49 protein-coding genes (2 of these 49 running past the window's edge) are annotated in these 56674 nt (G+C 70.6%); 20 read left to right on the forward strand and 29 right to left on the reverse strand.

The genetic code is table 11. The features are described 5' to 3' along the window. Nucleotides 1–338: the start of a serine/threonine-protein kinase gene (locus tag WME97_RS26895; RefSeq protein WP_437541345.1), read on the reverse strand. Its footprint begins 1375 nt before the window's first position; the window shows 338 of its 1713 coding nt (coding positions 1–338); it begins with the start codon at nt 336–338; its stop codon lies beyond the left edge, outside the window. A gap of 283 nt (nt 339–621) precedes the next feature. On the opposite strand from WME97_RS26895, the gene WME97_RS26900 reads away from it, so the two are divergent. Further along, nucleotides 622–1404, forward strand: a complete 783-nt coding sequence (locus WME97_RS26900; RefSeq protein ID WP_437541348.1) for a hypothetical protein — start codon at nt 622–624, stop codon at nt 1402–1404. A 5-nt stretch (nt 1405–1409) separates the two neighbouring features. Here WME97_RS26900 and WME97_RS26905 read toward each other — a convergent pair whose 3' ends face one another. Then, nucleotides 1410–1772, reverse strand: a complete 363-nt coding sequence (locus WME97_RS26905; RefSeq protein ID WP_437541350.1) for an Hsp20/alpha crystallin family protein — start codon at nt 1770–1772, stop codon at nt 1410–1412. Here WME97_RS26905 and WME97_RS26910 point away from each other — a divergent pair. The 4 genes from WME97_RS26910 (at nt 1761) to WME97_RS26925 (ending at nt 6806) form a co-directional block, all read left to right on the forward strand. Further along, a complete protein-coding gene (locus tag WME97_RS26910; RefSeq protein WP_437541352.1) occupies nt 1761–2891 on the forward strand; it encodes a hybrid sensor histidine kinase/response regulator in 1131 nt (376 codons plus the stop codon). The two genes, WME97_RS26905 and WME97_RS26910, sit on opposite strands and share 12 nt — an antisense overlap. Beyond that, nucleotides 2881–4890 carry a PAS domain-containing hybrid sensor histidine kinase/response regulator gene (locus WME97_RS26915; protein ID WP_437541354.1) on the forward strand — a complete coding sequence of 670 codons (2010 nt, stop codon included), beginning with the start codon at nt 2881–2883 and terminating at the stop codon, nt 4888–4890. Before WME97_RS26910 ends, WME97_RS26915 begins: the two co-directional genes overlap by 11 nt. Nucleotides 4891–5003: 113 nt before the next feature. After that, nucleotides 5004–5771: a phosphotransferase gene (locus WME97_RS26920; protein WP_437541356.1), complete on the forward strand. Its 768-nt coding sequence runs from the start codon at nt 5004–5006 to the stop codon at nt 5769–5771. A gap of 339 nt (nt 5772–6110) precedes the next feature. Next, on the forward strand, nt 6111–6806 hold the full coding sequence (locus WME97_RS26925) for a transcriptional regulator (protein ID WP_437541358.1): 696 nt from the start codon (nt 6111–6113) through the stop codon (nt 6804–6806). A gap of 19 nt (nt 6807–6825) precedes the next feature. Here the strand turns inward: WME97_RS26925 and WME97_RS26930 are convergent, their stop codons facing one another. Then, nucleotides 6826–7728 (reverse strand): nucleoside hydrolase, encoded by a 903-nt coding sequence (locus WME97_RS26930; RefSeq protein ID WP_437541360.1) that lies wholly within the window; start codon nt 7726–7728, stop codon nt 6826–6828. Nucleotides 7729–7875: 147 nt separating this feature from the next. Here WME97_RS26930 and WME97_RS26935 point away from each other — a divergent pair, with 147 nt between their 5' ends. Together WME97_RS26935 and WME97_RS26940 are read left to right on the forward strand one after the other, a co-directional pair. Beyond that, nucleotides 7876–8691: a hypothetical protein gene (locus WME97_RS26935; protein ID WP_437541362.1), complete on the forward strand. Its 816-nt coding sequence runs from the start codon at nt 7876–7878 to the stop codon at nt 8689–8691. Between the two features lie 215 nt (nt 8692–8906). Continuing rightward, nucleotides 8907–10070: a PAS domain-containing protein gene (locus tag WME97_RS26940; RefSeq protein ID WP_437541365.1), complete on the forward strand. Its 1164-nt coding sequence runs from the start codon at nt 8907–8909 to the stop codon at nt 10068–10070. 68 nt (nt 10071–10138) lie between these two features. Here the strand turns inward: WME97_RS26940 and WME97_RS26945 are convergent, their stop codons facing one another. Both WME97_RS26945 and WME97_RS26950 read right to left on the reverse strand, forming a co-directional pair. After that, nucleotides 10139–11806 (reverse strand): hypothetical protein, encoded by a 1668-nt coding sequence (locus tag WME97_RS26945; protein ID WP_437541367.1) that lies wholly within the window; start codon nt 11804–11806, stop codon nt 10139–10141. 416 nt (nt 11807–12222) lie between these two features. After that, nucleotides 12223–12891, reverse strand: coding sequence for a glutathione binding-like protein (locus WME97_RS26950; protein WP_437541369.1), 669 nt, complete (start codon nt 12889–12891; stop codon nt 12223–12225). 76 nt (nt 12892–12967) lie between these two features. On the opposite strand from WME97_RS26950, the gene WME97_RS26955 reads away from it, so the two are divergent. Continuing rightward, entirely contained in the window at nt 12968–13936 is a 969-nt protein-coding gene (locus WME97_RS26955; RefSeq protein WP_437541371.1) for a LysR family transcriptional regulator, read from the forward strand. 21 nt (nt 13937–13957) lie between these two features. Here WME97_RS26955 and argC read toward each other — a convergent pair whose 3' ends face one another. The 8 genes from argC to WME97_RS26995 form a co-directional block, all read right to left on the reverse strand. After that, nucleotides 13958–14908, reverse strand: coding sequence for an N-acetyl-gamma-glutamyl-phosphate reductase (gene argC / locus WME97_RS26960; protein ID WP_437541374.1), 951 nt, complete (start codon nt 14906–14908; stop codon nt 13958–13960). Nucleotides 14909–14962: 54 nt separating this feature from the next. Continuing rightward, a complete protein-coding gene (locus WME97_RS26965; protein ID WP_437541376.1) occupies nt 14963–15226 on the reverse strand; it encodes a hypothetical protein in 264 nt (87 codons plus the stop codon). Between the two features lie 4 nt (nt 15227–15230). Further along, the gene (locus WME97_RS26970) at nt 15231–15821 is read right to left on the reverse strand and encodes an RNA polymerase sigma factor (RefSeq protein WP_437541379.1); all 591 of its coding nucleotides are present in this window, start codon (nt 15819–15821) and stop codon (nt 15231–15233) included. A 20-nt stretch (nt 15822–15841) separates the two neighbouring features. Then, nucleotides 15842–16054, reverse strand: coding sequence for a YgaP family membrane protein (locus tag WME97_RS26975; RefSeq protein ID WP_437541381.1), 213 nt, complete (start codon nt 16052–16054; stop codon nt 15842–15844). Nucleotides 16055–16114: 60 nt separating this feature from the next. Further along, the gene (locus WME97_RS26980) at nt 16115–19162 is read right to left on the reverse strand and encodes a hypothetical protein (protein WP_437541383.1); all 3048 of its coding nucleotides are present in this window, start codon (nt 19160–19162) and stop codon (nt 16115–16117) included. A 209-nt stretch (nt 19163–19371) separates the two neighbouring features. After that, entirely contained in the window at nt 19372–19773 is a 402-nt protein-coding gene (locus tag WME97_RS26985) for a group II truncated hemoglobin (RefSeq protein ID WP_012237604.1), read from the reverse strand. A 47-nt stretch (nt 19774–19820) separates the two neighbouring features. Next, a complete protein-coding gene (locus WME97_RS26990) occupies nt 19821–21359 on the reverse strand; it encodes an FAD-dependent monooxygenase (protein WP_437541386.1) in 1539 nt (512 codons plus the stop codon). Between the two features lie 86 nt (nt 21360–21445). Continuing rightward, a complete protein-coding gene (locus tag WME97_RS26995; protein WP_437541389.1) occupies nt 21446–22093 on the reverse strand; it encodes a TetR/AcrR family transcriptional regulator in 648 nt (215 codons plus the stop codon). Nucleotides 22094–22293: 200 nt separating this feature from the next. Here WME97_RS26995 and WME97_RS27000 point away from each other — a divergent pair, with 200 nt between their 5' ends. Continuing rightward, nucleotides 22294–23943 carry a hypothetical protein gene (locus WME97_RS27000; RefSeq protein ID WP_437541391.1) on the forward strand — a complete coding sequence of 550 codons (1650 nt, stop codon included), beginning with the start codon at nt 22294–22296 and terminating at the stop codon, nt 23941–23943. A 136-nt stretch (nt 23944–24079) separates the two neighbouring features. Here WME97_RS27000 and WME97_RS27005 read toward each other — a convergent pair whose 3' ends face one another. The 3 genes from WME97_RS27005 to WME97_RS27015 form a co-directional block, all read right to left on the reverse strand. Beyond that, nucleotides 24080–24637 (reverse strand): chlorite dismutase family protein, encoded by a 558-nt coding sequence (locus WME97_RS27005; protein WP_437541393.1) that lies wholly within the window; start codon nt 24635–24637, stop codon nt 24080–24082. Between the two features lie 211 nt (nt 24638–24848). Then, nucleotides 24849–25874: an S-adenosylmethionine:tRNA ribosyltransferase-isomerase gene (locus WME97_RS27010; protein WP_437541395.1), complete on the reverse strand. Its 1026-nt coding sequence runs from the start codon at nt 25872–25874 to the stop codon at nt 24849–24851. Then, nucleotides 25871–26683 carry an SDR family NAD(P)-dependent oxidoreductase gene (locus WME97_RS27015; RefSeq protein WP_437541397.1) on the reverse strand — a complete coding sequence of 271 codons (813 nt, stop codon included), beginning with the start codon at nt 26681–26683 and terminating at the stop codon, nt 25871–25873. The genes WME97_RS27010 and WME97_RS27015 overlap by 4 nt, the downstream gene beginning before the upstream one ends. 90 nt (nt 26684–26773) lie before the next feature. On the opposite strand from WME97_RS27015, the gene WME97_RS27020 reads away from it, so the two are divergent. Both WME97_RS27020 and WME97_RS27025 read left to right on the forward strand, forming a co-directional pair. Then, entirely contained in the window at nt 26774–27334 is a 561-nt protein-coding gene (locus WME97_RS27020; RefSeq protein ID WP_437541399.1) for a helix-turn-helix domain-containing protein, read from the forward strand. A gap of 141 nt (nt 27335–27475) precedes the next feature. Continuing rightward, on the forward strand, nt 27476–27877 hold the full coding sequence (locus tag WME97_RS27025) for a hypothetical protein (protein ID WP_437541401.1): 402 nt from the start codon (nt 27476–27478) through the stop codon (nt 27875–27877). A gap of 58 nt (nt 27878–27935) precedes the next feature. Here the strand turns inward: WME97_RS27025 and WME97_RS27030 are convergent, their stop codons facing one another. The 11 genes from WME97_RS27030 to WME97_RS27080 all read right to left on the reverse strand — a co-directional run bounded on the left by WME97_RS27030 (nt 27936) and on the right by WME97_RS27080 (nt 45516). Next, a complete protein-coding gene (locus WME97_RS27030) occupies nt 27936–28526 on the reverse strand; it encodes a TIGR00730 family Rossman fold protein (protein WP_437541404.1) in 591 nt (196 codons plus the stop codon). A 153-nt stretch (nt 28527–28679) separates the two neighbouring features. Then, nucleotides 28680–30164, reverse strand: a complete 1485-nt coding sequence (gene tssC / locus WME97_RS27035) for a type VI secretion system contractile sheath large subunit (RefSeq protein ID WP_437541406.1) — start codon at nt 30162–30164, stop codon at nt 28680–28682. Between the two features lie 3 nt (nt 30165–30167). After that, entirely contained in the window at nt 30168–30659 is a 492-nt protein-coding gene (gene tssB / locus WME97_RS27040) for a type VI secretion system contractile sheath small subunit (RefSeq protein ID WP_012237614.1), read from the reverse strand. 163 nt (nt 30660–30822) lie between these two features. Then, on the reverse strand, nt 30823–32502 hold the full coding sequence (tssA, locus tag WME97_RS27045; RefSeq protein ID WP_437541409.1) for a type VI secretion system protein TssA: 1680 nt from the start codon (nt 32500–32502) through the stop codon (nt 30823–30825). A 175-nt stretch (nt 32503–32677) separates the two neighbouring features. After that, the gene (gene tagF / locus WME97_RS27050; RefSeq protein WP_437541412.1) at nt 32678–33652 is read right to left on the reverse strand and encodes a type VI secretion system-associated protein TagF; all 975 of its coding nucleotides are present in this window, start codon (nt 33650–33652) and stop codon (nt 32678–32680) included. Nucleotides 33653–33999: 347 nt separating this feature from the next. Continuing rightward, the gene (gene tssM, locus WME97_RS27055; RefSeq protein WP_437541414.1) at nt 34000–37716 is read right to left on the reverse strand and encodes a type VI secretion system membrane subunit TssM; all 3717 of its coding nucleotides are present in this window, start codon (nt 37714–37716) and stop codon (nt 34000–34002) included. A 41-nt stretch (nt 37717–37757) separates the two neighbouring features. After that, nucleotides 37758–38435: a DotU family type IV/VI secretion system protein gene (locus WME97_RS27060; RefSeq protein ID WP_437541416.1), complete on the reverse strand. Its 678-nt coding sequence runs from the start codon at nt 38433–38435 to the stop codon at nt 37758–37760. A gap of 34 nt (nt 38436–38469) precedes the next feature. Continuing rightward, nucleotides 38470–39831: a type VI secretion system baseplate subunit TssK gene (tssK, locus tag WME97_RS27065; RefSeq protein WP_437541419.1), complete on the reverse strand. Its 1362-nt coding sequence runs from the start codon at nt 39829–39831 to the stop codon at nt 38470–38472. A gap of 181 nt (nt 39832–40012) precedes the next feature. Next, a complete protein-coding gene (tssJ, locus tag WME97_RS27070) occupies nt 40013–40771 on the reverse strand; it encodes a type VI secretion system lipoprotein TssJ (RefSeq protein ID WP_437541421.1) in 759 nt (252 codons plus the stop codon). 116 nt (nt 40772–40887) lie between these two features. Further along, nucleotides 40888–43587 (reverse strand): type VI secretion system ATPase TssH, encoded by a 2700-nt coding sequence (gene tssH, locus WME97_RS27075; protein ID WP_437541423.1) that lies wholly within the window; start codon nt 43585–43587, stop codon nt 40888–40890. A 36-nt stretch (nt 43588–43623) separates the two neighbouring features. Then, the gene (locus WME97_RS27080) at nt 43624–45516 is read right to left on the reverse strand and encodes a transglycosylase SLT domain-containing protein (RefSeq protein WP_437541426.1); all 1893 of its coding nucleotides are present in this window, start codon (nt 45514–45516) and stop codon (nt 43624–43626) included. A gap of 204 nt (nt 45517–45720) precedes the next feature. On the opposite strand from WME97_RS27080, the gene WME97_RS27085 reads away from it, so the two are divergent. Together WME97_RS27085 and WME97_RS27090 are read left to right on the forward strand one after the other, a co-directional pair. Then, complete coding sequence (locus WME97_RS27085; protein ID WP_437541428.1) at nt 45721–47013, forward strand: type VI secretion system-associated FHA domain protein; 1293 nt, start codon at nt 45721–45723, stop codon at nt 47011–47013. A 90-nt stretch (nt 47014–47103) separates the two neighbouring features. After that, a complete protein-coding gene (locus WME97_RS27090; RefSeq protein ID WP_437541430.1) occupies nt 47104–47796 on the forward strand; it encodes a hypothetical protein in 693 nt (230 codons plus the stop codon). Between the two features lie 263 nt (nt 47797–48059). Here WME97_RS27090 and WME97_RS27095 read toward each other — a convergent pair whose 3' ends face one another. Next, nucleotides 48060–48977, reverse strand: a complete 918-nt coding sequence (locus WME97_RS27095; RefSeq protein WP_437541431.1) for a hypothetical protein — start codon at nt 48975–48977, stop codon at nt 48060–48062. 524 nt (nt 48978–49501) lie between these two features. On the opposite strand from WME97_RS27095, the gene WME97_RS27100 reads away from it, so the two are divergent. From WME97_RS27100 to tssG, 5 genes are all read left to right on the forward strand, one after another. Continuing rightward, a complete protein-coding gene (locus tag WME97_RS27100) occupies nt 49502–50017 on the forward strand; it encodes an Hcp family type VI secretion system effector (RefSeq protein ID WP_437541433.1) in 516 nt (171 codons plus the stop codon). A 136-nt stretch (nt 50018–50153) separates the two neighbouring features. After that, nucleotides 50154–50639, forward strand: coding sequence for a type VI secretion system tube protein TssD (gene tssD, locus WME97_RS27105; RefSeq protein ID WP_437541434.1), 486 nt, complete (start codon nt 50154–50156; stop codon nt 50637–50639). Nucleotides 50640–50685: 46 nt separating this feature from the next. Further along, nucleotides 50686–51105, forward strand: a complete 420-nt coding sequence (gene tssE / locus WME97_RS27110) for a type VI secretion system baseplate subunit TssE (protein WP_437541436.1) — start codon at nt 50686–50688, stop codon at nt 51103–51105. 73 nt (nt 51106–51178) lie between these two features. Continuing rightward, nucleotides 51179–52948, forward strand: a complete 1770-nt coding sequence (tssF, locus tag WME97_RS27115) for a type VI secretion system baseplate subunit TssF (RefSeq protein ID WP_437541438.1) — start codon at nt 51179–51181, stop codon at nt 52946–52948. Next, nucleotides 52912–54045 carry a type VI secretion system baseplate subunit TssG gene (gene tssG / locus WME97_RS27120; protein WP_437292886.1) on the forward strand — a complete coding sequence of 378 codons (1134 nt, stop codon included), beginning with the start codon at nt 52912–52914 and terminating at the stop codon, nt 54043–54045. Before tssF ends, tssG begins: the two co-directional genes overlap by 37 nt. A gap of 59 nt (nt 54046–54104) precedes the next feature. On the opposite strand, the gene WME97_RS27125 is transcribed toward tssG, so the two are convergent. Continuing rightward, entirely contained in the window at nt 54105–54815 is a 711-nt protein-coding gene (locus tag WME97_RS27125; protein ID WP_437541441.1) for a hypothetical protein, read from the reverse strand. A 290-nt stretch (nt 54816–55105) separates the two neighbouring features. On the opposite strand from WME97_RS27125, the gene WME97_RS27130 reads away from it, so the two are divergent. Together WME97_RS27130 and WME97_RS27135 are read left to right on the forward strand one after the other, a co-directional pair. Next, nucleotides 55106–55672 carry a hypothetical protein gene (locus tag WME97_RS27130; protein WP_437541444.1) on the forward strand — a complete coding sequence of 189 codons (567 nt, stop codon included), beginning with the start codon at nt 55106–55108 and terminating at the stop codon, nt 55670–55672. 104 nt (nt 55673–55776) lie between these two features. Continuing rightward, on the forward strand, nt 55777–56674 hold the 5' portion of the coding sequence (locus tag WME97_RS27135; RefSeq protein ID WP_437541446.1) for a hypothetical protein. It continues 269 nt past the right edge of the window; 898 of the gene's 1167 nt are visible here — the first part of the coding sequence; its start codon is at nt 55777–55779; its stop codon lies off the right edge, out of view.

Genomic DNA, 56674 nt, shown 5'->3' on the forward strand with positions numbered 1-56674 from the left:
AACGAGAAGATGTCGATGATGTTGCGGTGCCTGATCTGGTTCACGGCCCGCGCCTCCGCGACGAAGCGGGAGACGAGCTGCGGGTTCGCGGAGCACTGGCGGCTCAGGACCTTGATGGCCGCCGCCTTGCCGATGACGGGGTGGATCGCGCGGTAGACCGTGCCGAAGCCGCCTGCCCCGATCTTCGCCTCGACGCGGTACTCGCCGACCGGCGTTCCCGGCGCGAGCTCCGGATCGGCGCCAGGCGGCGCGGGCTCCGCCGCGAGCGTCTCGGCGTTCGTCGCGCAGGCAGCGACGCCGTCCGCATGCTCGGTTCGGCACGTAGGGCATGTCGACATGAGGAAACCACGGAGAGCGTACACGGGGAGCCCGGCGCAGCCCAGAGCCCCCGAGCGTCGCAAACCGGCGAGCGCGCTGTCTCCGCTCCGGCCTCCGGCCTCCGGCGGGCGGGCGCAGCGTGAAGCGTCGCTTCGGCGCCGCGTCGAGGCCCCGCGGGGCGCGAGGCGCGCGCCGGAGGTCTGACCACCTCGCGGCGCCGAGCAGGAGAGCCTCTGGCATTGTCTTACACGGGGTGTGGCCCTACAGGGCCCCGCGAGCCATGCGTGTCGTGCGGCGCGATCGATGGAGGCGCGGGCCTTCGTGCTGCTGAAGCTCGCGCTGGTGGGCGCGTCGGTGCTGCTCTCCTCGCTGGCGGCGCGCCGCTTCGGCCACGCGGTGGGCGGCACGCTCGCCGGGCTGCCGATGATCGTTGGCCCGATCATGGGCTTCGTGCTGCTGCAGGAGGCGCCCGCCCAGGCGGGCGCGATCGCGCTCGCGACGCTGGTGTGCGTCCCCGCCACGATCGTTCATGTGCTCACCTTCGCCTGGTGCGCGCGGCGGGGGCGGCGCTGGGGCGTGGCGCTGCTCACGGCCAACGCGGCGTTCCTGTCGGTGGGCGCGGCGCTGCTCGCGCTGCGGCTGCCCCCGCCGCTGGCCTGCGCCGCGGCGCTGGCGTCGCCCGCCCTGGGCGCGCTCGCCTTGCCGCGCCTGCGCGAGCCGCCCGCGGCGGTGGCCATTCCGCGCGTAGAGCTCGCCTGCCGGGTGGTCGCGGCGATGGCCATGGCCTGGTGCATCGTGCGCAGCGCTGGCGCCGCGCCGGCGGGCGTGAGCGGCCTGCTGCTCGCGATCCCGATCACCGGCAACGTCCTGCCGTGCTTCACCCTGCCCCGGCACGGCGCGGCCGCCACGGTGGCCCTGCTCGCGGGCTTCGTGCGCGGCCTGCTCGGCTTCGCCTCGTTCTTCGCGGCGCTCTACGTGGGGCTCGCGTGGTCGTCCCCGGCGGCCGCCTATGTCCTCGCGTGGCTGTGCGCGCTGCTCGCGGCGCAGGCGCTGCGCGCGACGCGCACATGGACAGTTGTCCGTTGATTGGGTCACAACCGCGCCTCGGAGCGACCGACGCCCGCGGGCAGGGTGAAGCTCCGGCTGAAGGTGCCATGAGAGCGCTCGAACGAGTGATATGTCTCCTTCTCTTCGCGTCTCTCCCCCTCGCGCTTCCCGCTCACAATGAGGCGGTTGCCCGCGAAGGACACGTCGACGTCCTTCTCCTGCATGCCCGGCAGGTCCGCCTTCAAGACGTATGCGTTGAAGACGTATGCGTTCCCGCTCTCCTTCACGTCGAAGTCGGGAGTGAACAGGGCCTCGCGCGCCGATCGGGCCATGACCTGAACGCTGTGGTAGCGCCGTTGCCTCTCCTGTAATCTCGCGCCCGGAGCCGAGGCCGCATGGAACAGCACGAGCCCAGATCCAGGGTGCTGGTCGTCGATGACAACGAGCAGAACCGCGCCCTGGCCCAGGCCACGCTCGAGGACGACGGCTACGAGGTCGTGCTCGCCGTCACAGGCGAGGAGGGAATCGAGCAATTCCAGCGCCACAAGCCCGATTGCGTGCTCCTCGACGTGCGGATGCCGGGGATGGACGGGTTCGCCGTGTGCTCCCGGATCCGCGGCCTGCCCGAGGGCGCGAGCACGCCGATCGTCTTCTTGACGGCGCTCCGCGACGTCGACACGTTCGACAGCGCGCTGCGCGCCGGCGGCGACGACTTCCTGACGAAGCCGATCCGCCCCTCGGAGCTGCTCGTGCGGGTGCAGGCCGCCCTGAGGCTGCGCCGGCTCGGCGCGGAGCTGCGCGAGCACGTCGAGCTCGTCCGGCAGCAGCGCGACGCGCTGATGCGCCTCCAGCTCCAGAAGGAGCGGCTCACGGCGTTCGTCGTGCACGATCTGAAGAACCCGGTGAGCAGCATGGACCTGCACGCCCAGTTCCTGCTCCGGGATCGCGCGCTCCCGGAGCAGGCGCGCGACTCGGCGCGGCACATCCGCGACCAGGCGCGTGCCCTGCTGCGGCTCATCTACAACCTGCTCGACATCAGCAAGAGCGAGGAAGGGCTGCTCACCCCCGAGCGAGCGAGCGTCGATCTCCGCGCGCTCGTCCTCGAGACGTTCGCCGCGCTCGACCTGCGCGCGAGCTCCCGGTCGCTCTCGCTGCGCGAGGCCGTCGAGGTGCCCAGCGTCCAGGCCGATCCGGACCTGCTCCGCCGCACGCTCGAGAACCTCCTCGAGAACGCGATCGTCCACGCCCCGGCCGGGACCGCGGTGACCGTGGGCGCCGCGAAGCGCGGCGCCCACGTGGAGATCCGCGTCGCGGACGCGGGGCCGGGCATCCCCGCCGAGATGCGCGCGCAGGTGTTCGATCGCTTCGTCCAGCTCGGAGGCGACGCCCCGGCCCTCCACCGCGCCGGCCGCGGCCTGGGGCTCGCGTTCTGCAAGATGGCCGTCGAGGCGCACGGCGGCGACATCCGGATCGAGGACAACGCCCCTGGCGCCGTGTTCTGTGTGAGGCTCCCCGATGACACATGAGATCTCCTCCGTCGAACGCCTGTCGGCCCCCGAGCAGGCGCCCCATGGACCTGGCGCTCGCCAGCTCGACGACAGCACGTTCCGCATGCTCATCGACGCGGCGCCCGACGCCATGGTGGTCGTCGACGAGCACGGACGTATCGTGTTCGTCAACGTCCAGACCGAGCGGATGTTCGGTTACACGCGCGGCGGGCTCATCGGGCAGGCGATCGAGATCCTGCTCCCGGAGCGATTCCAGCGGTCTCACGTCGCGAACCGCTCGGCGTTCATCGCCGCGCCCAAGGCGCGCCCCATGGGGTCGGAGCTGGAGCTGTTCGGCCGCCGGAGGGACGGCAGCGAGTTCCCTGTCGAGATCAGCCTCAGCCCGCTGACGACCGAGGGGGGCACGCTCTTCTCGAGCGCCATCCGCGACATCAGCGACCGCAAGCGCCTGGAGGCCGTGGCGCAGCGCACGAGCGACCTCCTGCGGAGCGCGGTCGAGAGCTTCCAGGGCGCGTTCGCCGTGTTCGACGCGCAGGATCGGCTCGCGCTCTGCAACAGCGTCTACCGGCACTGGCTCGGCGCGCGGGTGAACGGCCCCATGCTCGGGCGGAGCTATGACGAGATCGTCGGCGAGAGCCTCGCCGCGGGGCTGTTCGCCCTCGGCGGCGAGCCTCCGGCCGCCTTCCGCGAGAGGATGCTCGCCTACCACGCGGAGCCGGAGGGCACGCTGGATCTCTGCACGAGCGACGGGCGCAGCCTGCGCGCGACCGAGCGCCGCACGGCCGAGGGCGGGACGGTGTGCACCCTCTGGGACATGACCGGCGACGTGCAGCGCGAGGAGGAGCTGCGCAAGGCGCGGGGCATCGCCGAGGCCGCGAGCTCCGCGAAGAGCGAGTTCCTCGCCTCGATGAGCCACGAGCTCCGCACGCCGCTCAACGCCATCCTCGGCTTCGCGCAGCTCTTGCACCGCGACAGGAAGACGCCGCTCACCGATCGCCAGAAGGAGCGGATAGAGCACGTCCTCAAGGGCGGCGAGCACCTGCTCAAGCTCATCGACGACATCCTGGATCTCTCCCGCATCGAGGCGGGCCGCGTCACGGTGTCGATCGAGCCGGTGAACGTCCCCGAAGTGCTGGTCGAGGTGAAGACGACGCTCGACCCGATGGCCCAGCGCGCCGGGATCGAGATCGCCCTCGCGCCCCTCCCCGCGGAGCTCCCGAAGATCACGGCGGATCGCACGCGCTTCGCGCAGATCCTCATGAACTACGGCTCGAACGCGATCAAGTACGGCCGCAGGGGGGGCCGCGCCACGATCGCGGTGTCGATGCCGGAGGACGGGGTCGTGAAGATCTGCGTGATCGACAACGGCATCGGCATCCCCCAGGAGCAGCACCCGAAGATCTTCCAGCCCTTCCAGCGCGCCGGCCAGGAGACGGGGCCGATCGAGGGGACCGGGATCGGCCTCGCCATCACGAAGCGGCTCGCGGAGCTCATGGGCGGCGGCGTCGGCTTCGCCAGCATACCGGGCGAAGGGTCCGAGTTCTGGATCGAGCTCCCGGCGCACCAGGAGCCGCCGGCGGTCGCCGCCCCGGCGCAGGCGGATGCGCGCCTGGAGGCGTCGCCGCTCGCCGCGCCCGGCGGCGTCCGCCATTCGGTCCTGTACGTCGAAGACAACCCGTCGAACATCGCGTTCATGGAGGAGCTCATCTCCGAGTTCGAGCGCGTCCACCTGATCACCGCGCCGAACGCCGAGATCGGCATCGAGCTCGCGCGCTCGCGGCAGCCCGAGGTCGTCATCATGGATATCAACCTCCCCGGGATGAGCGGCTACGAGGCCATGCGCAAGCTCGAGGAGTGGCCGGAGACGCGCGACATCCCCGTGATCGCGCTCAGCGCGGCGGCGATGGCCCGGGATACCCGCCGCGCCGAGCAGGCCGGGTTCTATCGGTACCTGACCAAGCCGGTGAGGGTCGACGAGCTGACGACCGTCCTGGAGGAGCTCCTCCTCCGGCCGTAGCGCGCCGAGGCGGTCGAGGTGCGTCGGGGGAGACCCGCTATTCCGCGGACAGCGGCGAAACAGGGGCCGACTCCGCCACCGCGGCGCCAGCGCTCCGGTGGAGAGGGCTTTGCATGGTCGACGAGCAGGTATTCAAGGGCGGCGTCAACACCGTGCGCCGGCGCGGCGACAGGGTCCACCGGCCCGCGACGGCGGCCACGCCTGCCATCCACCGGCTCCTGCGGCACCTCCGGGCGGCGGGCTTCGACGCGGCGCCCGAGCCGCTCGGGCGCGACGACGAGGGGAACGAGGTGCTGTCGTACCTCGATGGCGAGGTACACAACCCGCTCCCGGCCGAGCTGCGCACGCCCGAGCTCCTCGCGTCCGCCGCCGCCCTGCTGCGCCGGTTCCACGACGCGAGCGCGACGTTCGCGTCAGGACCGGACGACCGGTGGCAGCTCCCGCCCCGCCCGCCGGCCGAGGTGATCTGTCACGGCGACCTCGCGCCCTACAACTGTGTCGTCCGCGGCGGCCGGGTCGTCGGCTTCATCGATTTCGATACCGCGCATCCGGGCCCGCGCGTGTGGGACGTGGCGTATGCTGTCTACCGTTTCGCGCCGCTGCACGCGCCGAGCAACCCGGACAGCGCCGGCAGCCCCGAGGACCAGGCGCGGCACGCAGCTCGGTTCTGCCGCGCTTATGGCTTCCCGCCAGGGCCCCTGTTGCTCGACACCGTGGCCGATCGACTCGCGGCGCTGCTCGCCTCCATGCGCGCGCGGGCCGCGGCCGGCGACGTCGCGTCCCAGGCGCACATCGCGGCCGGGCACCCTGCGCTGTACGAAGAGGACATCCGCTATTTGCGGGCGCAGCGCGATCGGCTGCTGCGGGCAAACACCCCGTGATGGGCCGACGCCCCCCGCCACCCGCCATGTGCTGAGCCGGGCGATAATGTGCTCGTGACGCGCAGAGGCGGCCGGGTGGCGCGTCGGGTGAGCACCGCCCCGCGCCGCTTCACGCCAAACATGAGATCGGCCGCCTGGAAAGGCACCTCGACGCGCACGCGGTGAAGGTCACGTTCAGGGCGGTCGAGAGGCGAGCGCATATCGCACCTTCCGCTCCTCGGCGCGTCGGCCACACCACGTTGTCATCCTGGCTCAGCCCGCTCGCCGGCGGTTGTTCCGATACGCGACGAGGCCAATTTCGCTCGACGAAACCGCGCTCGATCGGCGTAGCGTGGCTGTATGACCCGAAGGCGCGATCATGCCCTCTCCTGCACGACGCTCTTGCTCATCGCGTGTGGACTGGCCGGCTGCGGCAAGGCCTCCACGCGGCCCGCGGCCGCCCCCGAGCCGCTCGCACCGCTCACGCTCCGGCGATCGGCGGACGACATCATCCTGGCCGCGAAGCTGCCGCCAGAGACCGCGCCCCGCGCGTCGCTCGAGATCCACCGCCTCGACGCTTACGCCGCGTGCAACGCGGCGCAGGTGCGCCTCTCCGCCAGCGTGAGCGCCCGCGCGGACGCGGGGCCGAGCGCGCTCACGGTGTCGAGCCTCGTCATCGGCGGCCTCGGGCTCGCGGGCGGCATCGCCACCACCGCGCTCGCCGCGGGCCTCGAGGCCAAGCCGATCCCGGCGGGCACGCCGTCGCTCCCGGACGCGGAACCGCCGGACGTGGACGGCAAGACGGGCGTGATCGTGGCGGGCGTCGTCACGGGCGTCGTCGTCGTGGGCGCCGTCGTCGGGACGCTCCTGCTCGTCGGCGGCGACGACGACGAGGATCGCAAGCACAAGCTCGATCTCGGCGCCGGCGGCGCGGGGGGCCTCCGCGACGCCATCCGCGCCTTCGAGGCCGCGTGCCCCGACGAGCCGCCCGAGGACGCCCTCGCCGCGTGCATCGACAGGGCGCGCGCCCTCCGCACGACCTGCGCAGCCCGGTGAGGCGGGCTCCGCCGCCCGCTCAGCGCGCGAGCACGTCGAGGAAGCGCTCCTCGTGGAACCCGACCGAGATCCGCGTGCTCGTGCCCTCCATGGCGCGCGCCCCCCACTCGCCCTTCTCGCGGTAGATCTCGACCTCGACGAAGTCGCAGACGCGCTCGTCGAGCGCGCAGGCGGCCGCCACGAGATCGTGCATCGCCTTGCCCACGCCCTTGTCTGCCAGGTACCGATCGAGCGCGTCGATCATCCTCGTCAGGCCGCCCCGCGGCGATCGCCCCGAGACCCGGCGGCTCAGCGCGTCGCGCATGGCCTCGGTATAGACGACCCCGTGACATACGTTCTTCGAGACGAACCTCCGCTCTCCGATCTGCGGTGAGGCGAGCAGCGCGAGCGTCTCCCGGGGCGCGCCGCCGGGGTTATAGCTCGGGCAGGTGAGGCGCCCGCGGAACTTCTCGAGCGGCTCGGCGACCAGGTTGTCGCCCGCGAAGCCGCCTTGCTGGACCCAGCGAGCCAGCCGGAGCCCCGGGACGTCCTTGAACGCCTTGCCGATGTTCTTGGGCGCGGCCCCGACGAGCACCGTGGCGTCGGGCTCGCGGAGCAGCTCGGCGAGCAGCGCGGGGCCGCCCGCGACCTCGCCGGCCGGGTGCTCCAGGATGCCGGGGCCGTAGCACGCCTGGTGGAAGCCGGAGACCCGCGCCTTCTTGCCCTCGCTCGTCGCCCACCACGCGGGGCCGTGCAGCGCGCCGATCGGGACCTCCGCCCGCCCGCAGCCATCCAGCCCCCAGCGGACCAGCCGGCACTGATCCTCGGAGCCGGGCGTGACGAGCACGCCGAGCAGCTCGACGTCGGGGTGATCGGCGAGCCAGAGCAGCGTCATGAAATCATCCGGGTCCGCGGTCTCCATCTCGAAGATCATGCGCTTCACGCCGCACCTCCATGCCATCGCGCCGCAGAGCAAAATTGAATAGACTCGATCCGACCGGGCAGCCGGAGAGACGACCGGCCGCCCGACGGAGCCAGCACTCGACCCGCGCTGCCGCGCGCGGTCAGGCCGCACGACCCCGAGGAGCGAATGAAGCGCATACACCTGTTCGAGATAGAGGATTTCAGCTGGTTTCCCGGGTGGCTACGGGCCTGCATGACACGCCTGCTCGTGATCATGCACAGGGCGCTGGGCACGCGCGAGGCGCTGGTCGAGCTGGTCGCCAGAGCATTGAAGGAGTCGAACACATCGAACATCGTCGACCTCTGCTCCGGGAGCGGCGGACCGATGATCGACGTCGTGCGGACCCTGCGCGAGAAGCCCGGGTTCGAGGGCACCCGACTGACGCTCACGGACCTGTACCCGAGCAAGGAGGCGGCGGAGCTCATCAACAACCAGGAAGGGAGCCATGTATCCTACCAGACAACCCCGGTGGACGCCACGAAGATCGGCGGCGACATCGCTGGGTTCAACAAGAGCCTCAGAACCATGGTCAGCAGCTTTCATCACATGAGGCCGGACAACGCGAGGAAGATACTGGAGTCGGCCCAGAGGAGCAGGCAGCCCATCTGTATCTTCGAGATCAGCGACAACAGTCATCCGCTGTTCCTCGGGTGGCTCGCCCTCCCGATCAACTTCGTGATGTGCCTCCTCATCACGCCCCTGGCGAGGCCCATGACCCTGCGGCAGCTCGTCTTCACCTATATCGTTCCGATCATCCCGCTGTGCTTCGCGTGGGACGGGGCGGTCTCGAACGCGAGGACCTACACGCTCGCTGACCTCGATGAGCTGTTGAGCGGGCTCCAGAACGAAGACTACAGATGGGAGAAGGGCGTGATCGGCGGGAGAGCGAAGAAGCTCTATCTGCTCGGCATTCCTACCCGCGACGCAAGCGCCGGCGGCTGAGGCGCTCCGACGCGGACGAACCGGTACGTACCGGTCGTACAGATCGCCGGAGATCGTGGCCGAGGCCGTATGTCCCCCTCGTGCGCTCCGATGATTGGAGTAAGGCCATGCCTTCGTGCGCGTCGCGGATTGCACCCTACTATTCGCTTGCGGTCATCGATCTACCTTGTTACGCGCAATCCCGGTATGCCTGTCCGGTTGCGGAGGGGAATACGATGGCTGACGCCAACGGAGCACTGAGCTCGCTGGATGACTTTATCGCTCACTCCACGGAGATGCTGTTCGTCGCCGGAGGCGACGGCGCGCTGCTGCGATGGAGCGACGCGCTGGGCCGGACGATCGGGCCCGCGCTCGCGCAAGGAACCCCGTTGACCGAGCTCTTCCACCCGGAGGACCGCGGCGCGCTCACCACAAGGTGGGAGCAAGTGCGTGAGAGCACGGCCCCCATTCACGTCCACGGCCGCGTCATGAGCGCGGAGCGCAGCTACAAACCGCTCGCCTGCGTCGTGCGCGGCGCGCGCTCGGAGGGGCTCGTCTACGGCTCGTTCCGTGACGCGCCGGCCGGCGACGGCGCGCTCGACGAGCTGACCGAGCTGAGGGCGCGGGACAGGATGCTCCGCGCCTTGATCAACGCTCTTCCGATAGCGATGTGGGCCGTCGATACCGACGGAACGTATCTCTACCATGAAGGCAAGGGGCTGGAGGCCGTCGGCCATCAACCTGGACAGCTCGTCGGCGCGAACATCTTTGACCTCTACGGCGAGGCCAACGGCGCCGTCAGGCGCGCGCTGGCCGGTGACCCGGTGCACGGGCTGGCCGAGGTGCACGGCTGTGTATGGGAGAGCTGGATGGTCCCCCTCGCGGAGGAAGAGGGACACGTCAGCTCCGTCGTCGGGTTCTCGCTCGACGTGACGGAGGGGCAGCGCGCGCAGCAGGCCCTCCAGACGAAGCTCGACGTGATCGAGGCGCAGCAGCGGGTCATCCGGGAGCTCGCGGCGCCGATCATCGAGGTGTGGGACGGCGTGCTGGCGCTGCCCATGATCGGCGTCGTCGACAGCGCGAGGACGGCCGACGCGATGGAGAGCCTGCTCGAGGCGATCTCGAGCCGCGGGGCGCGGTTCGCGGTCCTGGACCTCACCGGCGTGCAGATGGTGGACACGAAGGTCGCCGATCACCTGATCAAGCTCGTGCGGGCCATCCAGCTGCTCGGCGCCGAGGGGATCATCTGCGGCATCCGCCCGACGGTGGCGCAGACGATGGTGGCGCTGGGGCTCGACCTCAGCGCCATCGTGACCAAGGCCAACCTGCGGGCCGGCCTGATGCACTGCATGCGGCGTTTGACCGCGCGCCCGGCGCCGCCCCCCCGCGACGTCGCCTGACACGACAGCGGAGGACGAGGCGCCCGGGAGCAGCGCCGGCGCTGGCGCTGCTCCCTGGGTGCCCGGGCTCAGAACAGCTGGATGTCGTCGATCTCGATGTGCATCGGCTGACCCGGAGACGTGCGCCAGTTCAGGCTCGTGACGGCCCACGGCTCGAACGGCACCGGCGTGCCCCACCCCTGCTGCACCAGATCCCACCAACGCAGCTCCACGGTAGCCCACTCCGGCCCGAACCAGAAATCGTTCCCGTGGCTGTCGTAGCACGCCGAGCAGACCCCGCCTTCGGGCATGGTGAGGAGCGTGCCGACCTCGAAGCGAACGGGGGCGCCGTGGGTACGGATGCTGAAGCGGATGCCCTGGAACGCCGACAGATCGACGGGCCACATGTCGAAGGCCAGCATCACGCCAGCGCCCGACGGGGACGGCCCCCCCGGAGAGTACGCCGCGAGCGCCGTCGGGCTGAAAGGCCCTTGAACGGGGAACACATCGATTGGGGCGCTCCCGTCGCTGTACGTCACCCACGGCCCCGTGAACGGCGGGGCGCTGCCCGCGTACGGCGCGGAGAAGAGGAAATCGCCGTCCTCGAAGTCCTCGATGACGAGGCCCGACATCGCGCAGACGGGCAACCACACGCAGTCCGGATCGGAGCAATCCGTGAGGCCGTCCGCATCGTCATCGGAGCCGTTGCTGCAGGCCCAATCGGTGTCCTCGCGCCACGACATGCAGTACGGCTGCGACTGGCAGTCCGCATCGGAGCAATCCACGGCACCGTCCCCGTCGTCGTCGGCGCCGTTGCTGCACGTCCAGTCGGTGTCCTCGCGCACCGGCATGCAGTACGGCATCCACTGGCACTCCGGATCGGAGCAATCCGCGAGGCCGTCCCCGTCGTCATCGACGCCGTTGCTGCACGCCCAATCGGTGTCCTCGCGCCACGGCGAGCAGAACGGATACGGCTGGCATTCCGGATCAGCGCAATCCGCGAGGCCATCCATGTCGTCATCGGCGCCGTTGCTACAGGCCCAATCGGTGTCCTCGCGCACCGGCGCGCAGAAGGGATACAACTGGCAGTCCGGATCGGAGCAATCCGCGAGGCCGTCCATGTCGTCGTCCCAGCCGTTGCTGCACTCCCAATCGGTGTCTTCGCCGAGCGGCCCGCAGAACGGCTGCCACTGGCAGTCCGGATCGGAGCAATCCGGGCGGCCGTCGCCATCATCGTCGTAACCGTTGCTGCACGCCACATCGGTGTCCTCGCGCGGCGGCGTCGTGTCGTCGACCCCGATGACGATGTCGAGCCTCCCCTGCCCGACCGAAATGACGTCGCCATCGGCCCGGAACTGGAACGCCACGGTCGACGTCGTACCTTCGCCGATGTAGACCCACGTCGGGTTCGCCGACGTGAGGGACGCCGAGACGGGCTGGTAACCGCCGCCGGTCCACCGCTCGAGGACCCAGCCCGGCTGGAGCGCCACGTTATAACCGCCGACCGGCAGCACCTCCGCGAGCACCGGCGTGTCGACCCCTCCGTAGATGGTCCGCGCCGTCGGGCCGTAGATATCGAACCACGCTTGGGACAGGCGGTACGTCGCGCCCGAGGAGCTGTTCCCGACGAGGGCCAGGCTGAGCGAGCCGACCTCGGACTCCTGCTCGGCGTCCTCCGGCGCGTCCGCCGTGCAGCCGACCGGGATCGCAGCAATGGCCAGGACCGAACATACGAAGAGTTGTCGCAAGTGTCTCATAATGACTCTCGTATCAGAGCCGGTCGCGCGTGAAAAGCTGGATTCGTGAGGGGCGCCATGACGTCGCGCGTCCGTCGGTCATGCGTCATTGACCGACGGTCATTGACCGTCGGTCATCGTCATCCATCGGCTGGCCGCCGGTCATCGGCTGGCCGCCGGCCCGGCCGGCCATTGGCCGGCCATGCCCATGCGCCTATGCCTTGGTTGCGCCGCCCCCTCCCATCATTCATCGAATCTTTCGGTCCTTCCATCGCCGCTTCTCATCGCCTCATCGCCCGCCGCCGGCTATCGCCTCCTCTCGCATTCCGTCCACTTTGTCGGCTCGCGTCGCACGCATCGTCGCCCCGGTCCCGGTCCGCGATCGCGGCGGACCCAGCGCGCCCGCCGCCGGGCGCGCCGTGCGCGCTCCGCTCGGGTCAGACGTTCGGCGCCGGCGCGTCGACGGCCTCGGCGGCCTTCGCGTGCCGCGCTTGCTCCCGGAAGTAGCCCTCCCGCTCCTCGGCGAAGGCGCGCGCCACGCTCGGGCGTCCGTGGAGGCGCGCGTGGTACGCGGCGAGCGCCGGCCAGGACTTCAGGTCGATCGGCGTGACAACGGACCAGTTGAGCACCGCGAAGAGGTACGCGTCGGCGACCGAGAAACGGTCGAGAAGGAACTCCCGCCCTTCGAGCCGATCGGCCACCCAGCCGAGGCGGCGCGGCGCCCCGGCCAGCGCATGGGCCTTGACCTCGGCCGAGGCCGTCTTGTCCAGGAGCGGCATGTAGACCGCCTTGTGGAGCTCGCTCCCGATGAAGCCGAGCCACTGCTGGAGGCGCGCCCGGCCGAGCGGATCCCGCGGCGCGAGCTCCGCCGCCGGGAACCGATCCGCCACGAGCTGAAGGATCGCCGCGTTCTCGGCGAGGATCTCGCCTCCTTCGATCTCGAGCGCGGGGACGAACCCGAGCGGGTGGATCGCACGGTAGTCGGCGCCCCCCTCGGTCCGCTTCGTCTTCAGGTCGACCTCCACATACGAGGCCTCCGCGCCGGCCTCGTAGAGGGCGATGCGCGTGGCGAGGGAACATGCGAGCGGAGCGAAATAGAGCTTCATGAAAACCTCCTGACGGCGCCCAAGGTGCGCCTCGCGGGGCTGTGCGTCCAACGCATCGTCGTGATAGGGTCTATGCGTGTCACGCATACCGTCTCCCCCTGCGCCTCCCGCGATCGGACCGCGGCCACAGCTCGAGATCCGCGATCTGGAGCTCGTCCTCTCCCTGGCGGCCGCCGGGAGCACGGCCGGCGCCGCCTCGGCGATGCACATCACGCAGTCCGCCGTGAGCCGGGCGCTCGCCCAGGCGGAGGACCGCGTCGGCGCGCGCCTCTTCGAGCGCACCGCGCGCGGGGTCATGCCGACCGCCGCGGGAGAGCGGCTCATCGCGGGGGCCGGGCTCGTCCTCGCGCAGCTCCGGGAGCTCGAGCGGGAGGTCGCGGCGCCGGTCGCCGCGACGACGCGCGTCCGCCTCGTGTGCGAGTGCTACACGGCGTACCGCTGGCTCCCCTCCGCGATGACGAGCCTCCGGCGCAGGCTGCCCCGCCTCGAGATCGTGCTCGCGGTCGAGCACACCCACGATCCGGTCGCCGCGCTCGTCCGGGGGGACATCGACGTCGCGCTGCTCACCACGTCGTCCCTGCCGACCGACCGCGAGGCGGGCTGCGCGCTCGTGGAGCGGCCGCTCTTCTCGGACGAGGTCGTCTTCGTGATCTCGACCTCGCACCCGCTCGCCGGGCGGGCGTCGCTCACGCGAGACCACCTCCGCGAGGGCCCGCTGATCACGCCGAACGCCACGCCGGCCGAGGCGCGCTGGTTCATGAGCGCCGTCTTCGGGCGGCAGCGGCCCAAGATCGAGCTCCTGCGCTTCCCGCTCACGGAGGCCGTGGTCGACGCGGCGCGCGCCGGGATGGGGATCGCGACCCTCTCGGAATGGGTGGCGGAAGCCTACCTCGGCAGCGGCGACCTTCTGGTCAAGCGGCTCTCGTCCGGCCCGCTCCGCCGGCCCTGGCGGATCGCGTTCCGGCGCGCGTCGGCCGACGCCGCGGAGCGCCTGATCGGCGCCCTCGAGAGCGCGGCGCCGCGGCTCTACACGCGCGCCGGGTGACCCGGGTGACCCGGGTGACGCTCAGTCGAGGCCGGTGGCCTCCGGCGCGCCCAGCATCAGGTTGAGGTTCTGCACCGCCGCGCCGGAGGCGCCTTTGCCGAGGTTGTCGAGGCGCGCCACGACAAGGATCTGGTCCGGCTTGCCGAACACGAACACGTCGAGTCGGTTCGTGTCGTTGCACTCCACCGCGCCGAGGTAGCCGTCCTCCAGCGCGCCCTGGCCGCCGAGCGGCATCACCCGGATGAACGGCTCGCCGGCGTAATAGGACGTGTAGAGCTCGTGGACCGCGGCGGGCGTCGCCGGCCGGGCCAGGGCGTCCGCGAACAGGGGCACCGAGACGAGCATGCCCTTGTAGAAGTCGCCCACGACCGGCTGGAACAGCGGCGCCCTGTCGAGGCCCGCGATGGCGCGCATCTCCGGCAGGTGCTTGTGCTGCAGCGTGAGCCCGTACGGGCGCGGGCCGCGGAGCTGCTCGCGGCGCGCCCCTTCGGCCTGCTCGTAGGCCTGGATCATCTTGCGCCCGCCGCCGCTGTAGCCGGTGAGCGAGTGCGCGATCACGCGGGCGTCCCTGGGCAGGAGCCCCTGGTCGACGAGCGGCACCAAGAGCGCGAGGAACCCGGTCGCGTGGCACCCGGGGACGGCGACGCGCCGCGCGCCGCGGACGGCCTCGCGCTGGCCGGGGCGGAGCTCCGGGAAGCCGTACACCCACCCGTCGGCCGTGCGGTGCGCGGTGCTCGGATCGATGACGCGCGTCCTCGGGTTCTCGATCCATCCGATGGATTCGCGGGCGGCGTCGTCGGGCAGGCACGTGATGAGCACATCCGCCTCGTTGATCAGCGCGCGGCGCGCCGCCGGGTCCTTGCGGCGCTCGGGGTCGATCTCGAGCAGCTGGAGGTCGCGGCGGCCCTGCAGCCGCTCGCGGATCTGGAGCCCCGTCGTACCTTCCTGCCCGTCGATGAACACCCGATGCATGGTGGCCGTGTCCATACGCCGAGCGCGCCCTCGGGACCAGCGCTTCGCGTGAGCTCATCGACGCCTCCTCGACGCCGTCGCACACCCGCCGTCGTCGCACGGCCCGCGAGGGCGCTCCCCCCGCGCCCTGGCGGCGATCGTCTGGATCAGCCCCACCGTCCAGCACATCGGGCACCCGCGCAGCGCCACGAGCGCGACCGGCAGCAGCGCGACCGGCGCCCAGAGGGACACCCGCGCGAGGAACGCCGCGGCCACGAGGGCCCCGAGGCCGATCGCCCCGCGCGCGAGGTGCGCCGCGAGGCTCTTGCTCGCGAACACGCCGCTACCCTCCTTCTCCTCGGCCCTGCCGCGCGCGAGGCGCGGCGGGCGCGCCATCGCGCCGGAGGACCTCCGCCCTCACCAGCTGCCGCGCCCGGTGCAGCCGGCTCTTCATGGCCGCCTCGCCCAGCCCCAGCGTCCGGCACACCTCCTCGCCCGTCAGGCCCTCGACGTCGCGCAGCACGAGCACCTCCCGGTACGGCCGCTCCAGCGCGGCGATCGCCTCGTGCACGGCGCGCACGAGGCGCCAGCGCTCGAGGGCCGCCTGGGGGTCGAGCTCGCCCGCCGGCACCGTGTCGGCGTCGTCCACGCGCTCCCCGAGCCGCAGCCGCTCCCGCGCGAACGGGCGCAGCATGCGCGCGCACGTGTTCCGGACGACCGTCATCAGCCAGGAGAGGACGCCCGGATCCCGCGCCACCTCGGGGCGGCGCGAGAGCTTCGTGAAGGCCTCCTGGACCGCGTCGTCCGCGTCGTAGGCGTCGCGGCAAACGCGCAGCCCGAAGCGGTACACGCGGTCGTGGTAGGCGCGGACGAGCAGTTCCAGCGCGCCGTCGTCGCCGAGCGCCGCCGCCGTGAGGACCGGATCGTGGGACATCGCCGCCTCCATCCAGCGCCTCAGCCCGGCGGGCGCGGGCAGGTGGACCTGCCGAGCAGAGCGTACCCGAGGCATGTGCCCGAGAGCGCGGTGAACATCACGTACACGCCCGCCAGACCGAACGCCGAGAGGCGCGCGGTGAGCGGCAGCGGCGCCGCCCAGGCGCACGCCAGCAGGGCGAGCGCGCCGAGAACACGCAACAGCCGATCCTGCGTACCCACATTCCGTTTCATGAGCTCCTCCGTCCTTCACCCGGAGAAGCCCCGGCGCGGGGCGGAGGATTCAGGAAATCGTCACCGGCCCGGGACCGCCTCGCCCGCCGCGCGGCCGGCGACGTCCCCTGGTCCGACGGCGCGGGGCTCGGGGCGAAGGTCCTCCACGGTGCTCGCCCAGGTCTTGCCCGCGCTCCCCTTCGCGTCGTCCAGCGTGCGCACCACCTCGTGAGCGAGCGCCTCACCGAGCAGCCGGTACGCCTCGAACTGGGCTTCGTCGAAGAACTGATCCGCGGTCGTCTGGTGCGGAAACTCGGGGTGAGACTCCGCATAACGCTGGACGTCGAGCGGCAGTCCCGGCAAGAGGCCGGCCTTGACGTAGACCACCGTGACCTCCTTGGTCGCCTCGGTCTTCTCGCCCGGATCCGGCTTGAACTTCCCCACGAGGATCGGCGTGCTCGGGGTGCGTTGCTCCCAGGTACCTCGCGGATCCTTCGGGCGAACGCGCTCGAGGTCCTCGCGCTTCAGCTCGAAGTTCAGCCCGCGGTCCACGCGCAGGATGCGCGCCGCCTTCGCGAGCTCGTCGCACGTCCACTCGGGATCGGCGCCGGCGTCGATGCACAGGATGAGCTCACACTCTCGCTCGACGAGCGTGGTCAGCCCCAGGTTGTCGTGGTGACCGCCGTCGGAGACGAAGACCAGCGTGTCGCTCTCCTTGTTCCGCGCGAAGATCTCTTTGACGTGATAGGCGCTCCAGAAGTGCGCCCACCTCCGGAAGAGCACGAGCTGCTTGCCGGCGCGCCTCGCGAAGCGCGGGTTCCGGACCCAGACGCCGAGACCGCAGTTGAGCAGGGTGAGGACGACGCGCGCCCACCGCGGGATCAACGTGCCGCCCTGGCTGTTCACGGCTGCGGCGCTGATGGCGATCGAATGGGCCAGGGTGAGCGCGTCGCCATAGGCCTCGGCCGGCCCCCACCCGGTCGCGGGCCCGCCGACGGCATAGGGGCTGAACTCGAACCGCGCGGTGCCCCGTTTGTAGAGGACGGGGTCGTCCGATCCCGGGGTGTTGACCGTGGCGGTCACGACGTGGAGCGGCGCCCCGCGGCGCGGCCCGCCCAGGTTCCAGGGCGCCGGGTCCGCCGCGTACGTCCTCTCGACGCGCGGCTCGCTCGAGGGCCTCAGCGCCGCGAGCGGCCAGGCGGAGGGCGAATCGCTGGCTGCCCGACCGGAGTCGCCCGGCAGCGACAGGTAGGCACGGCGGATCTGGTTGGCCCAGAACCTGTTGATCCCCGCGTAGTTCCTCGACGTCAGGAAGCTGAGCCCGATGAACACCAGGCACAGCGTCGCCCCGAACGTCAGCTCGACGACCTTCATCGGGTCCTGCTGGACAGGCACGTGGACGAGCCCGTCGATCGACCGAGCGAGCTTGATCGGCGTGAAGAGCAGCTGGTCAAGCATGCTCGCCCATGTCGACGTCACGTCCTTCACGACATCGTAGAGATCCGTGAACCTGAGCGCGAACACCTGTCCGCTGATGGCGACCCCGATGACCGCGAGGAGCTGCTCGCGCTTCAGGCGACTCAGCAGGACAGCGAGCGCGACGGCCAGGGCAGCGCACAGCACGAAGAGGGTGAGCAGGGGGTCGGCCCGCAGCGCAAGCAGGGAGCCCCCCGTGAGCACCACGAGCAGCGCCGCGCGAGCGGCGAGCCAGGTCCCCGCCTCGTGGACGGACGGCCACGAGAAGAGGATCCCGAGGTACATGACGAGCAGGGCGGCGAGAAGGACCCCCCCTATCAGCGCCAGGACGAACACGAGGAGGTCGAGCACGGGGAGCTGTTTTGCGATCGCGTCAGGCAACGTGCCTGGCTCAGCAGAGGCCGTGGTGAAGAAGAGAGATCGCGCTCCGTCGACGTGGCAGACCACCGCGGTCACGCCGTGCTCGACCACACGCGCGAGGAACGCCTTCGGCGATCTCGCGCTCGAGTGGTGGAGGAACACGATCGCCGCGAACCCGGCGGTGAGGAGCGACAGCGCGTTGGCGATCGCGCCGACGAAGATCATGAGGAGGGGCTGGAGCGTGTTCGCGGTGAGGCCGATTCCGCCGGGAATGAGGTAGTCGCCTCGCAGGCGGATCCTGTCGAGGAGGCGGTTCCATGACGCGGCTTCCAGCGGGTCGAAGCGGCGCTCACGCTCCGCGTCCCCCTCCGGCCGAGGGCCGGACGTCCGAGCCGTGAGCGCGCCCCCCGCCCAGCCGCCGCCGGACACGGAGCTCATGTAATCGACGTACCTGAGGATCACCTCACCGCTCTTCGTCGGGACCGTGGCGAGCCCTTTCAGGAAGCCGAGGCAGATGGTCGCCGAGCGGATGCCTCCGCCGGAGAGCGATAGCCCGACGAGGTGCGCGCCGCGCGGATCGCCGTCGCTTGCGGCCTCGTGCTTCAGGTTCGCCGCGCGGCGCCGCGCCTGGATCCACTCGGCCTCGAGCGCGCGAAGCCGACCGATGTCGGGGTACACGGCTTCGTCCCTCGAAGGCCGCTCCGCGGACTCCCACGACTGCAGGATCGTCAGCAGCGTGCCGAGGATCAGCATCAGGAAGACGATGAACGAGCAACCCGCCTTGAACAGCGGGTCGGTGTGCTCGTTCCCGTGGACCGCGTACCACAGCGCCACCCCCCATACGGTGAGAAACGTGCTCACCATCAGACCGACGGCGATCAAGAGCCCGCCGCGGCTCCTGCGCTTGAGCCGGATCGAGCCCGCCGCCGGGGGTGGATCCTGCGGCGGGCGCCTGAAGAAGCCCCACAGGACAAACGCCTGAGGTGCCATGGACAGCAAGAAGACCAAGCTGATCGGGACCGCATGCGCCAGGGCGCTGGCGAGCGCGCCGCGCTGCTCGATGACCGGAGTGACGAGCTTCGGCGGCACCCTGAACAGCACCGCCGCGACGATCACGCAGTAGGGCCCCAGGAGCCGCCGAACGCGCGGATGCAGCTCGTCAAGGAGGCGCTTTACCCATGGCCACGGGCTGCGCCGCCCGGTGCGCGGCCCCTGCCGATCCGGCGCGTCATCGACACGGGTGCTCCCTTGCCGCAGCGCGCGCCCTTCGTCCGGCGGCGTGGGCTTGGTCATCGGGTGCTCGTTCGGTTGGGACATCGTTCCCCGCACGGGTTCCAGGCGCCGCACGCCTGCCGTGGCGCCGCGGATTCTGCGGCGCTGGCGGCAGGCGATTCGCGCGACCTCAGAGAGCGGACGACGTATCGTACGGAAAATCGGGGAGCGATGGGGGCGTCCAGACGCGCGCGCCTCGCGCGCCGCGCCGCGCCGGCCGGCGGTTCCCGTCAGCCCGGACGGTTTCGCATGAAGTCCGCCACCTCGGCGAAGCGCTGGTCGAGGAAGGCGCGGAGCGGCGCGGGCACGTCGAGCTCGGCCATGGCCGCCCGCATGCAGCGCATCCAGGCGTCGCGCATCGCCACATCGACGGGGACGCGCGCGTGGCGCATCCGCAGCCGCGGGTGGCCGTGCGCCGCGATGTAGTCCTGCGGCCCGCCCAGCCAGCCAATCAGGAAGAGCGCGAATCGGTCGCGGCTCTCTCGGGCGACCTGGCCGCCCTCGTCGCAGACGTGGAGGCGCGCGAGCGCCGGCTCGTCGCGGCCCATGAGGTCGTAGAAGCGCTCGACGAGCCGGCGCACCGCCGGCTCGCCGCCCAGCAGATCGAAAGGGGTCTCGGACGGCTCGGCCATGGGTGATGCCCTCTACCGGATCTGCGCCGGCGCTGCACGCCGCCGGCTCAGGCCGCCGCGGAGCTGCCGCAGGCCGCGCCGAACCACGCGGCGAGCGCGCGGCGCAGCCGGCGGTGGGCGGAGGCCTCGGGCTCACCTGCCGCGGCCGCCCAGGCCACGTAGCCGTCGGGGCGAATCAGCAGCGCCTCCGCCGGGCGCGGCAGCGCGGCGTAGCGAGCGCTCACGACGTCCACGCGATCGCCCCAGGGCGCGGCCACGCCGCCGAGCGCGGCGCCGCCGGTCAGATCGAGCAGCAGGCCCCTGGCGCCGTGCATGAGCTGCGCGACCCGCGTCTCCCCCTTCTGCGTGGTCAGCGCGACGTCCGGCGCCCAGCGCCCGAGCAGCGGATGCTGCTCGCCGGGCTCGGTCGGCATCTCGTAACGGACGTCGGCCGCGTCCAGCATCTCGACGACATACCGCAGGCTCTGCTCGTGCTTGAGCAGCTCGCCGAGCAGCTCGCGCAGCGCGGCGACGCGCTCGTCCCGCATCATCAGCGCGCCCTGCGCCCGCGTGTGCATGATCACGCGCTTGCCCTCGGGGTGCCGCTCCGCGTGGTAGGTGTCGAGGAGCCCCGGCGGCGCCCAGCCGTGGACCTCCGCGGCCAGCTTCCAGCCGAGGTTGACCGCGTCCTGCAATCCGGTGGTGAGGCCTGGCCCGCCGGCGGGGAGATGGATGTGCGCCGCGTCGCCCACGAGCAGCACGCGGCCCGCGCGGTACGTCTCCGCCTGGCGGCTGGCGTCCGTGAACCGAGACAACCACCGCGCCTCGCAGACGGGCAGATCCTCGCCGAGCGCCGCGCGAACGCTGGCCTGCAGCTCGTCGAGCGTCATCGGCGCGTCGCGGTCGAAGTCCGGCGGATACGGCTCCGACGTGACCACGCGAAACACGCCCGCTCCCAGGGGAACGAGGGCGATCCCGCCGAGCCCGAACCGAACGCGGCGACCGCCGGAGAGGACGAGGTGCCCGTCCTCCGTCGCGCCCTCGGCCAGCGTGACGTCGGCGAGGCGCAGGAGCCGGGAGGGCGGGAGTCCAGGAAAGCCGATCCCGGCCAGCTTGCGCACGGCGCTGCGGCCGCCGTCACACCCCACGACGAAGCGCGCCCGAAGCGGGTAGTCGCCGTCCGGGCCTCGGACGGTGACCGTCGCGCCCTCCCCGCCTTGATCCAGCCCGACGAGCTCGTGACCTCGACGGATCTCCGTCGTCAGCTCGCGCGCGCGCTCTTCCAGCAGCGCCTCTATGCGCGCCTGATGGATGCTCAGGAAGCGCCTGGCGACGCGCGGGGGGTCGCCGCCGAGGGCCAGCGGTATCCCGCCGAAGTGCACGAAGCGCGTCATCTCTGCGGCGCTCTGCTCCGCGCGGAAGCGATCGAGGAGGCCCCTGTGGTCGAGGATCTCCACGCCGCGCCCGCCGAGGCCGAGCGCCTTGGAGAGCCCCGTGGGCTCGGGCAGCCGCTCCAGCACGACGGGACGCACGCCGGCCAGCCGCAGCTCGCAGGCCAGCATCAACCAGGTCGGACCGCCGCCCACGATGACGACATCGACGTTCATCCGCGTTCTCCTTGTCGAGCAACGATCGATTGACAACGATTGTTCAGCGACGACCCGTGGGCGGCGACGGACGAACGAGGCTCACGTCACGTGGTCTCTCCGGTGCCCGCGCGGCCGCCCCATCCAGGCGTGGTCACGCCGTCCAGCACGAGGCTCACGGTCTGCTCGCCGAGGCGCGCGGCGAGCTCGAGATCGCACGAGAGGCGCGCCCGGAGGTCCGAGAAGCGCGGCCCGAAGATGCCGATCCCGGCCAGCGCGCCCACGACGGTGCAGTAGAGGAGCTCGAACTCGCAGTCGCGCCGGAACACCCCGGCGGCTTGACCTCGCTCGTAGAGATCGCGCAGCTCCGACGGCAGCATCGCGAGCGTCGCTGGCGGCGCGGCTCGCCAGCCGCTCATCGCCTCGTGCATCGCGAGCGGCATGCACAGGGGGCGCGAGAGGAGCAGCCGGAAGAACATCGTGAAGGCGTGCCAGAGACCCTCGCGCGGCTCGAGCGCCGCCGACGCCTCGAGCGCCGGCCGCCACCCCTCGATGAGGCCGGACCACTGGTCCTCCAGGACCGCGCGGTAGAGGCCCTCCTTGCTCCCGAAGTGATGGTAAATCATGCGCTCGTTGACCCCGGCGCGCCCCACGATGGCGTGCACGCGGGCCCCGTCAGGCCCATGCCGCGCGAACTCCTCGGCGGCGGCGTCGAGGAGCGCCCGCCGCGTCTCCTTTTTCTCGTCTCCCGGCATCAGGTAAATGTTTATTTACTCATGAACGAGCGGCGGTCAAGGGCGCGACCTGGCCGCGTCCCCCTCGCGCCGTGGAACAGGCGCCGGGCGCGAGCTCTCCTATCTCGGGCATCGTCAGAGAAAACCGGCGGTTCCCTGGGCATCTTGCTGTAGGCTCGGCCCCAGGTCAGGTCTGGCCCCTGGCCAATGTGCTTGTTGGCATGAACCAGAAAACGACATTCCTCCCTGCGTTGGTGCTCGCGGCGGGCGCGCTCACGATGAACCTGACCGGCTGCGAGCTCATCGTCGCCGTCGATCGCAGCCGGATCTCCGACACGGGCGGCGCTGGCGGCGCCGGCGGGACCGGTGGCTCCGGAGGCGGCACGACGACGAGCAGCAGCGCTAGCTCGTCATCAGGCACCGGCGGCTCGGGCGGCTCGGGCGGCACCGGCGGCTCGGACGGCACCGGCGGCTCGGGCGGCACCGGCGGCTCGGACGGCACCGGCGGCTCGGGCGGCACCGGCGGCTCGGGCGGCACCGGCGGCTCAATGGTGTGCTCCGGCGGCGCGACACCGTGCGACACGATCGGCGATTGTCCGGCCCCGGCCACGGAGTGCGTGAAGGCCACATGCGAAGCAGGGTGCTGCGGCACAACCAACGTGCCCGACGGCACCGCCACGATGGCGGGCCAGACGGCGGGTGACTGCAAGCAGCAGGTCTGCGATGGCGACGGCGGCACGACGTCGATCCGCGACGACACGGACAAGCCGGCCGACGACGAATGCAACGTCGGCACGTGCCCGGGCGGCTCTCCGGGCAGCTCACCGAAGACCGCTGGCACGAGGTGCACCACCGGCGGCAAGGTCTGCGACGGTAGCGGCGCCTGCGTCGGCTGCCTCTCGGGCACCGACTGCACCGAGCCCCAGATCTGCGATCCGAGGGGCACGCACACGTGCGTGGACCTGTCTTGCACCGACGGCCTGCTGAACGGCAGCGAGACCGACGTCGACTGCGGCGGCATCGACGACGGCTCCGGCTGCGCGCCCTGCGCCGACGACCTGGAGTGCGCGCTCGGTTCGGACTGCGCGAGCGGCTACTGCAACACGGCCGGCCTGTGCGCGACGCCCAGCTGCATGGACACCGACCAGAACGGCAACGAGACCGACATCGACTGCGGCGGCGCGTCCTTCCAGGGCGCTCCGGCCTGCGACAGGTGCGGTGTCGGGCAGACGTGCGGCGTCGCGGACGACTGCACAACGGGCTTCTGCAGCGGCGGCACCTGCGCGGCCAAGCCGGACGGCGCGTCCTGCGTGGCCAACGCCGAGTGCGCCAGCGCGCGCTGCGTTGACGGCGTCTGTTGCAACACGGCGTGCACCGGCGCCTGCCAGGCGTGCTCCGCGGCCAAGAAGCTCGGCGGCTCCGACGGCGTCTGCGACGACATCGCGGCCGGCGGCGATCCGGACGACGAGTGCCCGGACACGGGCGCGGCGTCGTGCGGGACCAACGGGTTCTGCGACGGCGCGGGCGCCTGCCAGCGCTACGCAGCGGGCACGGTGGTGCCGGCCGGGCAGACGCCCGGCGATTGCCAGCAGCGCGTGTGCAACGGCGCCGGTGGCACCACGACGGACGAAGACGTCACCGATCTCCCGGTGTCAGCGACCGTCTGCTTGACGGACGCCGCGTGCACAGGCACGCCGGCCACGCCGAGCTTCACGATGGCGCCGGCGGGCACCGACTGCACCGCCGACGGCCTGCCCGGCAAGATGGTGTGCGGCAGCGGGCTCGCGGCTGGCACGTGCGTCGAATGCAACGACGACTCGAGCTGCACCTCGCCGGCCACGTGCAACACGACGACGAACGCCTGCGAGTGATCGCGACAGCGCAGAGAGCGCCCGGGGGAACCTGGGCGCCTTCTTCGTTTTGTCGGCGTGCTCGGGGTGCAGCAGATCTCGAGTCGGGGCGAGAACGCTCGCAAAGACGGGTCGGCCGTCGCGGGCCGACTCCGTACTATGCGCTCGACAGGCGCACCTCGATCTCCCGCTCCACGTAGGACCACTCCTCCGTCTCGCGCAGCCTGCCCACGAGCTCGTCGAAGGCGCCGGCGGCGCCCTCGGCGAACTCGAACCAGGTCAGGAAGTCGAACGGGCCGCCGAGATCCCGGCTGTGGTAGAGCCGCCTCGCCACGGCCGGCAGGTACTCCAGCCCGATCTTGATATGGCGCGACCTCGCCTCGAAGATGGCCCGCCGCTCGTCCTGCGCGAGCGCCCACCACGCCTTCGATTTCCTGAGCGGGATCAGCGCCGCCTGCGAGCTCGACGCCCGGCCGAGGTCCTCCTGGACGGCGACGAGGCGCTTTCTCTCCTCGAGCTCGACGTAGCGCTCGTTGCTCCTCACGCCGTTCAGGACCCAGGCCGCTCCCGGCGGCGCGACGAAGCTGCTCCCCTCGACGCGCTGCAGCCGCGGCGCTGCGGGCATCTCCTCGCCTCGCACCGTGATCATCCGCTCGACCCGCCACTCCCCGGCGGAACCTGCGACGAAACTCACCCGAACCGGATTTCCTTCCATCGATCGCTCCGAGGCGACGGCAACGCCGGACGAATCCCACCGACCCGAACGGCGGGCGGCCGTACCACACGCCCTCTCGTCACGAGAGCGCCCGGGAAGGCGGCTGCGCTCGGGCTCGCCGCGCCGGCCGAGCCCGGCACGCAACGCGGTGGATGATGTGTGGGCAGGGGTTTCGCCGTGGTTTCCGCGCGATGATTTTCCGTCGCCCGCGTCAGCTCAGAACAAGATAGGAGTCGCCGAACTCGTGACAGAGATACCCTGCCTCCTCCGCATAGGAGTTCGCGCGGTGGAGCAGCGGGGCAGGCGCGAACGCCTCGAGGAGCCGGAAGTGGCTCTCCGTCGGATCGTGCACGCCGGTCAGGAGCCCGTCGACCACCCTCGGCCGGAAGCCGTGGTGGAGCACCAGGTCGGTGACGCCCGGGCCGGCCTGGAGCTCACCCCCGTGCTGGGCGGCGCAGCCCTCGAGCGCGCGCGTCACCGTCGTGCCGACCGCGACGACCCGGCGCCCGCGCGCCTTGGCCTCGCGCACCGCCGCCACCGTCTCTTCGGGGATGTCGAAGCGCTCCGGCAAGGGGAGCAGGGCGTCGAGGGTCGGCTCGCCCGTCGACGAGATCCCGGCGGCGTGCGTGAGCGAGGCGATCCGGACGCCGCGGCGGATCAGCTCGAGAAGCAGCCCCCAGACGAGCGGCCGCCCGGCCGAGGGGAGCTCGGCGCAGAGAGGCCGGCTCGCGTAGCGCGTCTGCGTGTGCCAGATCGCGAGCGGGGCCGCGACGTACGCATACTGGATCGGGCGCCCCCGCCGGTAGAGCGCCGACCAGAGCGGCGCGCCCCGCTCGCGAAAGGCGATCTCGACGAGGCGCGGCGAGGCCGGAGACACGCGCTCGATCACGGCCGACAGATCGTCTCCGAACGTCACCGCGTCCCCCGGGCCGAGGGCGGGCGGCGCCGGGCGCTCCTCGGTGCGCGTGTGCCAGTCGCCGGCGCCGAACAGCAGGGCCGAGTAGCGCCCCTCGGACACCTCGCCGATGAGGCGCACCTCGACCGCCGCGCCGCGCTCGGTCGCGCCGTGGAGCGACGCCGGCAGCGTGGCGCCGTCGTTGACGACCAGGAGATCGCCCGGCTCGAGGAGCGCGGGCAGATCCGCGATGCGCGCGTCGCGAAGGCGCCCCTTCCGCGGATCGACGTGGAGGAGCCGCTCCTCGAGCGGGCTCTCGCGGGGCCACGTGGCGGGGCTCATGGCGCCTCCTGCAGGCGCGCGGCCTCGAGGCGCGAGCCGCTCGGCACCTCGCCGGCGCGGCCGACGAGCGCGGCGATGCGCCTCGCCACGTCCGCTGGATCGGCCAGCGTGCTCGGGTCGGCGTCGGGGATGGCCTCCGCGTGCATCCGCGTGTTCATCTCGCCCGGATCCACCGCGTAGAACGCGACGCCCGTCCCCTCGAGCTCGGCGGCCCAGGTGCGGCTCAGGTGATCGAGCGCCGCCTTCGAGGCGCCGTAAGCGCCCCACCGCGGATAGGCGTTCACCGCCGCGTCCGAGCTGATGTGGACGACGACCCCGCGCCGCCGCAGCGCCATCGCGCCGGCGACCACCTTCGTCAGGCGGAACGGGCCGACCACGTTGACCTCGAGCACGCGCCCGAGATCCTCGCACTCCGTGTCGAGCAGGATCGGCAGCGGCGTCTTGCCGAGCGTGCTCGCGTTGTGGATGAGCAGGTCGATCGGCCCGACCAGCGCCGCCGCCGCGCCGGCGATCGCGTGCGTCTGGCCCTTGTCCCCGATGTCCGCCGCGAGCGCGTGCGCCTCCCCGCCCTGCGCGGCGATCTCGGCCGCGACGGCCTCGAGCGGCGCGCGCTCGCGCGCCACGAGGACCACCTTCGCCCCTTGCCGGGCGAGCTCCCTGGCGAGCGCGGCGCCGAGCCCGCGGCTCGCCCCGGTGACCAGCGCCGCCCGCGGCGCGAACCGCTCGCCCCGCGCGGCGCGGGGGAGCGACGGGTGGGAGCTCCCTTCGGCCTGGATCAGCGCCTCGCTTCCGGTCGATTCGTCGTTCATGGTGCCTTCCTCCTCGACACCAGCCTAATCCGCGCGGGTTCTCCCGTTGGAGCGGGCGCCAATATCCTGGAAGAGTGCTAATCTCCGGGCATGGATCAGGACGCGGAGCTCGCGGGGCGGCTGGCGAAGAACATCAAGCAGCTGCGCGAGGCGCGCGGGCTGACGCAGCAGCAGCTGGCCAAGCTCGCCGGCGTGCCGCGGGCGACCTGGGCGCACCTCGAGTCCGGCGCGGCGAACCCGACGCTCGGCGTGCTGCACCGGGCCGCCGCCGCGCTCCAGGTCTCCATCGAGGAGATGCTCTCCGCGCCCCGCGCCACGTGCCAGCTCTACGCGCGCGACACGCTCCCCACGCGCTCTCCCGGGCAGGCGTTCGTCCGCAAGCTCCTGCCGGACCCGATCCCGGGCATGGAGATGGATCGCATCGCGATCCCCCCGGGCGGGCGGATGACGGGCGTCCCGCACACCCCGGGCACCCGCGAGTACCTGACGTGCGAGTCGGGGGAGCTCCAGCTCGTGGTCAGCGGAGAGCGGTTCACGCTCGGCTCCGGCGACGTCGCCGTGTTCCGCGGCGATCAGCGCCACTCGTACAACAACCCCGGCAAGCAGCCGGCGGTCGGCTACTCGGTCGTGGTCCTCGCGCGCGTGCTCTGAGCGCGCAGCCGTCGCGAAGCGCGACCGGCGCGCGAGGCGGCGCTGCGGACGAGATGTGGCGGAGCCGTGGCGCGCGAGGAGTTCCCGAGGAGGCCGCTCACCGCGGATTGCCCGAGCGCGCAGCGCCGTTATGCCGGGCACATGATCACCCCACGAAGCAGCCAGTTCCGCCTCTTGCTCTGCGCCCAGCTCGCGCTTGTCGCCGCCGCCTCGGCGGGCGCCTACACGGGCCTGCTCCCCACGTCCCTCCCGTCGGTCCCCCACGCCGACCTCGCGATGCACGCGCTGGGCTTCGGCCTGCTCGCCGCCTGCGTCGACGGGGCACTCGACTTCCGCCCGCTCCGCCGCGGGATCCTGTTCCCGCGCCTCGGCCCGGCGCTCGTGCTCGCCGGCGCCGGCCTCGAGGAGCTCGCGCAGGGGCTGTCGCCGCGCCGGACCTCGTCGCTCGCCGATTTCGCGGCGGACACGGCGGGTGTGCTGCTGCTCTCGTGGATGGCGGGGCGGTTGTGGGGCGCCGAGGCCACGGGCAGCGCCCTCGGATGACGAGGATCGCAGAAGGCGGCTGTTTCAGCGCGGCGCGCATCACACGGCGCCGCGGCGCCTACCGCTCGCCGGGCGTCATCCACTTGGGCTCGGCGCCCGGGCGCCACGCGGCGAGCAGATCCAGGAGGGCCGGCGCCTCCTCGGCGACCTGCAGCACGGCGCGGTGGGCCGGCTTCATGAACTGCTCGGCCACGACGTGATCCAGAAAGGCGATCAGCGGGCGGTAATACCCCGCCACATCAAGCAGCCCGACCGGCTTGTCCTGAGAGCCGAGCTGCGTCCATGTCCACACCTCGAACAGCTCTTCCAGCGTCCCGACGCCCCCCGGTAAGGCGATGAACGCGTCCGCGAGGGCGGCCATCTCTGCCTTGCGCTGGTGCATCGTCTCGACCACGCGGAGATCGGTCAGCCCGCGGTGCTCGATCTCCCGCTGGTTGAGGAACCCCGGGATGACGCCGATCACCTCACCGCCGCGCGCGAGCACCGCGTCGGCGATCACGCCCATGAGCCCGACGCGGCCCCCGCCGTACACGAGCCCGATCCCTCTCGCCGCGAGGAGCTCACCGAGCCGCACGGCCGCCTCGCGGTAGGCCGGCGACGCGCCGGGGCTCGACCCGCAGTAAACGCAGATCCTGGAGAGCGTTCTCATGGGCCCGAGCCTACGCCGGCAGGCGAGCTCGTCCAAGCGGGGAGCGGTGGTCCGGCGCGCCGTGGAGGGTAGCTTTCTCCCCGGCGGCGCGCCCTGACGCCCCCGCGCCGCGGCCTGGCACCCCCGCGTGGCGGCGGTGCCGTGGCCGGCGGATCACTCCTTGTCGAGCTTGCCGACGAGGCTCAGCGTGAAGAAGGCGCCCATGTACTTGAAGTGCGGGCGCACCTGCATGTCGACCTTGTACCAGCCGGCGTTCCCCGGCACCTCGGTCACGATGATGCGCGCCTTGCGGAGCGGCCTGCGCCCGCGGGTCGCCGCGGAGACGACGTCCTGATCGGCGACGTACTGGCCGATCCAGTCGTTGAGCTCCTTCTCGAGATCGCCGCGCTCCTTCCACGTACCGATCTGCTCGCGCTGCAGCACCTTCAGGTAGTGCGCGATGCGGCACATGATGAACATGTACGGCAGCTGCGTGCCGAGCCGGTAGTTCATCTCGGCCGCCCTGCCCTCGTCGCTCTGCCCGAAGAACTTCGCCTTCTGGGCGGAGTTGGCCGAGAAGAAGCAGGCGTTGTCCGAGTCCTTGCGGAACGTGAGCCCGATGAAGCCCTCCTCGGAGAGCTCGAACTCGCGCCGCTCGGTGAGCATGATCTCGGTCGGCACCTTCGTCTGGATCTCGCCCATCGCCTCGTACTGGTGGAGCGGCAGGTTCTCCACGGAGCCGCCCGCCTGGGGGCCGATGATGTTCGGACACCAGCGGTACTTGGCGAAGCTGTCGGCGAGGCGGGTGGCGAAGGCGTACGTCGCGTTGCCCCAGCAGTACGCGTCGTGCTTGCCGACCACGTCCTCCTCGTAGTTGAACGCCTTCACCGGGACGGTGTTGGCGCCGAAGGGCAGGCGGAGCAGGAAGCGCGGCATCACGAGCCCGACGTAGCGCGCGTCCTCGGTCTCGCGGAACGCGTTCCACTTCGTGTACTGCGGCCCCTCGAAGAGCGCCTTGAGGTCCTTCAGGTTGGGCAGCCCCTGGAAGTCCTTCAGGCCGAAGAACTGCGGCCCTGCCGCCGCGATGAAGGGCGCGTGCGACATCGTCGCGACCGCTGCGCACTTCTGGAGGAGCGCGATGTCCTGGGGGCCCGGGCCGAACTCGTAGTTCGCGATGATCGCGCCGACCGGCTTGCCGCCGAACTGCCCGAACTCGGCCGAGTAGACGATCTTGTAGAGCCCGCTCTTCGGCACCTCGGGGGCGTCCTCGAAATCGGCGAGGAGGTCCTCCTTGGAGCAGTTGAGCATCTCGACCTTGACGTTCTCGCGGAAGTCACACCGGTCGATGACGAACTTGAGGCCGCGCCACGCGGACTCGAGCTTCTGGAAGCTCGGGTTGTGGAGGATCTCGTCGATCTGCCGCGACAGCTTGACGTCGATCTCCGCGATCAGCGCGTCGACGAAGGCCTTGTCGACCTTCTCGCCCTCGCGCCGCGGGGCGACGAGCTCCGAGATGAAGGCCTGCACGCCCCGCTTGGCGATCTCGTACCCCTCGTCGCCGGGCGTCATCTTCGTCTCGGCGAGGATCTCGTCGAGCAGCGACCCCCCCTCGAGGGTCTGGACGCCCGCGCTCCCCGCGGCCTGTGTCTCCGTCGCCATCGCTTACTCCCCTTCCTTGTCGAGCCCGAGCTCGCTCACGATCTTGTTGCGCTGAGCCGGGTCGCTCAGGATCTGCTGAATCTTGTTGCGGAACGCCTTCTCGTTTCCGAGCGGGCCCTTGAGGGCCGTCAGCGCGGCGCGCAGATCGAGCAGCTTCTTGAGCTCCGGCACCTGGTTCGCGATCGCCTCGGGCTCCATGTCGCTCAGGCGGCGGAACTTGAGGTTGACCGTGAGCTCGCTGTTCTCCTGCTCGGACAGGACGTCCTTCACGTTGAAGGTGAGCGCGAGCTTCTGCTCGCTCATGACCTTCTGGAAGTTGTCCTTGTCCACGTTGATGGGCTTGCGGTCCTCGAGGGGCCGCGGATCCGGCCGCTGCGTGTAGTCGCCGAGCATCAGGAGCTTCAGCGGCAGCTCGACGTCCTCCTTCGCGTTCCCGGTGGCCGGCTTGTACGTGATGTTCACGCGCTCTTTCGGCGCGACCGATCCCTCTTTCATCGCAGGCTCCTTTCCCCGTCAGCAGCGGGCGGAGCGCCCGCAGGCCGAACGAGCATAGAACAAAACCCCCGCCCCTCGGGCAAGCTTCTCGGCGCGACGCGCATCCCCGTCTTTGCCACGCTGCCACGCTGCCACGCTGCCCCCCTGCCCCCCGGCATCCGGCTCACTCCCCCAGCGACATCTTCAAGGCGAGCGCCGCGTCGAGCTGGCAGACGCGCTCGAAGCAGAGCGTCTCCTTCGCCTTGGCCTCGGGGGTGGCCTCGTAGCCCTGGTTCAGGACCCGGTAGCACGTGTGGAGCGCGGCGTAGAGCTCCGCGCAGAGATCTGGCTGCCAGGTGGTGAGTCGGTGGTGGTCGACGAGGTGCTCCAGCGCCTCGAGCTGCGCCCGCGCCACGAGGAACTGGGACAGCTCGATGTTGATCTGGGCCATCGCGAGCCTCACGCGGAAGCGGTCCAGCGCCGTCGGAGCCGCGGCGGCGGCCTTCTCGAGGAGCGCCATCGCGTCGATGGGCTGCTGGTTCGCGACGAGCCCTCGGGCGTCGGAGAGCGGCTTGTCGAGGTAGCTCCGCGGCCTCGCCGGGGCTGCGGCGCCGCTCGCACCCGAGCCGCCGAGCGCGGCCGCGACCTCGGACGAGAGCCAGGCCTGCGTCTCGCCGTCGGCGAACGGCGTGCCGTCGCTGAACTTGAGGGTCGGCAGGAGCGGCGCCCGGAGCAGCAGGGCGCCCACCTCGACGAGCACCGCCCGCTTGGCGTCGGCGTAGTCGTCGCCGAGCTGCTCGAGCGCGTTCGCGACGTACCTGTGCGGATCGAGCCAGAGGGGATAGCTCTGCGCGTACTCGTCGGCGACCTGCAGCAGATCGGCGAACGCCCCCTGGGTCGTGAGCGCTGGGAGCGTCTGCAGCACGTGCTCGGGCGGCGGCGGGATCGCCGTGCTGCCGGTCGGAGACGACGCGCCCGGATCGTCGAGGAGGTCGACCCAGAGCCCGACCCGGAGGATGCGGTACGCGGACGCCCGCTTCGGATCCGCCGCCCGCAGCGCGTCGCCCGCGCGCGCCATCAGGGGCGAGCACTTGCCGAGGGCGGCGAGCGCGGAGTCTTCGTCGACGATCGCCTCGAGGCTGAGCGCCGGATCGCCCGCGGCGGCGACGGGCGCGGGCGCCGGCGGCGGCGCGGCGGCCGCAACCGTGGCCGCCGGCGGTGCCTCGGCCTTCGGCGGCTCGACCCGCGGAGGAGGAGGCGGCGGAGGTGGAGGTGGAGGCGGCGGAGGCGGCGCCTCAGCGGGCAGGCTCGCGACGAGGCTGCGCATCGCGTTCCGGAGCGGGCCAAGCCCTCCGTAGGCGTCGCCGAGCTTGTCGGCGAGGTCGACGTCCAGGGCGCGGCTCACCTGGTCGATCGCGTTCACCACGTCGCGGTCCGCGGCGGAGACGGTGATGCCGGTGAGCGTCCCTGCCGCGATGTCTCCGAACCAGGAGCACAGGTTGCCGCGCGCCTTGGGCCGCTTGATCGCGGGATACATCGTGTCCCAGAACGCGTTGTTCAGCTCTTGCACGAGCACGATCCCGTCGAGCAGGCCGGGCAGCTTGTCGATCTGCGACTTCGCCGCCGCGTAGTAGAGCGCGACGCGGAAGTCCTTGGACTTCTCGCTCAGGAGCTCATCGGCGACGCTCGCGATGCGCCCCCAGTCGACCTTGCCGCCCGCGAGCGACTGCAGCTTGTCGACCTCGTTCTTGAGGCCCTCGAACGCCTCGTCGTAGGTGACGTCGGCGCCGACGCCGCCGTTGATGGGCGCGTACAGCGCCTCGATCCGCTCTTTGGATTGTTGGATGGCGTCTTCAGCGGCCATGGGGCGCGCAGGATATCAAGGCGTCCTGGGTGTGGACGGCGAATCAGACGAAGACTGCACGACGGCTGCACGACGACCGCGCGACGGCTGCACGGCGACTTCGGCAGTGAGCTGCGCGGCGCACCGGAGCGGCCGCGCGCCGGGTGGAGCGGGTGCCTTCGGTGCGGGCATCGGCTCAGCCGAGGGATTCCAGGAAGCTGTCGAGCGACAGGTCGGTCCGGGCGACGAGCGCGTCGAGCTCTGGCCCGAGCGCATGTCGGGAAACGTGCTCCTCGACGCGTGGGGGTCCGCAGAGGTCGGCGATGTGCTCGGCCTGGGTGGTGGGCGCGATCATCTCGCGGAACGAGCCCACGTGGGGGGTACCGAGGTGGAGGAGCAGGGTCCGCTGGGGTGTCCAGAACGCGTTCATCAGCGTTCGTCCCCATTTCGACAGGCGGCGGGTCATGTCCATCCACACGGCGGCGGCGTAGGCGTCTCCTGCGCCGAGCGGCAGCCTGAGGGCGAGCCCTGTCCTCGGGAGCTCCTGACCGCGGAAGGGGATCACCGAGTCGAGGATGTTCTGCAGCACCCAGAAGCGGCTCGCGTCGGTGCCGAAGCCGGCGTCCCAGAGCGCCTTCATCGGGTGGGTCTTCAGCCATGCGCGGTAGGCGGCCTGGGCCGATTCGGGGTCGTCGAGCGACGGCGGCGTGATCTGGGAGACGCGGTGGAGGAAGGCGTCGACGGGCAGGGTCCTGCCGTTTGTCGCGGCGTCGTGGGCGGCGGCGAGGAGGGGGAACAGGGCGATGGGGAGCGACGGCCCGGCGGAGACGAGTTGATCGTAATCGTAGGACCCGAACACCACCATCGGGTAGAGCCGCCCGGCGTTATCGCCGCTGGCGGCCCAGGCGCCCACGAGCCCGCGGGTGGGCGGCTCGTCGCCTTTCGGTTCGCCGTGGAAGACGAAGAGGCCCAGGGCCGTCTGGTAGTGCGCATCGAAATGGGCGCCCATGGCGCGCCGGGCGAAATCGATGGACGCGCCCAGCCAGCGGTCGAAGGCCGCGAGCTCTTCTCCACCTGCGTTCAGCCGGATGAAATCGCCCGTGGCGGGCAGCTTGCCGAAGCAGCCGATCTGCGGCGGAGCGGCAGGGCCCTTCTTGCGGCGCCAGAACATGACTGCTGGGAGTGAACCACGAACCGCTCACCGAGCGCTACCACCTTCCCGGTTGCGCCAGGAACGTGCGAGCGCCCCCCGAACCACGTCAAAGGTTCCACGCCCCCTCGCCCCCCTCTCCCCCCCTTTTCACAAAGAGCCAGCGGGGGAGGGGGTGTCGTGTGGGGGGCCGGCGGGGTAGGGCCCCGCGAACCCGAGCGCCGGCCCGCCCCGGAGCCGGTCGCGCACGGTCTCGTCCCCCCCGTTCTCACGGCAACGGCCCCCCAAAAGGCGCGAGTTCGCGGGAGGGGCCCCCGCCGGCCCCCCGCACGACGCCCCCTCCCCCGCTGGCTCCGTTGCTGCCTAGATCACCCTTTGCCGAAGCGATCCCCGATGCTGGCAGGGCAGTTGGTCGCCCGGAAGAAGCTCGTCGGAAACGGGTGGTTCCCCCGGGTCGGCCTGATCTCCATGGTCACGGTCACCGGCGGCGCCGTCATCTGCCAGGTCACCGTGAACAGCTCGTCGTTGTCCTTCTGGGCGGTGGTCGTCCCGGCCTCGAAGAGCCGGAAGATCCCCCACGGCCCTTCGCGCACGAGCTCCTCGTCGAGCCCCCCCGCGCCGCGCACCTGGATCCTCGCCCCCTTCGCGCCTTCGCCCGGCCAGTTGAAGGTGTGCCAGAACTCTTTCTCGTTGCGATAGAGTCTCTTCTGGCCGTCGACCTCGAAGACCACCTCGCTCACGATCGGGCTGACCGTCTTCATGTTGATGTGGAAGACGACCTTCGGATCCGCCCCGCCGCTGCTCCCGAAGAGCGCGTCGGAGATCTCGTTCGAGCGCCTCAGGCAGTTGTACAGGTTCGCGCTGAACGGCGTGAACGGCTTCGCCGCCTGCGGCTGCCCCGACAGGTGCGCCTTCGGGAAGAACTCGTGCCCGACCTGGTAGTGGAAGCCCTTGAGGTACGTCTCGTAGAAGCCCCAGAGCACCCCGTCCTTCGGCTTGAAGAAGGCCATCGCGTCCTCGAGCGAGGCGTCGCGTGACGACGCGAGGTTGAACGGGTAGCGGTCCTTGATCTTGTCGCGGTAGTGCGGCCAGACCTCGACCTCCCAGATCCCGCTCGCCGCGCCGCCTGCGCGCCGCACGACGGCCTTGTACGCCTGCCGGAGGGGGTTCATGAGGAGCGGCTCCATCAGCCGCTGCCCGTTCTGGTCCATCGAGAGCAGCAGCCCCTGGGTCTCCTTCACCGCGTCCTGGAACGCCTCCGTGGCCTTCGAGGTGTCCGCGTCCGGCGGCCCGTCCTCGACGACGCTCATCTCCCCTGCCAGCCGCTCGAGGTGGCCCACGTACTGGCCGAGCTTGGGCGGGGGCGGCGGGGGCTGCCCTTCGCCCGCCGGCGGCTGGGGCACCCCGAAGCTGGCCATCGACTCGAACTTGTCAGGCACCGGATCGTAGTGCTCGCGCTGGTTCCCCGTGAGCATCGAGTCGATCCGCACGCCCGTCCGCTGGTCGACCTTCTGCGCGATCATGTCCTTGGCCCTGTCGAGCAGGCCGCCGTCCGCCGTCAGCAGGCTCGGCTTCTCGTCCTTCCCGAACTGCGTCTCGTCCGAGAGCCGCTGGAGCAGCCGCCGGTAGGGCCAGTCGGGCGTGGAGAGCACCCTGAACTCGTGGATCGCGTCCCGGTTCGTCTTCGGGACGTCGACCTGGATGTCGCGGAAGAACGCCTCCCACTGCGCGATGTACGCGTTGTCGTAGTCCTGCCGGACGCGGTCGAGCTCCTTCTGGATCTGGTCGCCCTGCCGCTTCTCGTCGCTCGACAGGGGGAGCACCCAGAGCTCGCGCTCGAGCTTCTTCCTCCCCTCCTTCAGCGACTCGAGCACCTGCGCGTGCCCCTTGGCCGTGTAGGGCCCCTGCACCTCGAACCACGTCCCGCCCCGGTTCTTCTGCGCGCTGTGGACGACGGTCAGCACCTCGGGCCGATCCGCGAACATCTCGTTGAGCGACACCGGCGGGTACTTCAGGTTCTCCGGCGTGTTCGGCCCCGACTCGTCGTACTTCTGATCGATCAGGCTCGTTACAAACTGATCGTAGTAGCGCTTCGTCGGGTCGACCCGCAGCAGGTCGGCGCGCGCCCGGGCGATGAGCGGCTCGTTCAGCTCCTCGGCCTCGAGCTTCTTCCGCCGCACGAGATCGATGTAGTACGCGACGTGCGGCGTGAGCCGCTCCTTGAGCTCGCTCTCGGGCAGATCGGTGAACGGCTTCAGGGTGTCGGCCCAGACCTGGACGAGCCGCCCGGTCTGCCACCGCGCCGCCTGCTCATCCATGTGGCCCTGGTACTCCTTGCCGAGCAGGAGGTAGCTCCGCAGGGCGTTGTAGCCGTCCAGGAACTCCCCCTCGCGCACCTTCTCGAGCTTCGCCTCGAGCTGCGCCTTCGCAGGGCTGACGAAGCCCTGCTTCAGGCTCGTGATGTACTGGCCCATCGTCGGCGGGAACAGCTTGTCCCCCTGGAACATGAACCAGCCGTACTCGATCGGCGTGTTCTCGACGTAACCGTCGAGCCGCCCCACGTGCTCCTGCAGCCGATCGAGCTTGTCGATGTTCGCGCGCACGTTCGGCGGCGTGCCGCTCCGCCCCGACCAGTCCACGAACGCGATCTCGTCCGAGATGCGCCGGGTCTCGGCGACGAGCGCCTTGTTGTTGAAGTACGAGATCACCGCCGGCAGGAGGAACAGGAGCGCCACGAGCGCCGCGGCCGCGGCCACCAGGATCCGCTGCATCCGCCGCCGCCGGAGCTCCGCCTCGGAGCGCGCGGCGAGGTCCTGATCCGGGAAGACGACGTTGGTGAAGACGTCGTGCAGGAAGAAGCTCTTCGACTCCTTCGGGGCCGCCGCGTCCTCCTCGCCCTCGCCGAGCCCCGCGCGGAGCCCGAACGCGCGCCCCATCGCCCCGACCACGCGGTCGAGCGGCCGCCCCTCCTGGACGCCGCTCGTGAAGTAGAACCCGCGCAGGACCGGCGTGGGCGCCGCGCCCGCCTTGGGCGCGAACGCCGCCGCGATGAAGTCGGACAGGTTGCGCTTCACCGCCGCGAACTCGAGCGGGAACTGGTAGCTCTTCTCCTTCACCTCGCGGTTGCGCTCGCTGATGAGCCGCTTCGTGAGGCGCGCGTGGAGCTTCTCGACGAGCACGTCGAACTCGCGGTCGAAGATCTTCCCGGGCTCGTCCTTGTTCTCGTCGAGCCGCACGGTGGCGCCCCACGCCTGGGCGCGCTCGCTCTTCTTCAGGTCGCCGAAGTACTCGGTGAAGCCCGCCACCAGGTCGCTCTTCGTGAAGAGCACGTAGACCGGCAGGACCATGTGCAGCGTCTGCTGCATCTCGTCGATGCGCGCGCGGATCTTCTTGCCGGTCTGATCGATCTGCTCGTCGCTCGCGTCGAGCAGCTCGCTCAGGCTCACCGCGACGATGACGCCGTTCAGCGGCTTCTGCTCGCGGTGCTGCAGCAGGGTCTCGAGGAACGCCATCCACTCGTCGTGGTCGTCGCTCTCGGTCGTGTACCGGCCGGCGGTGTCGAGGAGGATCGCCTCGTTCGTGAACCACCACTCGCAGTTCCTGGTGCCGCCGACGCCGCGCACGCCGGTGCGCTCGGGGTCGATGTACGGGAACACGAGCCCGGAGTGCCGGAGGGCGGTGGTCTTGCCTGCCCCGGGCGGGCCGACCATCACGTACCAGGGGAGGACGTAGAGCGCGTCGGCGCCCCGCTTGCCCCCGCCGAGCTTCGAGGCCTTGAGCGCGGCGATGCCCTCCTGCATCTGCCGGTTGAGCTCCTGGATCTCCGCGCGCCGCTCCGGCTTCGCGTTGATCACCTGCTCCTGCGCCTGCTGCGCGATCGCCTTCTCGAGCGCCCGCGCGGCGCGCGCCGCGCGGATGCGCCGATAGACCGCCAGCCCGACGAGCAGGGCGAGGACGACCGCCGTCGCCACGAGCGGGATCTCGATCGGGAACGCCTCGGCCCCCTCCCCTGCCGCCGTGCGCAGCATGAACCACACTCCCCACACGGCGGTGAGGAACAGGGCGCTCAGGATCCACAGCCACATCGGAAGTCTCCCTCGGGAACAGCAGAGGACGGCGGAGTCGCCTAGGTCCCCGTGCTGATCAGCTTCTTGATCTGGTCGGCCACGCCCTCCGCGTCCGAGGCCACGACGAGCCGGAGCACGATGACCACGAGGACGGCCAGCACGAGCAGCCCGAGCGCGATGGCCAGGAAGGGCAGCTCGCGGCGCACCGCGTTCGCCCCGCCGTCCTTGCGCTCCGCGTTCGGCGCGAGGGCCTCACCGCCGCCCTCGGCGACAGCGACGTGGTTGCCCACGCCCTCGATGACGGCGCCGAGGCCCTCCTGCTGGCGCAGACGATATTTCCCCTGGAAGCCGAGGGCCAAGCAGAGGAAGTAGATTTGCGCGACGTGGTTCCTTCCGCGCTGGCCGTAGAGGTTGTCGAGGTTCGTGAAGAACCCGTCGCCGGCCGTGTTCAGCTGGAAGAACTGGAACTGCAGCGGGTTCTGGAGCCACTGCGTCCTCCCCGGCCAGTTCGAGTTGAAGATCACCTCGTCGGCGAAGGCCGCGAGCGCGAACTTCGCGTCGATCATGTCCTGCTCGGGGATGCGGGCCTCACGGCCGTTCTGCATCATCGTGTCGAACAGGCCGAGGACGCGCCGCTGGAGGATGTCGGGCGCCGGGAGGTCGCGCGAGTTCCTGAGCTGCAGGATCAGCGAGAGCACGTCGGAGCACACAAAGTACATCGTCTGCGAGAGGCTCATGGGCTCCTCACCCGGAAGGGGCGGCCTGACACGTTCACTTTCCTGCCGGCACGGCGATCAGCCGGAGATCGACCTTTTGCGGTTCGATCGGCTGGTAGATGGCGATCGTGCCAGAGCCGAGGATATCGTTCCAGTAATCGCCGTTCTGGTTGACGCGGAGGTAGACGAGCCCCGGCTTGACCGGGATGGCGCCCGGCGGCCGGTACTCGATGGCGACGTTCACGCCGGGCGTCGCGGAGTGCAGGATGTGGCCGATCTGCGTCCACGAGCCGATCTTGAGCAGGCGCGGGAGCCGCTCGCGCAGCGTGGCCTCGTCCGTGCCCTTCGCCTCGAGGAACATCTCGTGGCTGCGGGGCAGCTTCGGGTCCTCGAACCTGCCGAGGTACATGCCGTCCTCGCGCTTCTCGAGCGGCACGATGACGAACTGCTCCGTGACAACCTCGTTGATGAGCTTCCAGGCCCGGTCGAACATCGGGTCGAGGACGCCATCGAGCTCGAGGTAGTTGAACTTGGGGATCGTCGTCGGATCGCTGTCGGTGGCCGCAAAGGTGCAGAGCTCTCCGATGAGCGAGCCGAGGACGACATAACACTGCTCCGGGTGCGCGCCGCCGTGGTCGACGAGGTGCGACACGATCGGGATGTACGAGTTCAGGGTGTGGAGCAGCCAGAACTTGGTGAGATCGGAGGCCTGGAAGTCGACCGACGCCGCGTTGCGCATGCGCCGCCCCTCGACGAGCGACTTCTGCTTGCCGACGAGCGCCGAGAGCACGCGGCGGAGGCCGGACATGATGTGGTCCGACGTGTTGATGCGAAGGACCGACGGGATGAAGCTCTTCCGCAGGGCGATCGCGCCGGAGCTGTCGCGGACGAGCTGCGCGATGCGCACGGTCTGGTACGCGTCGCGCGGCTCGGTGCCGAAGAGGAGCCGCAGGTTGGTGCGGGCCCAGGTGACCGACTGCTCGTTGCGGCCGGAGTTCACGTCCGGGACCGTCGTCTGGGCGGCCACGAACCGCTGGGCGGGGCCCGCCTTCGCCGGGTCCAGGCTGATGTTCGCGGCGGTCTCGCGCAGGTTCGGGATGCCGAGGAAGACGTCGAGCGTCTTCAACGCGGCCGGGAAGGCGCCCTCGAGCGGCCGCGCCTCGACCTGATCTTCGCCGCGATCGCCGATGAAGAACGGCGTGCCGTCGGGGAAGACGCCGTGGCATTTGACGACCTTGAACTGCCCGGCGGAGAGCGCGCGCTCATCGAACTGGGCGGACGTGATGCCCCAGTCGTAGCCCACGACGGCATGGAGGCGCGCATGGAGCAGCGTCTCGTGGTAGGCGTCCGTTTGCTGCAGGTGCTGAGGGGTCATGAAGAGCCCCTCGGTCCAGACCGGCTTGCGCGGGTGAATCATGTCGCCCGTCCAGTCTTATCAGATGTGCCGTGCGCGGCGTCGCGAAAGCGGGTCAGGCGCAGGGGGCGCCGACGCTGCGCTGCGCGCATCGGACCGCTCGTCGTCGCCGGCGGCCGCGCGGTCACGTCGCGCACGCCGCGTGGACTGCCGCTGGGAGGACGACCTGCGCGCGCCACGGCGATCACTTCCCCGGGCGAGCGGGCGCCTCTGGCGCGGCCACCTTCTTCGGCAGGCTGAGCCGGCGAACGGCGCTCGCGTTGGGGAACATCGACTCGTCGAACTCGACCCCGTTGTCGATCTTTGTCGAGTCGATGAAGAACGCGACCCGCGGATCGGCCACGGGCGGACCTGCGTCGGGCTCGCGGCCGCCGCACTGCGCCTCTCCGGGCGGGAGCGGGAACTCGTAGAAGGTCTTCCAGCTGTTGCCCTTCGGGCTGTGGAACAGGGCGGCGCCGACGAGGTGGCTCGCGTCGGGCAGGCGCTCGAACTTCACCTCGACGAGGTCGTTCGGGAAGACCTCGACCTCGTCGACCTTGGCGAGGTCGTCCTCGAGCGTCTCCTTGTCCTTGAGGAGGATCTGGTCGTAGGTCGCGTTCTCCATGCGCGCGCTGCTCTTCAGCTGGTAGAGCCGCACGACCACGGGCCGCGGGTTCCCGTTCTCGTTGGGGTTGATGTTGTCGGACGCGTAGATCGAGAGCGTCACGATCTGGACGTCGCACGGCTCGGGGGCCGCGGGCGGCGGCGCGGCGGACGTGCAGCCCGAGAGCGCGGCGGGCAGCGCGGCGCCGAGGGAGGCGGCGAAGGTCGCCGCGGCGATGGCCGCCGCGACCTTCGCCGGGGCCGCCCCGCGGAGGAGCGACGCCGGCCGACGTCGAGGCCCCGGCTGGCGCGCCGAGCCCTCCCCTGCGGGGGAGGGCGAACGGGGCTCCCCGATCCACATCGAACGCTGTAGGAGCTTGGCGAACGGGACCATGCTCCGCCCAATTTATGCGGAGTCTCGCGGCCGGTACAACTTTCGGTGCGCGAGCGGCGTCGATCGGTCCGATTCAGTCCGTTTCAGTCCGAGAACGAGATCGTGAAGTTCTTCTCGGCGTCGACCCCGATCTGGAGCCGCTTGGGGAGCGGCCCCTCCGCCATCTTCTCGAGGACGGCGACCGAGAGCAGCGGCAGGAGCGACGCCCGGAGGATATGGTCGATGTTGCGCGCCCCCGTGTCGACCTCGGTGCAGCGCGCCGCGATCGTCTCGACGAGCGCGTCCGAGTACGACGCCTCGATCCGCTGGCTCTTGCGCAGGCGGTCGACGAGCGCGTCGAGCTTGAGCCGCGTGATCTCGCCGAGCGCGTCGGGCGAGATCGGCAGGTACGGCACCGTCGTCATGCGCGCGAGCAGCGCCGGCTTGAAGTGCGCGGAGAGCGTCGGCTTGATCGACTCGACGATCTCCTTGATGAACTCGCCGTCCGCGTCGAGGCGGCGCGACGGGTCTTCTTCCCGCGCCGCGACCGTCATGTTCGTGATCTTGTCGGTCGCGAGGTTGCTCGTCAGGATGATGACCGTGTTCTTGAAGTCGACGAGCCGCCCCTCGCCGTCGCTCAGCATGCCCTTGTCGAACACCTGGTAGAACAGGTTCATCACGTCGGGGTCGGCCTTCTCGACCTCGTCGAGGAGCACCACCGTGTAGGGCCGCTGGCGCACGGCCTCGGTGAGCATGCCGCCCTCGCCGTAGCCGACGTAGCCGGGGGGCGAGCCGATGAGCCGGGAGACGGTGTGCTTCTCCTGGAACTCGGACATGTTGATGACCGTCATCATCCGCTCTCCGCCGAACATGAGGTCGGCGATCCCGAGCGCGGTCTCCGTCTTGCCGACGCCGCTGGGCCCCACGAGCAGGAACACGCCCTGCGGCGTGCTCAGCGGCTTCAGGCCCGCGCGCGCGCTCCGGAGCTCCTTCGAGATGCTCACGATGCCGTGCGTCTGCCCCTTGATCCGCCGGGTCAGCCGGTCCTCCATCTCGAGGAGCGCCTTCACGTCGTCCTGGACCATCTTGCCGACGGGGATGCCCGTCCACGCCGCGACCACGCTCGCGACCATGGCCTCGTCGACGTCCGGCCGGATCAGCGGCACCTCGCCCTGGCTCTGCTTGAGCTCGTCGAGGGCCTTCACCACGTCGCGGCGCGCGGCGTCCCGCTCCTCGTTCGTCTTGGCCTCGTCCATCTTCTTGCGGGCGTCGATGACCCGCTGCGTGCCCGCCGTCTCCTTCGCGTAATCGGCGCGCACCGACTCGAGCTCGGCCTTCGCCTTGGCGAGCTTGTCCTTGAGCTCCGCGACCCGCTCTTGATCGATCTGGACGCCCTTGTCGCGATCCCGCTCGAGCGCCTTGAGCTCGGTCTCGGTGTTCACGATGAGGATCTCGGCGTCCTCGACCGCGGCGGGGCGCTGCTGCAGCGCGACCTTCACGCGGGCCGCGCAGGTGTCGAGCAGGTCGACCGCCTTGTCCGGAAGCTGCCTGCCCGTCAGGTAGCGCGCCGACAGCCGCACGGCCGCGGTCACCGCCTCATCCTGGATGATGACGTTGTGGGCCGCCTCGAACTTCGGCCGGAGCCCCCGGAGCATGACGACGGCCGCCGGCTCGCTCGGCTCGTCGACCTTCACCGGCTGGAAGCGCCGCTCCAGCGCCGCGTCCTTCTCGAAGTATTTCTTGTACTCGCTCCACGTCGTGGCCGCGATCGTCCGGAGCTCGCCGCGGGCGAGCGCCGGCTTGAGCAGGTTGGCCGCGTCGCCGCCGCCTTGCTGGCCGCCCGCGCCGATGAGCGTGTGCGCCTCGTCGATGAAGAGGATGATCGGCTTCGACGACCCCTTCACCTCGGCGATCACCTGCTTCATCCGGTTCTCGAACTCGCCCTTCACGCCGGCCCCTGCCTGGAGCAGCCCCATGTCGAGCCCGAGGATGTCGACGCCCTGCAGGAGCGGCGGCACCTTCGGATTCTCCGGCGTGCTCTCGACGATGAGCAGCGCGAGCCCCTCGACGAGCGCCGTCTTCCCGACGCCCGCGTCGCCGACGATGATCGGGTTGTTCTTGCGCCGCCGCGCGAGGATATCGATGACCTGCCGGATCTCCCGCTCGCGGCCGAAGATCGGATCGATCTGCCCCGCGCGCGCCTTCCCCGTGTAGTCCACGCAGAACTTCGCCAGCGCCGAGTCGGGCCCGGCGCTCGCCATCCCGGCCGGCAGCTTCCCGGGCGCGCCTGCGCCCGCCGCCGCCGCCGCGGCCTCCGCCTCCTCCTTGGAGCCGGAGACGATCTTGGGGAGGTTGTTCTTGAGATCGTCTTTCGAGATGCCCTCGAGATACGCGCCGATGCTGCTCACCGAATACCGGGTCGGCTGCTGGACGAGGCGCTGGAAGAGCACGCCGCTCCGGACCCGCTGGTAGCCGTACTCCATGGATCCGACGAGATAGGCGTCCTGCATCCACTCGAGCATCGTCGGCGAGAGCACGGGCCTCCCGGCGTTGCCCTTCCTCAGCTCTTCCAGGCTGCGCTGGAGCGCGGCGCGGAGGTGCGAGGGGTCGAGATCATAGTGGGATACGAGAAACGCGATGTCGGAGTTCGCGTCGTCGAGCAGCGCGAGGAGCAGGTGCTCGAGCGTTACCTCGTAGTGGCGCGCGTTGACACACTGGCCAATCGCCGCCTCGAGGGCAGAGGTGCAGTTCTTGGTGAGTCGCTTGACGATGGCTTTGGTGTCGACGAGCTGCATGCGCGGCATGCTAGCCGAGGCGCGCCCTCGTCCGAAAGCGCCTCGTCAGCCTCGCCCCTTGCGCTTCTTCTCCGCGGCCTCCGGGGCGCGGCCCTCGGCCCCGCTCGCCTCTCCGCGCTCCCGCGCGGCCGGCTTGGCCCCCCCGCGGGTCGCGTCGCCTCGCGGCGCCGGCGCGGCGTCGTGGGCGCTGTCGTCCTTTTCCTGCGCGGCGAGCGGCTCGCCGGCCGCGACGCGGTCCACCATGTCGGGCCGTATCCGCAGCTTGAGCAGGGCGCCGACGCGGAGCTTTTGGTCCGGCTCAATACGGTTATCGCGCGCGACGTCCTCGACGTCTATGACGAACTGCCGCGCCACGCCGATCAGCGTATCGCCGGGCGCGACGCGGTAGAGCATCACCTCGCGCGCGGACCGCGACTGCCCGCGCGCGGCGCGCGTCCGCAGCGGGGCGCGCGAGACGTCGACAGCGTCGTCGTCGGACGAGCCCTCCGCGCCGTCGTCGAGCGAGGACGTGGCCACGGGATCGCGCATCGAGCGTCGCTTGCCGAGCGCAGGCCGGTCGTCGTCGTCCGCGTCCGCCGTCTCCGCCGTCCGCTTCCGCGCGGGCTTCGGGAGCAGCGAGAGCAGGCTCTCGTCGTCCCGGCTCCCCCTCCGCGGCGCGAAGTCGCGTCCGCCGAGCAGATCGACCGGATCGAGGATCGACGCGTCGTCCGTGGAGAGCAGCTCCGTGGAGAGCATCGCGGGCAGGGCGGCCTGCGCTCGAGCGAGCGTGTCCGGCGGGAGCATCACGAGGTAGTCTCCCCGTCCGGGCGGCACGCGGTCCCCCAGGATGTCGGGGTTCAGCTTCCGCAGCGTCGAGGTCCCGATGCCGGCGGCCTTCGCCAGCGTCTTGAGCGGCGTCCCCGGGGACACCGCGATCTCGGCGGCGTCGATCGGCCGGCTCACCGCGACCTCATCGAACCCGAACCGCTCCAGGTTGTTCGCCACGATCGCCGCCGCCCCGATCTTCGGCACGTACGCGGCCGTCTCCGAGGGGATCGCCTCCTGACGCGCCAGCTCGTTGAAGTCGGACGTCCCGTAGCGATCGATGCGGTCGAGCAGCTGCTCGTAGCCCATGTTGTAGGCCGCGAGCGCGAGGTCCCAGCTGCCGAAGCGCAGGTAGAGATCGCGCAGGTGGTGCGCCGCCGCCTGCGTGGCGAGGCGCGGGTTCTTCCGCTGGTCGAGGTGCCGCGTCTGCTGGAGCCCGTAGACCGCGCCGGTGGCGGGCATGAACTGCCAGAGCCCGACGGCGCCCGCCGGCGATTTCGCCCGCGGGTCGAAGCCGCTCTCGATCATGGACACCCAGATGAGATCCTCCGGAAGCCGTCGTTCCCTGAGCTCGGCCTGGATCATCTCCTGGTAGCGCCCGCTCCGCTTCAGCCACGTCTCGAACATCTGCCGCCCGCGGTCGGTGCGCGTGAAGAAGCGGACGTACTTCAGGGTGCGGCGCGACACGGCGAGCCGGAGGTCCGGCAGCTGCAGCTTCGAGAGCGCCTCGGCGCCGGCCGAGTCGAGGTCGTCCACGTCGTCGGCGTAGCTGCCTTCGGCCGAGAACGCGCGCGGCGGCCTCGAGTAGCTCGGCCGATCGAGCTCGCACGCGGCGCCCTCCCGCGCGTCGCGCCCCGCGGCCTCGCGCAGCCGCCACAGCTCTCGCGACTCGCCCCCCGGCGGCGCTGCCGGGCCGTCGAGCCCGCGCGCCGGCGCCGCGCTCGGCGGCGGCGCCGCGGCGAGCGCCCCGACCGGCGCCGTGGCCCGCGCTGCCCCCAGCTGGTAGGTCGATACCGCCGACTGGACCGACGTGATCGCCGACTGGGGCGCCGCCATCCCGACCCCGTAGCCAAACGCCAGGGCCGAGACCAGGGGAGGGATCTTGTGGACGAGGCTCATTGGTGTGTGGTTCAACGTCGCACCATGTAGGCAAACCGGTCAACAAACCGACCGGCCCGGGCGAGCCGGGCTCGGCGCGCCGCTGGGGAGGTCGGCCTCGGCGCCCTCTCGGGCCTCGGTGTGGCCTCTGGGTGGGCTGCACGCAGACTGGCGGGCCGCAGGGTGCGGATGGACGTCAGGCACTCCCGTCCGGCGGAGCGGGTCTGCTAGTCTGCCCCCATGCCGGCGGCGCTCTCGGCCCGCGTGTCCGACACCCAGGCCAACCAAAGCTTCGACGTTTCGTTCGAGCGCTTCCCTGTCCGGATCGGCAGGAATCAGCTGAACGACCTTCACATCGACCGGCCCTACATCTCCCAGTTCCATGCGGCGGTGGACGTCCGGGATCGCCGGATCTTCGTGCGCGACCTCGGCTCCACCAACGGGACGATGTTCGCGGGGCACCGGCTGGCGCGCGACACCTCGGTGGACGTGACCGGCCAGCCGGAGATCACGATCGGCCCGATCCAGATCCGGCTCGCCATCATCGAGGCGCCGCTGAAGTCCGAGAGCCCGAACGACGGCACGCTGCTCGGCACGGGCGGAGACAACCTCTCCGCGCTGATCAGCCCGCAGAAGCGCGCCGCTCCCGGCGGAGAAGACCCCTACCTGCGTCAGGTGGTCCCGTACCTGGAGGCGTACCGGACCGCGTGGGCCGCGGTCTACCGGATGATCTGGGATCACCTCGCGCGCCTCCCGCCCGATGCGCGCCAGAGCTACTTGCGCCGGCTTGGCGAGGAGCACCCGAGCGTGCTCGCGGAGCGGGATTTTCAGAAGATCTCTCAGTACTACGGCGTGGACTACCGCACGCTCGGCGAGCTGGCCCCCGCGAACGCGGCGTTCGCGGCGCTCTCCGAGCTCGCGGGCGCCCTCGCGCCCGGCGCGAAGCCCCCGGACGACGTCGCGGGCATCGTCAACTTCGCGCGGCGGCTCCGCGACACGATGGAGGTCTTCCTGAAGTGCTTCGTGAGCTTGCGCGACGGCTACCAGGAGTTCGAGGCCGAGGTGCTGGCGCGCGATCGCTCCGCCGAGACGGACAAGGTCGCGAACGCGCAGGACGCGAAGGAGCTCGGCACGGTCCTGCTCACGCCGGTCGGGGGCCCGGACGCCGCGCGGCACCTCCACGAGATCTTCGTGGATGTCATGAGCCACCAGATCGCGCTCCTGAACGGCGTGATGGGGGGCGTGAGGTCGCTGCTCGTCAAGCTCTCCCCGAAGACGCTCGAGGAGAAGCTCGAGCGCGCGGGCAAGAAAGGCGGGCTGTTCTCGAACAAGTACGAGGAGCTCTGGAAGCTCTACGAGCGCCGCCACGGCGACTATTCGGGGGAGGACAAGGAGACTTTTCGGGAAATATTTGGCGAGCAGTTCTCTCGGGCGTACGCTGCGACCGCCGCAGAGGACTATGGGTCGTCCGGCGAGTCGGGAGGCCGGAGCATCGTCCGCTTCCCCGGCTCTGGGAATCCGAACAAACGCTAGCGCCCCAAAACGGCGGGGCTTCGCGCGGCGAGCCGCGCCTTGGGCTCGCCGATCTTCGCCGGAGGCGCGGCCGAACGCGAGGCGCCGTTCATGCGAATCAGGGAGAAAGTCGTAGCAGCAGGTTGTCTGGCCGTCGCCGCGTGCCTCCTCGCCCCGCGCGAGGCGGCCGCGCAGACGACGGTCCAACGCGATAAGAACTGGGCCACGGTCTCGGACGTGAGCCTCGTGCTGGGAAGCTCCGTCGTTTTCCTGATGCCGCGTGTCTATTACAGCGATCCCGAGGCCACGGTCGGCTGGAAGGGGCGCTGGCATTTCTCGGTCATGGCGCCCGCCATGACGATGACCGCGCTGACGCTGCTCGTGGACCTGCCGATCAAGAACGCGCTCGAGTCGACGCGCCCGGGCTGCTCGATCGACGAGACGAACGCGGCGGTGTCCGACTCGGGCTGCGAGTCGTTCGGCGGCCCGTCGACGCACGCGTTCGCCTCCTGGGGCGCGACGGGCGCGGGCACGGGCATCTTCGTGGTCGACACGTTCCGCTACTCGTCTGGCCGCTTCAACGCTGGCGCCTTCATCGGCAATGTGGCCTTCCCCCTCACCGCCTCGGTCGTCACCACCATCGCCCGCGGCGTCGCCCCCGGCGACACGCGGCCGCACGAGAACGCCGGTCAGATCGCGATCGGCGGCGTCACCGGCTTCCTGAGCGGCCTCGCCGTCGGCACCGCCTACGCGATGCTCCAGCGCCCGAACTGCGGCTACGGCAACGCGCTGTTCTGCTGGTAGCCGCCTCTCCGGTACGCCTCCCTCCCCTCTCCGGCAGGCCTCCCGACTCCCCTCGCCAGCGAGCCTCCCTTCCCTCGCTGGCGAGCCTCCCTCCGCTCGCTGGAGCGGCCAGGGGTCGTGGGGGCAGCGCGGGGGGTGGGCCGAGGTTCGAGCAGATCACGCGCGCCTCATCCGCGCGCCATGCGCGGGCGAGACGCGCGTCCTGCGGGTCCGGCGGCCCCCGCCCCCCCGCGCTCCCCTACCCCCTGGCCTCGGCTGCTGTTCTAGTCCTGTCCGACGACGCGCTCCCAGAGCGGATCGTTCGACGAGAAGAGCGTATCCCGCTCCACCCGGAGGAATCGCTGGAACTCCACGCGGCGGAGCTCGCGGTCGCTGTCGCGGTTGCCGTCGTCGTGCTTCACGATCTTCACCCGCACCTGCTCGAGCAGCTGAATGCCGTTCGGTTTGTAGGAGACGTCGGTGCGCAGCACGTAGCGGGCGTAGAGCCCGCGCTCGGTGACGGAGGGCACCACCGCCGTCCGCTCCAGGTCGACGGACGCCGCCTCGATCAGCCGTCCCCTTCGCGCAAGGTAGAAGTGCGCTCGTTGTCGGCAGTCGTCGGGATCAGGGCAGTCCTTCGTCTCGGCAACGACGAGGTTGTCGTTGCCGAGGCGCACCGGGGACAGCTTGGTCCCCTTCGCGGGGGCGCGGAAGCTGCCGACCCCGTAGACGTCCGCGCGATCGCCGGCCGCTCGCACGAGCGCGACGAGGCCGCCCTCGTCGCCGTTCTCGAACTTGAGGACGCGCACCCACACGGCGCGAAGCCCCTCCGGCCCGGAGCGGATCTCGACCTCGTCGGGGTCGATCTTGCGGGGCCAGCCGGACTTGGAGATGCCGCCGCGCAGGGTCTCGTTGGCGAACACGTACTGGCCGGTACAGTCGACGTCGGTCGGCCCGATCCCTCGTTCCTCGCTGTAGCCGGGAATGACGACGCTCAGCCACTGGTCTGGGTCGAGGGTGCGGACGGCCGCCTTGCCGCCCGCCCCGCGCTTCGCAGGCGGCAGCTGGGTCGTACACACCGGGATCGGATTCTGCTTGCGTGTCTGGAGCTCGCCGTGTGGCTGCTCTGGGTACGATCCGCAGCCCGCGAGGGCGGCGGCGAGCCCCAGGCCGACGACGGAGCCGAAGCGAACGATGCTCACGCGCTCTTCGTATCATGCAAGGCGTCGCCAAGGCGAGTTCGCGACCTAACGCTCTGGCCGGCCAACGGCCATGGCCGGCCAACGGCCGTGGCCGGCCAACGGCCGTGGCCGGCCAGCTCGCCTCGTTCTCCGTGTCGGCGGTCGCGCGCATGCCAGCATCACGCCGTGGCCCTGCGCGTCGTTACGTTCCCCACACGCCCGCAACGCGATGGACACGCCCGCGTCCTCTTATGGAAGCGATGGCTTCGTGATGGAATATTGCGCGCGCTCAGGAACCAAACGCGAACCCAAAGCGAACCGAATGCCAAGAAACCCGCGCGGCTCCCGGACACAAAAGTCTTGACGCTCCCAAAGAGGGAGTTACCTTCTGGACTCCCTGAGAGAGACAGGGGTAGAGATACGATAAGAGTCTTATCTCTGCGTCTCTGAACTCCTAGTCCCGACGGAGCACACCGTCTGCCAGCGCGCAATGGGGCGTAGACTGAGCCCAGGCGGCGAGTTCTTGAAGGAAGAGGCATTTGATCATGGCGTTGCAAGCTCACCTCGTTTTGAAGGGCGTTACCCAGGGCCCGATCGATGGCTCGGTCACCCAGAAGGGTCGCGAGAAGTCGATCGCAGTCATCGCGGTGCAGCATCAGGTCGTGAGCCCGCGTGACCCGGCGACCGGGCTGCCCAGCGGGAAGCGCCAGCACAAGCCCTTCGTGATCACGAAGGAGCTCGATAAGTCGACCCCCCTTCTCTACAACGCCCTGGTCAACAACGAGAGCATCTCGGAGTGGACCCTCAAGTTCTACACGCCGGGCACCGCGGCATCGAAGAACGTCGGCAAGGAGCAGAACCACTACACGGTCAAGCTCACGAACGCGACGGTCGCGAGCATCGACTTCCACATGGACAACACGCGCGGTGGGGACGGCGCCAAGGATCGGCCGGAGTACGAGCGGGTCTCCTTCACGTACCAGAAGATCGAGTGGTCGTTCGATGACGGCGACGGCGCGCGTCAGGCGGACGACGACTGGGAGACGCCGCAGGGCAACTGACGCCTAGCTGCTGACGTCTCGTCGCACGGGCGACCTTCGGGTCGCCCGGTTGCGTTTGTCGTCCTGACGTTGGGGCATCAGGGGGTTCCTCAAAATCAGGCATGGCCATCACGCGCAGCAAGCTCAGAATGTTGGCATGCCCCTCAGCGCCTACCTCAGACTCGTCGGCGAAAGACAAGGGGAAATCAGGGGCTCCGTCACCCAGAAGGGGCGAGAAGGTAGCATCCTCGTCACCGAGGTGTTCCACTCGCTGGTGGGGCCGCGCGACCCGGTCACCGGGCGCCCGACGGGCAAGCGGATGCACAAGCCCTTCATCGTCACGAAGGACCTCGATCGGTCCACGCCGCTCCTCCTCAGCATCCTCAGCCACAACGAGGGCATCCCCCGCTGGGAGCTCCAGTTCTACAGGTCGATCGCGATCGGCGTCGAGAAGCCTGTCTTCACGGTCCAGCTCACGAACGCGAACATCTCGAGCATCCAGTTCCACATGCTCAACGTGAGGAACCCGGGGCAATCGCGCCTGCCCGAGCAGGAGGAGGTCGCGTTCACGTACCAGAAGGTCGTCTGGACCTGGACCGACGGGGGTGCCTCCGCGGAGGACGACTGGCTCACCCCGCGCTGAGCGGGCGGGCTTCCGCTCGAGGGGCGAGCTGATCTACGATCCCGCGGTGGCCGGCGCCTCCCTCCTCACCCGAATCGCGCACGCGGCCGACCCGCACTCGACGGAGCGGCACACCTACCGGGATCACGACCTCGAGTCGGCCATCCTGACGCACCTCGGGCACATGCTGAACACCCGCCAGGGGAGCTCGCTGACCTGCCCGGACTACGGCCTCATGGAGGTCTCGGAGGTCCTGCATGAGTTCCCCGAGGCGATCGGCCTGGTGCAGCGCTCGCTCAAGAACTGCATCCAGACCTACGAGCCGCGGCTGAAGAACGTGCAGGTCCGGCACCTGCGCAGCGACGCGATCCAGTCGATGGTCCTCGAGTTCGAGATCACCGCGCAGATCCACTTTCCCGACGGCCGGCGGCAGGCGCTCCGGCTCGGCGCTGCAGTGGACCAGAGCGGCAACGTCCGGATGACGTAGCCCCCGCCCGGCGGCCTGGCTCACGGCGGTTGACAGCCTTCGGCCCCGGCGGTCGACTGGCGGTGGCGAGAGGATGTTCAACAAGTACTACCAGGACGAGCTCACCTACCTGAGGGATCTGGGGCGCGAGTTCGCCGCCGCCTACCCCGGGATCGCGCCCATGCTCGCGGAGAAGGGCGGGGACCCCGACGTCGAGCGCCTGCTCGAGGGCGTCGCGTTCCTGACCGGCAAGATCCGCCAGAAGCTCGACGACGAGCTCCCCGAGGTGATCCACTCGGTCGCGTCGCTGCTCTTTCCGCACTACCTCCGCCAGATCCCGGCGACCTCGATCATCGAGTTCACGCCGCTCCCGAACGTGGTGCGCGAGAAGCTCGTCGTCGCTCGGCACGCGGAGGTCGGGTCGGTGCCGGTCGACGGCGTCTCGTGCCGGTTCCGCACGACGCAGGACGTCGAGCTCGTCCCGCTCGCGGTGGAGGACGTGCGCGTCGACACGGGCGCGCAGCTCGCGCAGACGCTCCGCATCGAGCTCCGCCTGACCGGCGGCGCCGCGCTGTCGGGCCTGTCGCTCTCCTCGCTGCGCTTCTACATCCACGGCGAGCGCAGGCTGCAGGACGACCTCCGCCTCTGGGTCGGGGCGCACGTCGACACCGTCGCGCTGGCCGCGGTGGACGCCGCGGGGCGCGACACGACGATCGCGTCGCTCCCGGCGCGCGCCGTGCGGCTCACCGGCTTCTCCGATGAAGAGTCGCTGATCCCGTACCCGAAGACGGTCTACCCGGGGTTCCGGCTCCTGCAGGAGTTCTTCACGCTCCCGCAGAAGTTCGCGTTCTTCGAGGTGACCGGCCTGCAGGCGCTCTCGGCGGAGCGGATCTCCGACCGGTTCGCGATCCTGCTGCAGTTCAGGGACGGGCTCCCGCCGGGGACGCGGATCGGCAAGGAGAACATCCGGCTGTTCTGCTCGCCGGTCGTGAACCTGTTCGAGCACACGAGCGATCCGATCAAGCCCGAGGCCACGAAGCACGAGTACCTCTGCCGCCCGGCGGGCGCGGCGCCCGCGGCCTTCGAGATCCACAGCATCGACAAGGTCGTCGGCATCGCCCGGCGCACGAGCCAGCGCGTCGAGATCCCCTCGTTCTTCAGCTTCCAGCACGAGCTCGATCCCGAGGCCGCCGCGCGGACGATCTTCTACCAGGCGCACCTCCGCCCGGCCGCCATCGGCGACGGCATCGACATGTACCTCTCGTTCGGCTCCCCGCAGGACGCGGGGGCCCTCCCCGAGTTCGACGTGATCAGCATCGAGGCGACGAGCACGAACCGCCGCCTGCCGGCGCAGCTGAAGCTCGGCGATCTCAGGGTGCCGACGGCGACCTCACCCGCGGTGGCGAGCTTCACCAACCTCACCGGCGTCACCGCGCCGCTCCCGCCGCCGCTCGGGCGCGAGCTGCAGTGGCGCGTGCTGGCGCACATGGCGATGAGCTACCGCTCGATCACCGAGCTCGAGGTGCTCCGAGCGACGGTCGATCTCTACAATTTCCAGGCGATCGTCGATCGTCAGGCGGCGCGCGCGAACCAGCTCCGCCTGGCCGCGATCAAGGCGATCCGGGTGCGGCCGACGGATCGTCTGTACCGAGGGGCGCCGGTGCGCGGCGTCGCCGTCGACATCGAGCTCGACGAGGGCGGGTTCGTCGGCGAGGGGGAGATGTACCTGTTCGCGAGCATCCTGAACGAGATGCTCGGATCCTACGTCTCGCTGAACTCGTTCACGCAGCTGACGGTCACCGGCACGAATACACGCGTGGTGCACAAATGGGACCCGAAGAGCGGCAGCCTGACGCTGATCTGAAGCCGGCTGCGCCGAGAGGCGCCGCGAGCGCCGACCCCGTCGCGCTGGAGACGCTCCGGCGCTTCGCGGATACCGCGCCGCGCTTCTCGTACTACCGCCTCATCTACCTGCTCGAGCGGCTCTTCCCTGCCGCGCCGCCGGTGGGCCAGCTCGGGCCGGTGCAGGACGAGCGCATCCGGCTGCGCGGCGACCCCTCGCTCATCTTCGCCTCGAGCGACGTGAGCGAGCTCGCGCCGGTCAAGGCCGCTGACGGCGTGGAGCGCGCCCGCGTCTCGACCACGTTCCTCGCCCTGTACGGCTCGGTGTCGCCGCTGCCGGCGTACTTCATCGAGCAGATCGCGCAGGCCGACTACCAGGGCGGCCCGCAGCCGATCCGCGAGCTCCTCGACGTCTTCCACCACCGGCTCCTGTCGCTGCTCTACCGCGCGTGGACGAAGTACCGCCTGCCCGTCACGTACCGCAAGCAGGGCGCCGATCCCTTCTCGCGCCGGATGCTCTGCGCGGTCGGCATCGACGGCTTCCGCGGCTACGAGACGCCGCTCGATCGCTTCTTCTTCCTCCGCTACGCGTCGGTCCTCGCCTCGAAGTCGCGCTCGGCGAGGAACCTGGAGACGGTGCTGTCCGAGATGCTCGGCAACATCGGCGTGAAGATCGAGCAGTTCGTCGGCCACTGGACGAAGATCGAGAAGCCGTTCAGGAACAAGCTCGGCGTGATGAACCACCAGCTGGGCGAGAGCCTGACCCTGGGGCGCTACGTGTTCGACGGCTCCGGCCGCTACAAGGTCGTGCTCGGCCCGGTCGGCTACGACGAGTACCTCTCCTTCTTGCCCGGGGGCCGGCGGCAGGATCTGGTCCGCGGCGTCATCGAGACGTTCACGCCGGGCATCCACGACGTGATGCTCGAGATCCACGTCGACACGGAGGAGGCGCCGCGGTTCCAGCTCGGCTCGCCGCGCGCCGCGACGCTCAAGCGCACCGCGTGGATCGGCGGATCTGCGGCGGAGCGGCTCGTGATCACGATCCCCCTCGACGACAAGCACCTCGCGGGCGGCGACGACGAGGACGACGACGATCGGGGCGAGCCCCCGCCGATGTGACCGAGGCCGCGCGCCGCCGGAACGCGCGGCGGCGCTCGCGCCGTGGGCTCGCCCTGCGCTCAGTAAACGGTGAGGCTCTGCAGCGCGGCCGAGATCTCGTCGGCGTTCGCGTCGACGTTCTCGTGGTGCACGATCTGCACGAGCAGGATGCGGCGGGGGCTCCGGAGCAGGATCTCGTGGGCGAAGGCATCCGAGATCGGCTTCGACGGGATCTTCGCCTTGACGAGGTAGCTGCGCCCCTGCGTGTTCGCCGTGGCCACGGGCGCGCGGCCGGAGAGGATCTCGGCGCCCTGCTCCTCGAGGTCCGCCTCGTAGCGCTTGAGCACGTCGGGCCACGGATCCTCGGGGCTGTCGATGCGCTCGTAGATCGAGAACAGGAACTGCCGCGGGGACTGGTACGTGATGAAGCGGCGCTCGGGCGTGTAGTCGGCGCCGCCGACGTTCCAGTCCATCGGGCGGCTCATCCGGACGTCGCCGTTCATGAGGCCCACGCCGATCCGGCGCGGCACCCGGTCCGTCGCCGGCGCGTCGAGCGGCGGGAAGTACACCTCGAAGCTCGAGTCCTTGCTCAGGGAGCCGGCCGCGCCGTGGAGGTAGAAGACGTCGTCCTGCTTGGGGGCGGTCGGGGAGCCGCCGCAGCCGGCGAGCAGCGCGATCGCGGCCACGGCGGCGCAGGCCACGCCCGCGCGCCCCGCTGCTCCGGCGGCGAGCGGACGGCGGGCGCGGAAGGCGGGGAGGTGCGCGAGCATCGGCATTCCGAGGTGCCTCATCGGGGGGAACTCTAGGCCAGCGAGGGCACGCCAGCCAAATGTTCGCCGAGGAGTTTGCCCTCGGGGTGCCCGGCATTGAATGATTGCCCGGCCCGGGCAGCGCTGCGCCCGCCGATCGAGGCGGTACCCCGTGCCGCGAGAGAGACATGTCCAACGAAAGCAAACCGAGTCGCAAGGGCGAGCCCGCCGGAGCACCGGCGGCGAGCGCGCCGAGCCCCCCCTCCACCCGCACGAGCCAGGGCCACGAGCGTCCGGCGTCTAGCCGCCGCGCGCCCCGGCGCCCCGCGCTCGTGGCAGCCTTCGCGCTTGCGCTGGCGGCCCCGGCGTGCAGCGGCATCGACGCCGGCGTGGAGTACCCGGACGACCTGCCCGCGATCGATCGGTACCTCTTGACTCCCGAGAACGGCCCCGAGGCGCCGCTCGCGCTGGGTGAGTTCAAGATCGGCCCCGAGACGTGCAGCGGCGTCGACACGCACCCGGTCACCCAGAAGCTCTCGCCCGAGGATCTCAGCCGCTTCCTCGCGGCGCAGGGCGCCGGGAGCATCACCCCGAAGCTGGCGAGGTCGAACCTGTACTGGTTCGACTTCCCCGCGCGCGACAAGTCGTTCGTCCGCCTGCGCCTCGCGGTGCTCGAGGACTCCAAGCACGCGACGCAGGATCTCCACGACGCGGTGCTGCAGCACGGGCCAGGCTGGTGGGGCGTCCGTCGCTCGAACCTCGCCGTGCTCGCGCCGAAGGCGAACCTGAGGGAGGCGATGGCGTTCGCCATCAAGTACAAGCTCGTCTGCTGGGGCGTCTTCACGTACGCGGCCAACGACGACGCGTACGTCGTCCCCGGGCCCTACGCCGAGCTGTGAGGGGAGCTGGCGGCGCGCGGGGCGGAGACGCACGCCGCCGGCGCGCCGTCGGCAGGCCTCTGCGAAGCTGGCCCACGCTCGGGGAGAACGCGTAGACTGCGCCCATGCGCCGTTACGTCTTGCTCACCGCCGCCGTTGCCCCGATCCTCGCCGTGACCGCAGCCGTCTCCGTGCCCGGCTGCGCAGAGGAATTCGATGACGTCTGCGCGTTCCTCGAAGACAGCAGCAACTGCTACGCGGATTTTCATGCCGATGTTCTGAATCGGTGTGGTGCACCTGGCGCAGGAAACGGGCCCAGCGGCCAGTTCGCCAGCCGCGAGACCCTCGACATATGCTTCCTCAGAGAGGGAGGTCAGGTCGTCTTCGACCCGCCGCTCGACATCGCCGCGTTCCCTCCGAAGAGCATCGCATTCAAGCGCCTCGACGCCCAGGCGCAGGAATGCGGCGCCTTCACGTACTCGGGGGAGTTCAGCTACTCGGTGACCATCAATCCATGCGTCCAGACCGGGAATGGAACCGGTGCCGGTGGTGATGGTGGTGGCGGCGGCGGTGCCGATGGTGGCGGCGGTGCCGCCACCATCCCACAATGCGAGAACGCAAGTGCCGGCGGTGGTGGCGCCGCTGGCGGGGGCGGCAACGAGGCTGCCGACGTGGACGGCGGTGCAGTGACCGTCATCACGCCGGAAGGCCGTGCAACACTCGACCTGAGCTGCTCGGAGGGCACGCAGTACCACTTCAACCGGCTCGAGGCCGAAACGAAGTGCGGCGGCTACGACGCGCTCCTTCCGAGGGCCATACTCAAAACGAGCCTAGGCAAACAGCCCCCCCCGGAGGCGGACCCCAACGATCTCGATGAGTACAATGGTTTCATTTCCTTCAGCGTCCACTACCCACCTGTCATTGCGCCTGGGGGGAGTGAGGGGACTGGCGGCGGGGGCGATGGTGGAGCGGGCTCCGACGCGGTCCCCTCGGCTGAGGTGGTGGAATATTTCAATTGCGAGA

The organism is Sorangium sp. So ce367, assembly GCF_051520455.1.
Taxonomy (GTDB): domain Bacteria; phylum Myxococcota_A; class Polyangia; order Polyangiales; family Polyangiaceae; genus Sorangium; species Sorangium cellulosum_B.

Coding starts and splice junctions, on each gene's coding strand:
- WME97_RS26975 (WP_437541381.1), bottom strand. CDS start 16,054: ATGAAACGGAATGTGGGTACGCAGGATCGGCTGTTGCGTGTTCTCGGC.
- WME97_RS26925 (WP_437541358.1), top strand. CDS start 6,111: ATGACCCGAAGGCGCGATCATGCCCTCTCCTGCACGACGCTCTTGCTC.
- tssH (WP_437541423.1), bottom strand. CDS start 43,587: ATGCCGCGCATGCAGCTCGTCGACACCAAAGCCATCGTCAAGCGACTC.
- WME97_RS26945 (WP_437541367.1), bottom strand. CDS start 11,806: ATGAGACACTTGCGACAACTCTTCGTATGTTCGGTCCTGGCCATTGCT.
- WME97_RS26950 (WP_437541369.1), bottom strand. CDS start 12,891: ATGAAGCTCTATTTCGCTCCGCTCGCATGTTCCCTCGCCACGCGCATC.
- tssC (WP_437541406.1), bottom strand. CDS start 30,164: ATGGCGACGGAGACACAGGCCGCGGGGAGCGCGGGCGTCCAGACCCTC.
- WME97_RS27090 (WP_437541430.1), top strand. CDS start 47,104: ATGCGAATCAGGGAGAAAGTCGTAGCAGCAGGTTGTCTGGCCGTCGCC.
- tssD (WP_437541434.1), top strand. CDS start 50,154: ATGCCCCTCAGCGCCTACCTCAGACTCGTCGGCGAAAGACAAGGGGAA.
- WME97_RS27000 (WP_437541391.1), top strand. CDS start 22,294: ATGAACCAGAAAACGACATTCCTCCCTGCGTTGGTGCTCGCGGCGGGC.
- tssK (WP_437541419.1), bottom strand. CDS start 39,831: ATGATTCACCCGCGCAAGCCGGTCTGGACCGAGGGGCTCTTCATGACC.
- WME97_RS26915 (WP_437541354.1), top strand. CDS start 2,881: ATGACACATGAGATCTCCTCCGTCGAACGCCTGTCGGCCCCCGAGCAG.
- WME97_RS27020 (WP_437541399.1), top strand. CDS start 26,774: ATGGATCAGGACGCGGAGCTCGCGGGGCGGCTGGCGAAGAACATCAAG.
- WME97_RS26970 (WP_437541379.1), bottom strand. CDS start 15,821: ATGTCCCACGATCCGGTCCTCACGGCGGCGGCGCTCGGCGACGACGGC.
- tssG (WP_437292886.1), top strand. CDS start 52,912: ATGGGACCCGAAGAGCGGCAGCCTGACGCTGATCTGAAGCCGGCTGCG.
- tssJ (WP_437541421.1), bottom strand. CDS start 40,771: ATGTGGATCGGGGAGCCCCGTTCGCCCTCCCCCGCAGGGGAGGGCTCG.
- WME97_RS27015 (WP_437541397.1), bottom strand. CDS start 26,683: ATGAACGACGAATCGACCGGAAGCGAGGCGCTGATCCAGGCCGAAGGG.
- WME97_RS26985 (WP_012237604.1), bottom strand. CDS start 19,773: ATGGCCGAGCCGTCCGAGACCCCTTTCGATCTGCTGGGCGGCGAGCCG.
- WME97_RS27060 (WP_437541416.1), bottom strand. CDS start 38,435: ATGAGCCTCTCGCAGACGATGTACTTTGTGTGCTCCGACGTGCTCTCG.
- tssM (WP_437541414.1), bottom strand. CDS start 37,716: ATGTGGCTGTGGATCCTGAGCGCCCTGTTCCTCACCGCCGTGTGGGGA.
- WME97_RS27030 (WP_437541404.1), bottom strand. CDS start 28,526: ATGAGAACGCTCTCCAGGATCTGCGTTTACTGCGGGTCGAGCCCCGGC.
- WME97_RS26935 (WP_437541362.1), top strand. CDS start 7,876: ATGAAGCGCATACACCTGTTCGAGATAGAGGATTTCAGCTGGTTTCCC.
- tssF (WP_437541438.1), top strand. CDS start 51,179: ATGTTCAACAAGTACTACCAGGACGAGCTCACCTACCTGAGGGATCTG.
- WME97_RS26990 (WP_437541386.1), bottom strand. CDS start 21,359: ATGAACGTCGATGTCGTCATCGTGGGCGGCGGTCCGACCTGGTTGATG.
- tssB (WP_012237614.1), bottom strand. CDS start 30,659: ATGAAAGAGGGATCGGTCGCGCCGAAAGAGCGCGTGAACATCACGTAC.
- WME97_RS27025 (WP_437541401.1), top strand. CDS start 27,476: ATGATCACCCCACGAAGCAGCCAGTTCCGCCTCTTGCTCTGCGCCCAG.
- WME97_RS27010 (WP_437541395.1), bottom strand. CDS start 25,874: ATGAGCCCCGCCACGTGGCCCCGCGAGAGCCCGCTCGAGGAGCGGCTC.
- WME97_RS26910 (WP_437541352.1), top strand. CDS start 1,761: ATGGAACAGCACGAGCCCAGATCCAGGGTGCTGGTCGTCGATGACAAC.
- WME97_RS27005 (WP_437541393.1), bottom strand. CDS start 24,637: ATGGAAGGAAATCCGGTTCGGGTGAGTTTCGTCGCAGGTTCCGCCGGG.
- tssA (WP_437541409.1), bottom strand. CDS start 32,502: ATGGCCGCTGAAGACGCCATCCAACAATCCAAAGAGCGGATCGAGGCG.
- WME97_RS27085 (WP_437541428.1), top strand. CDS start 45,721: ATGCCGGCGGCGCTCTCGGCCCGCGTGTCCGACACCCAGGCCAACCAA.
- WME97_RS27125 (WP_437541441.1), bottom strand. CDS start 54,815: ATGAGGCACCTCGGAATGCCGATGCTCGCGCACCTCCCCGCCTTCCGC.
- WME97_RS26920 (WP_437541356.1), top strand. CDS start 5,004: ATGGTCGACGAGCAGGTATTCAAGGGCGGCGTCAACACCGTGCGCCGG.
- WME97_RS27100 (WP_437541433.1), top strand. CDS start 49,502: ATGGCGTTGCAAGCTCACCTCGTTTTGAAGGGCGTTACCCAGGGCCCG.
- WME97_RS26980 (WP_437541383.1), bottom strand. CDS start 19,162: ATGACCAAGCCCACGCCGCCGGACGAAGGGCGCGCGCTGCGGCAAGGG.
- WME97_RS26940 (WP_437541365.1), top strand. CDS start 8,907: ATGGCTGACGCCAACGGAGCACTGAGCTCGCTGGATGACTTTATCGCT.
- WME97_RS26995 (WP_437541389.1), bottom strand. CDS start 22,093: ATGCCGGGAGACGAGAAAAAGGAGACGCGGCGGGCGCTCCTCGACGCC.
- WME97_RS26900 (WP_437541348.1), top strand. CDS start 622: ATGGAGGCGCGGGCCTTCGTGCTGCTGAAGCTCGCGCTGGTGGGCGCG.
- tagF (WP_437541412.1), bottom strand. CDS start 33,652: ATGTTCTGGCGCCGCAAGAAGGGCCCTGCCGCTCCGCCGCAGATCGGC.
- argC (WP_437541374.1), bottom strand. CDS start 14,908: ATGCATCGGGTGTTCATCGACGGGCAGGAAGGTACGACGGGGCTCCAG.